The 57671-nt window shown below is 47.0% G+C and carries 42 protein-coding genes, 1 pseudogene and 2 riboswitches (1 of these 45 only partly in view); of the genes and pseudogenes, 32 read left to right on the forward strand and 11 right to left on the reverse strand.

What is annotated here, in order from left to right; genetic code table 11:
- On the forward strand, positions 1–2008 hold the 3' portion of the coding sequence (locus C170_RS28490; protein WP_036616963.1) for a methyl-accepting chemotaxis protein. The gene continues 281 nt to the left of window position 1, outside the view; the window shows 2008 of its 2289 coding nt (coding positions 282–2289); its start codon lies beyond the left edge, outside the window; the stop codon is at positions 2006–2008.
- Between the two features lie 122 nt (positions 2009–2130).
- The gene (locus tag C170_RS28495; protein ID WP_036616965.1) at positions 2131–3942 is read left to right on the forward strand and encodes a peptidoglycan D,D-transpeptidase FtsI family protein; all 1812 of its coding nucleotides are present in this window, start codon (positions 2131–2133) and stop codon (positions 3940–3942) included.
- Here C170_RS28495 and C170_RS28500 read toward each other — a convergent pair.
- Positions 3921–5117: an AI-2E family transporter gene (locus C170_RS28500; protein ID WP_036616967.1), complete on the reverse strand. Its 1197-nt coding sequence runs from the start codon at positions 5115–5117 to the stop codon at positions 3921–3923. The two genes, C170_RS28495 and C170_RS28500, sit on opposite strands and share 22 nt — an antisense overlap.
- 174 nt (positions 5118–5291) lie before the next feature.
- Between C170_RS28500 and C170_RS28505 the strand changes: the two genes are divergently transcribed.
- Entirely contained in the window at positions 5292–6695 is a 1404-nt protein-coding gene (locus tag C170_RS28505; protein ID WP_036616970.1) for a polysaccharide deacetylase family protein, read from the forward strand.
- 85 nt (positions 6696–6780) lie between these two features.
- On the opposite strand, the gene ilvD is transcribed toward C170_RS28505, so the two are convergent.
- The 3 genes and pseudogenes from ilvD to C170_RS28520 form a co-directional block, all read right to left on the reverse strand.
- A complete protein-coding gene (ilvD, locus tag C170_RS28510) occupies positions 6781–8466 on the reverse strand; it encodes a dihydroxy-acid dehydratase (RefSeq protein ID WP_036616973.1) in 1686 nt (561 codons plus the stop codon).
- A 317-nt stretch (positions 8467–8783) separates the two neighbouring features.
- Positions 8784–9026, reverse strand: a pseudogene (locus C170_RS28515) (KGG domain-containing protein); the annotation flags it as partial.
- Between the two features lie 123 nt (positions 9027–9149).
- Positions 9150–10190 (reverse strand): acyltransferase family protein, encoded by a 1041-nt coding sequence (locus C170_RS28520; protein ID WP_036616979.1) that lies wholly within the window; start codon positions 10188–10190, stop codon positions 9150–9152.
- A gap of 222 nt (positions 10191–10412) precedes the next feature.
- On the opposite strand from C170_RS28520, the gene C170_RS28525 reads away from it, so the two are divergent.
- The 6 genes from C170_RS28525 (at position 10413) to mgrA (ending at position 15887) form a co-directional block, all read left to right on the forward strand.
- Positions 10413–11378 carry a sugar kinase gene (locus tag C170_RS28525; RefSeq protein WP_036616981.1) on the forward strand — a complete coding sequence of 322 codons (966 nt, stop codon included), beginning with the start codon at positions 10413–10415 and terminating at the stop codon, positions 11376–11378.
- A gap of 86 nt (positions 11379–11464) precedes the next feature.
- Entirely contained in the window at positions 11465–12130 is a 666-nt protein-coding gene (locus C170_RS28530) for a bifunctional 2-keto-4-hydroxyglutarate aldolase/2-keto-3-deoxy-6-phosphogluconate aldolase (RefSeq protein ID WP_017686833.1), read from the forward strand.
- Between the two features lie 94 nt (positions 12131–12224).
- Complete coding sequence (locus C170_RS28535) at positions 12225–12989, forward strand: alpha/beta fold hydrolase (protein WP_036616983.1); 765 nt, start codon at positions 12225–12227, stop codon at positions 12987–12989.
- 69 nt (positions 12990–13058) lie between these two features.
- The gene (locus tag C170_RS28540) at positions 13059–13826 is read left to right on the forward strand and encodes an HAD family hydrolase (RefSeq protein WP_036616986.1); all 768 of its coding nucleotides are present in this window, start codon (positions 13059–13061) and stop codon (positions 13824–13826) included.
- A 234-nt stretch (positions 13827–14060) separates the two neighbouring features.
- On the forward strand, positions 14061–14801 hold the full coding sequence (locus tag C170_RS28545; RefSeq protein WP_036616989.1) for an NAD-dependent protein deacylase: 741 nt from the start codon (positions 14061–14063) through the stop codon (positions 14799–14801).
- 78 nt (positions 14802–14879) lie between these two features.
- Positions 14880–15887 (forward strand): L-glyceraldehyde 3-phosphate reductase, encoded by a 1008-nt coding sequence (mgrA, locus tag C170_RS28550; protein WP_036616991.1) that lies wholly within the window; start codon positions 14880–14882, stop codon positions 15885–15887.
- Between the two features lie 80 nt (positions 15888–15967).
- Here the strand turns inward: mgrA and C170_RS28555 are convergent, their stop codons facing one another.
- Positions 15968–16942, reverse strand: coding sequence for an AraC family transcriptional regulator (locus C170_RS28555; RefSeq protein ID WP_235200852.1), 975 nt, complete (start codon positions 16940–16942; stop codon positions 15968–15970).
- A gap of 153 nt (positions 16943–17095) precedes the next feature.
- On the opposite strand from C170_RS28555, the gene C170_RS28560 reads away from it, so the two are divergent.
- Genes C170_RS28560 through C170_RS28570 form a run of 3 tightly spaced genes read left to right on the forward strand, consistent with a single transcriptional unit; the run spans position 17096 to position 20881 of the window.
- Positions 17096–18277 (forward strand): galactokinase, encoded by a 1182-nt coding sequence (locus tag C170_RS28560; protein ID WP_036616994.1) that lies wholly within the window; start codon positions 17096–17098, stop codon positions 18275–18277.
- Position 18278: 1 nt separating this feature from the next.
- A complete protein-coding gene (galE, locus tag C170_RS28565) occupies positions 18279–19268 on the forward strand; it encodes a UDP-glucose 4-epimerase GalE (RefSeq protein ID WP_017686840.1) in 990 nt (329 codons plus the stop codon).
- A gap of 14 nt (positions 19269–19282) precedes the next feature.
- Complete coding sequence (locus tag C170_RS28570) at positions 19283–20881, forward strand: UDP-glucose--hexose-1-phosphate uridylyltransferase (protein WP_036616996.1); 1599 nt, start codon at positions 19283–19285, stop codon at positions 20879–20881.
- Between the two features lie 57 nt (positions 20882–20938).
- Here C170_RS28570 and C170_RS30285 read toward each other — a convergent pair whose 3' ends face one another.
- Positions 20939–22963 carry a leucine-rich repeat protein gene (locus C170_RS30285; RefSeq protein ID WP_051447456.1) on the reverse strand — a complete coding sequence of 675 codons (2025 nt, stop codon included), beginning with the start codon at positions 22961–22963 and terminating at the stop codon, positions 20939–20941.
- A gap of 238 nt (positions 22964–23201) precedes the next feature.
- Between C170_RS30285 and C170_RS28580 the strand changes: the two genes are divergently transcribed.
- The 8 genes from C170_RS28580 (at position 23202) to ptsP (ending at position 32898) form a co-directional block, all read left to right on the forward strand.
- Positions 23202–23789 carry an MSMEG_1061 family FMN-dependent PPOX-type flavoprotein gene (locus tag C170_RS28580; RefSeq protein ID WP_235193972.1) on the forward strand — a complete coding sequence of 196 codons (588 nt, stop codon included), beginning with the start codon at positions 23202–23204 and terminating at the stop codon, positions 23787–23789.
- A gap of 92 nt (positions 23790–23881) precedes the next feature.
- Positions 23882–25045, forward strand: a complete 1164-nt coding sequence (locus C170_RS28585; protein WP_036616999.1) for an iron-containing alcohol dehydrogenase — start codon at positions 23882–23884, stop codon at positions 25043–25045.
- Positions 25046–25325: 280 nt separating this feature from the next.
- Positions 25326–25862, forward strand: coding sequence for a hypothetical protein (locus C170_RS28590; RefSeq protein WP_017686844.1), 537 nt, complete (start codon positions 25326–25328; stop codon positions 25860–25862).
- 63 nt (positions 25863–25925) lie between these two features.
- Positions 25926–27482: a flotillin family protein gene (locus tag C170_RS28595; protein ID WP_036617002.1), complete on the forward strand. Its 1557-nt coding sequence runs from the start codon at positions 25926–25928 to the stop codon at positions 27480–27482.
- 165 nt (positions 27483–27647) lie between these two features.
- Positions 27648–28502: a glucose PTS transporter transcription antiterminator GlcT gene (gene glcT / locus C170_RS28600; protein ID WP_036617005.1), complete on the forward strand. Its 855-nt coding sequence runs from the start codon at positions 27648–27650 to the stop codon at positions 28500–28502.
- Positions 28503–28788: 286 nt separating this feature from the next.
- Entirely contained in the window at positions 28789–30840 is a 2052-nt protein-coding gene (gene ptsG, locus C170_RS28605; RefSeq protein WP_036617007.1) for a glucose-specific PTS transporter subunit IIBC, read from the forward strand.
- A gap of 77 nt (positions 30841–30917) precedes the next feature.
- Entirely contained in the window at positions 30918–31193 is a 276-nt protein-coding gene (locus C170_RS28610; protein WP_036617010.1) for an HPr family phosphocarrier protein, read from the forward strand.
- Positions 31186–32898, forward strand: coding sequence for a phosphoenolpyruvate--protein phosphotransferase (gene ptsP / locus C170_RS28615; protein ID WP_036617013.1), 1713 nt, complete (start codon positions 31186–31188; stop codon positions 32896–32898). Before C170_RS28610 ends, ptsP begins: the two co-directional genes overlap by 8 nt.
- A 237-nt stretch (positions 32899–33135) precedes the next feature.
- Here ptsP and gcvPB read toward each other — a convergent pair whose 3' ends face one another.
- The 3 genes from gcvPB to gcvT form a co-directional block, all read right to left on the reverse strand.
- Positions 33136–34575, reverse strand: a complete 1440-nt coding sequence (gene gcvPB / locus C170_RS28620) for an aminomethyl-transferring glycine dehydrogenase subunit GcvPB (RefSeq protein ID WP_036617511.1) — start codon at positions 34573–34575, stop codon at positions 33136–33138.
- 131 nt (positions 34576–34706) lie between these two features.
- Positions 34707–36062 (reverse strand): aminomethyl-transferring glycine dehydrogenase subunit GcvPA, encoded by a 1356-nt coding sequence (gene gcvPA, locus C170_RS28625; protein WP_036617016.1) that lies wholly within the window; start codon positions 36060–36062, stop codon positions 34707–34709.
- Complete coding sequence (gene gcvT / locus C170_RS28630) at positions 36059–37195, reverse strand: glycine cleavage system aminomethyltransferase GcvT (RefSeq protein WP_036617019.1); 1137 nt, start codon at positions 37193–37195, stop codon at positions 36059–36061. The genes gcvPA and gcvT overlap by 4 nt, the downstream gene beginning before the upstream one ends.
- Positions 37196–37411: 216 nt before the next feature.
- Positions 37412–37512: riboswitch (glycine riboswitch) on the reverse strand.
- A gap of 3 nt (positions 37513–37515) precedes the next feature.
- Positions 37516–37638, reverse strand: a riboswitch (glycine riboswitch).
- 343 nt (positions 37639–37981) lie between these two features.
- Between gcvT and gcvH the strand changes: the two genes are divergently transcribed.
- The 5 genes from gcvH (at position 37982) to C170_RS28655 (ending at position 43962) form a co-directional block, all read left to right on the forward strand.
- Complete coding sequence (gcvH, locus tag C170_RS28635; protein WP_036617023.1) at positions 37982–38374, forward strand: glycine cleavage system protein GcvH; 393 nt, start codon at positions 37982–37984, stop codon at positions 38372–38374.
- Positions 38375–38793: 419 nt separating this feature from the next.
- Positions 38794–40248 (forward strand): PTS mannitol transporter subunit IICB, encoded by a 1455-nt coding sequence (locus C170_RS28640; RefSeq protein WP_036617026.1) that lies wholly within the window; start codon positions 38794–38796, stop codon positions 40246–40248.
- A 38-nt stretch (positions 40249–40286) separates the two neighbouring features.
- Positions 40287–42389, forward strand: coding sequence for a BglG family transcription antiterminator (locus C170_RS28645; protein WP_036617027.1), 2103 nt, complete (start codon positions 40287–40289; stop codon positions 42387–42389).
- Positions 42386–42820 carry a PTS sugar transporter subunit IIA gene (locus tag C170_RS28650; RefSeq protein WP_017686856.1) on the forward strand — a complete coding sequence of 145 codons (435 nt, stop codon included), beginning with the start codon at positions 42386–42388 and terminating at the stop codon, positions 42818–42820. The genes C170_RS28645 and C170_RS28650 overlap by 4 nt, the downstream gene beginning before the upstream one ends.
- Positions 42817–43962: a mannitol-1-phosphate 5-dehydrogenase gene (locus C170_RS28655; RefSeq protein ID WP_036617030.1), complete on the forward strand. Its 1146-nt coding sequence runs from the start codon at positions 42817–42819 to the stop codon at positions 43960–43962. The genes C170_RS28650 and C170_RS28655 overlap by 4 nt, the downstream gene beginning before the upstream one ends.
- Before the next feature lie 59 nt (positions 43963–44021).
- Here the strand turns inward: C170_RS28655 and C170_RS28660 are convergent, their stop codons facing one another.
- A complete protein-coding gene (locus tag C170_RS28660; RefSeq protein WP_081746074.1) occupies positions 44022–44273 on the reverse strand; it encodes a cysteine-rich CWC family protein in 252 nt (83 codons plus the stop codon).
- 138 nt (positions 44274–44411) lie between these two features.
- Positions 44412–46415 carry an endonuclease MutS2 gene (locus C170_RS28665; RefSeq protein WP_036617036.1) on the reverse strand — a complete coding sequence of 668 codons (2004 nt, stop codon included), beginning with the start codon at positions 46413–46415 and terminating at the stop codon, positions 44412–44414.
- A 527-nt stretch (positions 46416–46942) separates the two neighbouring features.
- Here C170_RS28665 and C170_RS28670 point away from each other — a divergent pair.
- The 7 genes from C170_RS28670 to C170_RS28700 all read left to right on the forward strand — a co-directional run bounded on the left by C170_RS28670 (position 46943) and on the right by C170_RS28700 (position 57479).
- Positions 46943–49279, forward strand: coding sequence for an AraC family transcriptional regulator (locus C170_RS28670; RefSeq protein ID WP_162158997.1), 2337 nt, complete (start codon positions 46943–46945; stop codon positions 49277–49279).
- A gap of 282 nt (positions 49280–49561) precedes the next feature.
- The gene (locus tag C170_RS28675) at positions 49562–50515 is read left to right on the forward strand and encodes an ABC transporter permease (protein WP_017686861.1); all 954 of its coding nucleotides are present in this window, start codon (positions 49562–49564) and stop codon (positions 50513–50515) included.
- A 45-nt stretch (positions 50516–50560) separates the two neighbouring features.
- Positions 50561–51433, forward strand: a complete 873-nt coding sequence (locus C170_RS28680) for a carbohydrate ABC transporter permease (protein WP_036617041.1) — start codon at positions 50561–50563, stop codon at positions 51431–51433.
- 62 nt (positions 51434–51495) lie between these two features.
- The gene (locus C170_RS28685; RefSeq protein ID WP_036617043.1) at positions 51496–52995 is read left to right on the forward strand and encodes an extracellular solute-binding protein; all 1500 of its coding nucleotides are present in this window, start codon (positions 51496–51498) and stop codon (positions 52993–52995) included.
- Positions 52996–53019: 24 nt separating this feature from the next.
- Entirely contained in the window at positions 53020–54132 is a 1113-nt protein-coding gene (locus tag C170_RS28690) for a glycoside hydrolase family 88/105 protein (RefSeq protein ID WP_036617045.1), read from the forward strand.
- Between the two features lie 218 nt (positions 54133–54350).
- Positions 54351–55862 carry an extracellular solute-binding protein gene (locus C170_RS28695; protein ID WP_051447457.1) on the forward strand — a complete coding sequence of 504 codons (1512 nt, stop codon included), beginning with the start codon at positions 54351–54353 and terminating at the stop codon, positions 55860–55862.
- Positions 55863–56198: 336 nt separating this feature from the next.
- Complete coding sequence (locus C170_RS28700) at positions 56199–57479, forward strand: S-layer homology domain-containing protein (RefSeq protein ID WP_235200853.1); 1281 nt, start codon at positions 56199–56201, stop codon at positions 57477–57479.
- The last annotated feature ends 192 nt before the right edge of the window (positions 57480–57671 follow it).

The raw sequence follows: 57671 nt of genomic DNA on the forward strand, positions 1-57671 counted from the left end.
GGTTAAACTGTTTTTAATCTTTTTTGCGGGAATTATGATTTTTGTAGTAAGTTTAGGTCTATTATCCTATTCGAAGGCCAAAGGTACGATAGAGAAAAATGCTTCGCGTGCCAATCAGGAGACCATTGATCAGACCAAGCAAAAAATGGACATCATTTTGGAGCGGTTTGTCGATACATCCACACAGATTTTCTTTGATCCGGAAATGCAGTCCTTGCTACAAAAAATGTCAGATACGAATTTGACTGCGTATGATACATTCGTGAACTCAAGTTCAATCAACAAGCAACTGTCCAATGTTGCATTTACAAATAAATCTATGGAAGCGATTTATTTGGTACCTACGGACGATACAAAGTCCATTATGGGTACCGGCAGCAACAGTTCATCCATGGGCAGCATTCGCCAGGAAGCATGGTACAGTGAGTTAATTGAGGCGGGCGGTTATCGCTGGCTTCCAACAGAGGTCAAAGAAGATGGCTCAACGCCAACGTTTAAAATTGCACGTTCCATGAAAAACTTGCAGGGGACTACTCAGTCGTATGTTCTGGTTATTGAACTGAAACTGGAAGTTTTGGAGGAACAATTGAAATCGCTTGATCTTGGGCCAGGAGCTATTCTTCAACTAATTGCTCCGGATAATAAAGTGGTTGCATCCTCCATCTCGGATCGTACAGGACAAGAAACAGAGCTTGCATTTGTCAAAGAGTTGACCGAACCAGCAGGTAGTACAAATACGGAGTATACGGTAGATGGCAAATCTACGGAAATGCTGGCTGTATACAGTACGATGGATACATCCAATTGGAAACTGGTTGGTATGATACCTACCTCTGTTTTGGTTCAGGACGCAAAAGGCATTCTGACTCTGACCCTGTGGATGGCGCTGGTTGATGCGGGGATTGCAGTATTGATCGGGATCTGGATGGTGCGTATGATCGCTCGTCCACTCGGCAAATTGAAAGACCTGATGCAGGAAGGTGCGAAAGGTAATCTTAAAGTTCGTACACCATATAGCTCACAGGATGAAATTGGTCAGCTCTCGACCGCCTTCAATCTGATGATGGAGCAGATCACTAAGCTGGTTGAACAAACCAATCGTTCTGCGCAGGAAGTATTGGATACGGCCTCTGAGCTGAGCAGTGCATCCAAGAAAACGGCTGTATCTGCTTCGGAGATTGCCGTAGCTACAGAAGAGATCGCAGGCGGTGCAGGCAGTTTGGCAACCGAAGCGGAACGTGGCAATGAATTAACTGACAATATCTCTCGTCAGATGCAGAGTGTAATCGCTGCTAATGAACAGATGGGTGATTCTGCTCGTCATGTAGAGAAGTCCAGTCAGACAGGAACACAACATCTGAATCAGTTGATGACCAAAACGCAAAAGACAGAAGAAATGATTGGTGCACTGGTGAATAAGGTTGATTCACTGAAAGAGAGTACGTCTTCTGTTCTGAAAGTGCTTGAAGTGCTTCAAAACATAACGAAACAGACAAATATCCTTTCCCTGAATGCAACCATTGAAGCAGCACGTGCCGGTGCTGCCGGACGCGGATTCATGGTGGTTGCTGATGAGGTTCGTCAGCTTGCGGCTCAATCCAGACAATCCATTGAGATGGTTGGAGAGATCACAGACAAAATCATGACCGAAATGAATGAGACCGTGGATGCTTTGTCTGCAGCCTATCCCTTATTCAAGGAACAGATGGATGCGGTTAAAGACACCAACGTCATCTTTGCTTCCGTACAGGAACAGATGGGTGCATTTGTGGAACGTCTGGGCATGGTGACAGGTTCTATTGGAGATTTGAACAAATCTCAAGGTACGTTGTCTGAAGCCATGAGCAATGTCAGCGCTGTAGCTGAAGAATCTTCTGCAACGTCCCAAGAAGTAGCTTCCTTGAGCAGTGAACAGCAAAATATCAGTAACCAGCTGGTCAATCTGTCTGGCAAACTGGAGAATGTGTCTACTGAACTGAAAGAAACCTTGTCACGCTTTACGGTTTAACAAGCCAAAGTTGAAATGAGGAGAACCTGTCCCGCACATGGGACAGGTTTTCTTTTTGTTTACCGGATAATTCCAAGCCATATCAGCAATAATATGTCAAAACGACAAAAGGTGAGATTGGGATGCATCTCCTTGCGAAACGGCGAATCTATATAACTTGTATTCTTCTAACTCTTGTCTTTGGATTGCTTATATTACGATTGGGATGGGTTCAGATTGTTCAGGTGAATCAGACGATGCCTGGATTTCACCGAACGGTACGTGAAATGTCTGTATTGCAGCGTGAACGCGGGGTGATGCTTGACCCGGGGCGGGGACAATTTACGGATTACAAGGGTGAGGCGTTGACCGGTAAACTGCATTGGGGATTGGTTCTTTTTCCACAGGCAGGACCATTAGAGACATTACGCAAGCATGGGGCGTTAGAGGGCTCCGAGATGATACAGTTGGCAGCTATATTACATACCGATCCGGATCAATTGAAGAAGGAATGGAATCAGGAAAGTATACCTCATTTCTGGACAGCAGGTACACATCAGCCTGTTCATTTGAACGCTGCTCAGGTGGAGCGCCTACGTAGTTTGCACCTGCAAGGAGCTGGCATCTATCCAATGATGACAAGGTATCTTCAGGGGTATACAGGAATGCAGTGGATGGGTTATCTGGCTGAACAGCCTGAGTCCTCCAAAGTTCTAACTGGGCATCAGGATGAAGTAAAACAGCCATTTGCCATGAAATCAGGAGCAGCCGGACTGGAGAGGACACTTGAACCCCTGTTAAGGGGAATTGGCCCTACGCTTGTATCACGCATGGTCTCGGGTGGTGGAGAGATTATCCCTGATATTCAGCCGCACGTCATTGCACCGACCAATAGCCATTATCCTTTACGTGTAGAAACCACAGTGGATGCTGAGTTACAGCGTGGGTTGGAAGAGTTGACGCAAGAATCTGGATTACAAGAAGGGGCCATTGTTGTGTTAGATGCCGCTAACGCAGATGTTCGCGCCATGATCTCCCGTCCTTTCTATCAGCCACAACATGTGGACCCTAAAGAATCGGCCTGGGGGAATCGTGCAGTACAGGGAGCCGTGCCGGGTTCGATTTTCAAAATTGTCACTGCGGCTGCTGCTTTGGAGTATCATGCGGTTTCTAACGGAGAAGAATTCCATTGTGGTGGTGAGTACGGAAGATATGGGTTGTCTTGCTGGAAGGAGCATGGTCATGGAGACTTGAATCTGGAGCAAGGATTCGCTGAGTCTTGCAACATCGTATTCGCAGAAACGGCGCGCAGGCTGAGTATGGAACAACTGGAGAACACGGCTGCTCGTCTGGGACTCGCGCGTCCGATTGGCTGGGAAGGGAAGCAGATGGCAGGAATGCCTGTGTTACGACACTTTGATCATGAGGATCACGGGCGTGTGAGAACAGAGGCTGTTTCTTCTGCTGATGAAGGTGCAAAAATACAGACAGCAATTGGTCAGCGAGATGTCTTGGTCACACCGCTGCAAGCTGCCAATCTGATCGTTACACTGTTACATGATGGAAAAGTTAGTGCCCCACGTCTCGTTAAGCGCATTCGATATGCGGATGGTGGCACCATGCTGGAGATGCCCTTGCACGATTCACCTTCAGCATCAGGACAGATTGCTCCCGCAACAGCGCATAAACTGATATCCTGGATGAATAAGGTAGTCCGTGAGGGAACAGGAAAATCCCTGCAGCGTGCACGGTGGCATGTTGCAGGGAAGTCAGGTACAGCTCAGGTACAGAAACATGTAGAGAAGCTTAACAATCAATGGTTCATTGGTTATGGACCGATAGAACAACCCAAGTACGCCGTAGCTGTTCTTGTCCAAAATGTCTCTCCAGACAGCCATCATCAGGCGACAGCTCTCTTCAGGAAGGTGATGGACTATTTGGCGGAGTCCTCATGATCCTTCGCAGGAACGGGACGTTGTACAGTAGATTCGGCAGAATTCGCAGAGGCCTTACTAACGGGTGGGTCCATGACCAATGGAGAGGATTCAAATTCATCTTTTGGCAGGTGAATCCACTTTTGCAGGTATCCTTGTTGTAACAGTTCTTTCAGAAGGATCAGAAGCACTGGAGATAACACTACACCAGCCAGGCCAAAGATCGAAAGGGAGATCAGCATAAACGAAAGCATCAAGTACGCCGAAGATACACCAATCGAGTTACCCGATATTTTTGGTTCCAGCAACTGCCGTGTCAGCATCGTTACTGCCAGAATCACAATCAGGCCAATCGCCAGGCTACTATTGCCAATAATGAATAAGTAGACGATCCATGGAATAAATACAACAGGAACGCCAAGCAAGGGTACCAGATCAAAAACCGCACAGACTGCTGCAATGGTAAAGGCATTAGAGGTTCCCAAAATCAACAAACCTGCATAAATCAATACAAACGTAATGAGCATCATGATCATCTGTGCCTTCAGATACGAGCGGATTGTTTTGAACACGTGATTACGCATGAATTCAATAGCTAACTTTAATGTTTTGGGCGTTTTCGCACGGGCGAACTTGCGCCAGGATTCAATCTCGATACTGAGGAAAAATGCCAGAATAATCGCAATTCCGAAGTTCGTAATAAACGAAGAGAATGAACTGAGGAAACCTACGACGAATTGCGCTCCGCTAGTTACCCATTTGGACAGGAACCCGGTCAGTGTTGCAAAATAATCATTCGCTTTTTCCATAACTCCATCAGGGAGAGCGTCTGACTTGTCCTGAATGAATAACACCAGATTGGTGAATTCACGTTGTATCATTTCAATGTATACGGGGAAATTATCTTGAAGATTGGAAATCTGTGAAATGATAATCAAACCTACCCCAAAAAAGGCAGCGACAATTAATGCAAGAAACAACAAGACGGAGATGGCGGCTCCAAGCGTCTTGGGCAATCCTTTGCGATGTAAAAATTTGGCCAGCGGTTCAATCATCCAATACACAATGAATGATAGAAAGACCGGTGCAGCCACATGGTATAATTGACTGAAACCGTACATGATCACATACACGGTTAATACGAGCAATGCGATGTCAAAGACAGTTCGCCCGTATTTTTTGTAAAGCGGTAGCATGGACATGGCTCCTTTGATGGCAATAATTAGATTGTATTTATTGTACACGATAGCTATCTTTTTGGGAAAACAGGATTCAAGAAAAGTCTGAACTATGATAAAATTAAAGGCGGTTTATTTTAGATAGTGCCATAGTGCACCGTAATTCAGCAGGAGAAGTGGGGAGCTTGCAACATGACAACGATACTTCAGAGTATTCTACTGTGGTTATTGTATCTTTCATCTTTTTACGCCTTTATTCCAAGTTTGATCAGCAGGCTTTTTGGTTTTCGTGTATTTCGACGGGGAAGAAGTGATACACAATTTGCATTAACGTTTGACGATGGGCCAGATCCACATTATACGCCAAGACTGCTCGATCTGCTTCGTCAGCATCAAGCAAAAGCCACATTTTTTGTCGTTGGAGAACATGCAGCGAGTCATCCTGAACTCATACAGCGCATACATGAGGAAGGTCATCTTATTGGCATTCATAATTATATTCACAAGACGAACTGGCTCATGCGGCCACGTACCGTTCGAGATCAGATTCAGCGAACAGGTCAGATTATTCATGAAGTAACCGGCGTGAAGACTTGTTATTATCGTCCACCGTGGGGGATTATGAATCTGTTTGATTTTTTCAGCAAGAAAGAACGAAAGATTGTACTGTGGTCCTCCATGTTTGAAGACTGGAGAAGCCGAGTAGGTGCCCAGAGATTGACTGAACGGATGCTGAAGGAACTGAGAGGCGGAGAGGTCATGCTGCTGCATGATCGAGGAACGACCCTGGGTGCTGATGCACACGCGCCGGAGCAGATGCTTCAGGCGCTGGAAGTCGTATTACAGGAAGCTGAACGGCTTGGCCTGCAAAGCGTACGCGTTGATACGTTGATGGGAGGTATCACAGTGAGCGAATCTCAGAACAAAATGCAATTACAGACACCATTGAAACTATGGAAACGAATCGTTGTTGCCCTATGGCTGGGCTGGGAGAAGCTGTTCCACTGGGTATATCATCTTCGGACGGCTTCGCCAGAGGAACCCATGCTGCACTTCAGATCACGTGTATATCACGGAGCACGAGTGGAGATGAATGATGGCCATGTCATTCAAAATGGAGATCCGGTAATAGAACTACATTTTGACAATCAGAAATTGTTTGAACTTGGAGTGACGTCACGTTCCAGTATGCATTTGGCTATTCGCATGATTCGGACGATGGAACAGCAATTGCCGGATTTGGCACGCATGGTGGCACTCGAACCTGAGTTACGCTCTGCCAAGGCGATATACGGTGTGAGTATGATTAACAGAGGCCCAGAAAAATTCGGATTTACCATACAAGAATTGCCTCCTGGACCGTTCAGTGCTGCATCCAAAGTATACTTGAAGCTGCTGTTAAGTGTAATCCACCCGGCAGGAACCAAACGTTTGAAACAGCGTACTGAACAACTGGTACCCAAGATGATTGCCATGCCGCTGGATCTATTATTGGAACGTTACGGTCAACATACGATGCAGGTAGCAGCAACGGTAGAAGAATCCAGAGATGAATCGTTGTTAATTGAACAAGAGATACTGCCAGAGCGGAACTAAACGGACTGATCACACCAACCAGCAAAAGAAAAGGGTTGCCCTTCGCCAGATTTGGCAGAAGAGCAACCCTTTATTTATTAGTGAATTAGATACTCAGTACGCCACCGTTGCTTGCGTTGGTAACCAGTTTGGAATAACGAGCCAGGTAACCGGTTTTTACTTTCGGTTCAAAGCCTTTCCAACCTGCGCGACGACGTTCAAACTCTTCGTCACTGATGTGCAATTCGATGATACGATTGTTCAGATCCAGCTCGATGATGTCTCCTTCTTCAACAAAGGCGATTGGACCACCCTCAGCTGCTTCCGGAGAGATATGTCCGATACTGATTCCGCGGGATGCGCCAGAGAAGCGTCCATCGGTGATCAGACCAACTTTGGCACCCAATCCCATACCTACGATCTGGGAAGTAGGAGCCAGCATCTCAGGCATACCTGGTCCGCCTTTTGGTCCTTCATAACGGATAACAACAACATGTCCTTCTTTTACTTTGCCGTTAGCAATACCTTCAAGCGCTTGCTCTTGGGAGTCAAAGCAGATGGCAGGACCTTTGTGGTATCCACCAACCGAAGCATCAACTGCACCAACTTTGATGATAGCGCCTTGTGGTGCAAGGTTACCAAACAATACAGCCAGGCCGCCTTTTTCGGAATGCGGGTTATCCAGGTGGTGAATGACATTTGTATCCTGAATTTCTTTTCCTTCAACGTTCTCACGGATTGTTTTACCTGTTACCGTAATGCAGTCTCCATGAATTGCGCCTGGTTTCTTGAGCAATTCGTTCAGCACTGCGCTTACGCCGCCTGCATTGTGAACGTCTTCGATGTGGAGATCGGAAGCAGGTGCAAGTTTCGCCAGATGTGGAACGCGGTTAGCTACTTCATTAATACGTTCGATTGGATACTCGATACCTGCTTCATGAGCCAGTGCCAGCGTGTGCAGTACTGTATTCGTAGATCCGCCCATCGCCATATCCAGTGCAAACGCATTATCGATCGCTTCTACAGTTACGATATCACGTGGTTTCAAGTCCATTTTGATGAGTTCCATCAATTGGGTAGCGGATTGTTTAACAAACTCACGACGCTCAGGAGCAACGGCAAGGATGGTTCCGTTACCTGGCATAGCCAGTCCCATCGCTTCAGCCAGACAGTTCATGGAGTTTGCCGTAAACATACCGGAACATGATCCACATGTTGGACAGCCGAACTGTTCAAGTTCAAGCAAGCTCTTATCATCGATTTTACCTGCTTGGTAAGCACCTACACCTTCAAATACGGATGTCAGGGAAAGAGCTTTACCATTGCTGTCACGACCAGCTTTCATTGGTCCACCACTTACGAACAGGGTAGGGATGTTTACACGAAGTGCACCCATCATCATGCCTGGTGTGATTTTGTCACAGTTCGGGATACATACCATGCCGTCGAACCAGTGTGCAGATACAACGGTTTCCACGGAATCCGCGATAATGTCACGGCTTGGCAGCGAGTAACGCATACCAATGTGTCCCATGGCAATACCATCATCTACTCCGATGGTGTTGAATTCGAATGGAACGCCACCGGCTTCACGAATAGCATCCTTTACAATTTTACCGAATTCCTGAAGGTGGACGTGGCCGGGCACGATATCGATGTATGAGTTACATACGGCAATAAACGGCTTGCCGAAATCCTCTTCTTTAACGCCCGCTGCGCGGAGCAAACTCCGGTGTGGTGCACGGTCAAAACCTTTTTTGATCATATCGGAACGCATCTTCTTGGCTGACATGGTGTATTCCCCCCAAATATATAATATTGAGCAACATGAATGGAAAAGTAAATGGCAGTGCATCTGTCGTTTAATTTCATCCGTACTCTAAAAAAAAGGACCGGCATGCCGGTGTCGAGCTCCCCGTAGTTTGTGAAATTCTTTGCTGCTTTAAACCCGTGAACACCCGGTTTTTCTATTGAGTCTATCACAACCGTCGTCATATTTCTACAAACAATAGAAAGAAGCCTCAAACCATTTTCATGGAATTAGACTTCTTGATTTGCGGGAAAGCTATGATCATGTTTCGATGTGGCGAGCGGAATTCATTAGTTGCTTCCGCCTTTGCGTCCAATCTCACGATAGAATTCCTTATTATGAGTTTCGGAGGTTGCTTCTCCGCCCTTGCGACCAATCTGCTTGTAAAAGTCAGTATCATGGGCATCAGAAGTCGCTTCGCCACCCTTTTTTCCAATCATCTGGTAGAAGCTTCGATCATGGTTCTTGGAAGTCGCTTTGCCACCTAATCTGCCAGCTTCCTCACGGCTCATCTTGTGTTCTGACGTCGGTTGACGTGCCATTACAAATCACTCCTTACAACGATAAGTTGTTTTTTGTAGCGCGTATCCCTAATTTACCACCTTATTTCCAGCCTGAAACAATTCACTAGGATAGAATCGATGGTGAAGAGATCCGTCAGAGCATTAGGCCGACCGTTTAAACACTTCATGTCGATTGAAAGAAAATCGGGATATATTCGGTTCAATTACGGGTTTGAACGTGTGACGTACAGCCGGCAGAGCCAGTGTGACTGCGAAGAGTATGGCAATGACAAGTATGACTGGAATATACGCCGAGCTTCCCATATAACTGTAGACTCCGGACCAGATTGCGAGACGAACGAGAAACCCATGCAGCAGGAACACATAGAGTGTGCGTCGTCCAAGGTCCGTCAGTCTGGAAGTCAAGGAAGGTACCCAAGCCAAGAACAGTGCTGCAGATGCGATTTCCAGCAAGTAGACACCCACCCGGAAGATGCCGGCATACCATTCGTGGTGACCCAATTCGGCGTACGTCATGCTTCCGAGTAACCATCCGGATGAAATATTCAAACCCCCATACCCGATCCATACCAACAGTGCAGCAGAGAGGATGGCTGCGGTTTTTCGCCCCCAACCGGATAATAAATGTGAACGGATGGTTGCTCCATAGTCATAACCGATGACAAAAAACGGCAAAAATACAAACGTACGGCTGAAGCTGAGCCAGAACCCGTCGATGGGCAAATACCCGGCAATTACACCAAGCGCAATCGATCCAATCAGCCGATATATCGGTTTCCAGGAAATCGTCAGACGAAGCAACAGTCGCCAACAGAAATGACTCGCGAGAAACCATAACAGCAAGTAAGGTGCAAAGAAGGATAGCCGCATATGGGGTGTGTGGAATACGGTAAAGTCCATCAATGCGTATAAGGACTGAAACAGTACATACTGTAGTGCAATCTGCTTCAGGACATTTCGCCCAGATTCACCCTGGAGTGAGTGTGTCGCAAAATACCCGGTTACCCATACAAAGAGTGGCATGTGAAACGTATATATCCACAGGAACAGAGCTTCCGCTCCTGCAAAACGTGTGATGAGTGGTTCAAGTGCATTACCAGCAAGGACACAGACGATAAGCATAAAGCGCAGATTGTAAAAGAAAGATTCCTGATCATCCCGGATCAGTGTCTGATTTTTCATGGTGTAGCCCCCTTGTAGACCCTGGTTGCCAGGTCATTTGCATCTGTAATAAGGGTAATATGGATGTGCATTATCTATTGTGATTTAATTCACATTAGTAAGCGTTATCTTTTATCAAAGCTGTGACAACAAAATGAACGCTCCGGGATTGACAACGGTTGCATAGAGGATGACAATAGAAAAAGAAGATGAGGGAATGTAACTATAAGGAGGGAAGAAATCATGTCAACGAGTCCCTATCCAAGCCCGGAAATTATTACATTTGGGGAGAGTATGGGTTTGCTGACTGCCAAGGATACAAGAGGGCTGGAATATGCAGCCACACTGGACAAGTCTTTCGGGGGTGCTGAGAGCAATCTGGCTATTGGCGTATCCCGCCTGGGGCATACCAGTGGTTGGTTTGGACGTTTGGGCAATGATCCGATCGGCAGTATGATTCTGAAAGCCATTCGCGGTGAAGGCGTAGATGTATCCCGGGTAAGGTTAAGTGATGACGAGCCCACTGGTTTAATGATTCGTGAGAACGCTTCCGGGAAAGCCTCGGTGCATTATTATAGGAAGCTATCTGCTGCAAGTGCGATCACACCTGATGATCTGGATCCTGATTATATTGCCGGGGCGAAGATATTGCACGTTACGGGTATAACGGCAGCAATAAGCCCGTCCGGACTTGCTACGGTAGAGGCTGCCATACATATTGCCAAACAGGCAGGTGTGAAAGTAAGCTTTGATCCAAATCTGCGTCTCAAACTATGGTCTGCGGATGAGGCCCGTCCGGTTATACTGCGTTTAGCTGAACTGGCGGACTACTTTTTACCGGGTCTGGACGAGATGAAACTTCTATATAACGAAGAAAATGATCAAAAAGTACTTGAGCGTTTATCTGCCATGAATGCTGTGTGCATCGTGAAGGGTGGCCCTGATTTGACCTACGTATTGGCGAATGGTACCCTAACTGAAGTTCCGTACTTTAAGGCGGATAATGTTCTGGATACGGTAGGAGCAGGAGATGGATTCTGCGCGGGATTTTTATCGGGTATATTAAAAGGATACTCCCCGCAGGAAGCAACCCGTCTCGGCAATTTGACCGGTTCCATGGTTATACAGGCTGTTGGCGATTGGGAGGCGCTCCCGACGTGGGGGCAGGTCGAGGCCAAGCTGAACAACGTTGCCCATGTTGAGCGTTAGTCGCTCTAAATCATATATGGCTCATCTTCGTTCTTAAATGTAAGGCTTGTATACACAACCACCACATTGACAAGGGAGAGAATGAAATGAAGAAGCTTCAGCTGTTGCAAAAGATTACGGACAATGGGGTTGTGGCAGTTCTGCGTGCAGATTCTGCTGATCAAGTCATTGCCATGGCCGAGCAAGCGATTGCGGGTGGCATTAAAGTTATCGAGATTACGATGACAGTACCCAGTGCACTCAAAGCCATTGAAAAATTAAGCCGTGTATACCATTGGAACACACAAGATCCAGAGAAATTCGCGATTATTGGTGCGGGAACGGTGCTTGAACCGCAAACGGCAAGAGCGGCCATCATGTCGGGTGCCGAGTTTGTAGTCGGACCTTCCCTGAACCCGGATACCGTTCAGATCTGCAACCTGTATCGAATTCCGATTCTGCCTGGTGTGATGACGATTGCTGACGTTCAACGCGCATTGGAACTCGGCGTGGACATTGTGAAGTTGTTCCCGGGTAACCTATATGATCCTTCGATTATCAAAACGATGAAGGGCCCTATGCCGCAGGCGAATTTTATGCCAACTGGCGGGGTATCCTTGTCTAATCTGGGGGATTGGATCAAGGGTGGAGCAGTCGCTGTAGGGATCGGCTCCGACTTGACATCGGAAGCTGTGAAGACGGGTGACCTGAGTCATGTCCGTCGCAAAGCGGAACAATATATGGATGCTTACCGCAAGGCCAAGGCTGAATAATATTTTTTCAATTCGTAGAAGGGGAGCCTGATAAACAAAGGCTCCCAATTCTGTGAGCCGCGGCACCTGCGGAAGTGAAGAAAGGTGATTAACGTTGAGAAATCGGTATAATATAGGGCGCAAGAAGAGGGGCATCGGGAAATTCCTGCTCGTACTTCTGGCGCTCATTGTCATTGGATGTGGATTTGTTGCGTGGAAATTATTCACACCATACGGTCCACAGGAAACAGCCCAAGCGGCCATGGAAACAGCCAATCCGGTGACAGTGAGTGAACAAGAGAACTGGATTGATTTTGTGCCAGACAAACCGTCTGGGAAAAGTGTACTTTTCTATCCTGGTGGACTGGTAAAACCGGAAAGTTATGCACCACTTGCGCATGAGCTGGCTGCTGCGGGTCATCACACGATTATTGCCAAGATGCCAGTTAACCTGGCAGTGCTTAAGCCAAACTTGGCAGATGAGATTCTGGCCGCATATCCAGACGAACAATTTGTTATGGGTGGACACTCTCTCGGCGGGTCCATGGCTGCACGTTATGTAGCCGCACATCCAGATGCACTTCACGGGATTTTCTTCTTGGCATCTTACCCGGATGAAAAAGGGAGCGTAAAGTCACTTGGAATACCTGCTTTATCTATTCTAGGTACTAAAGATGAAGTCGTGAATGCTACGAAGTATCAGAGTGGACGGATGTATCTTCCAGAAGACACGGTATATTACACCATTGAAGGTGGTAACCACGCCCAGTTTGGTGATTATGGTCATCAAAAAGGAGATGGCGAGCCGGAAGTGAGTGGAGAAGAACAGCTGAATCAGACGGTCAAGACGGTGCTGGCTTGGTTAAGTACCATCAAGTAGGTTTTGATTTAATTATTCTGCATTAAGGGTTGAATGCATTTATAGCATAACTTAATGGAGGTGATATGGATGACCATGCTTCAAGTGAATGGAGTGCAGATCCCATGTAAAGGTATCCTGTTCGATAAAGATGGAACACTGCTGGAATTCCTCCAGCTATGGGGGCCGTGGGCAGAGGCATTACTGGATCAGTTGCAATCACGTATGAATGAACTCGGAGCTTCATTTACAGTTGAACGGGAGCATGTTCTGGGCACTACCCATAATCCGCAAGGTCATATTGTTGGATATGATCCGCAAGGCCCACTTGCCATTGCGACTGTGGATGAGTGCACGGGATTGCTTGCCGGGCAGCTATATGCAGCAGGCATACCATGGAATGAAGCGATCACAACGATACGCCAATTTTCAAGTGTAGCCATGAGATCGGTAAGAGAGCGCAAATCCGCTGAACCAATGTCAGGATTGCTGGATTTCTTGCAGAAATGCAGGGCAGCAGACATACCACTGGCGGTCGTCACTTCAGATAGTACAGCGGCAGCAGAAACACATCTGGATTGGATGGGGATTCGTTCCTTTTTCACCTCCATTGTGGGCTGTGATCGGGTGACCCAGGGCAAACCGGATAGAGAAGCAGCACTCTTGGCTTGCCGTGAATTACATATCGATCCTGCGGAGGCCGTTGTAGTTGGAGACAGCAATGGGGATATGCAGATGGGGCGGCACGCAGAGGTATCCTATACCCTCGGTTACTGTTCACAGTTAGATCAAGGATCTCACCTGGTTGATGCCCATGCCATTATTCGTCATTATAATGAGATAAGCGTTATTTTATAAGTCACCCTGACCTGATTGGACTATATAAATTGAACTAATATTTACACCAAATGGAGAGGACAGAAATAACCTAAAGAAACGGAGTGTTCGCCTTTATCCTCGGATTTTCCCCTTAGGAAAGGAATCAAAAAAAATCTGGGGATAACAGCGATCGGAAGGTTGTTCTGTCATCGGAGTGGTCAGTGTAAATATTCTTTAGTTCAATTTATATAGTAAATAAAAGGAGGAGAGAGGATGAACGCAACAGAACAACTGGCTGCCTGGATTCAGGAAAGCTCCCGGATTGTTTTTTTCGGAGGGGCCGGGACTTCAACGGAAAGCGGGATTCCCGACTTCCGCTCGGCTGCGGGTCTGTATCAGACGGAGCAGCATTCGCCTTATCCACCGGAAGAGTTATTAAGCCGACATTTTTTTGATCAACATGCCGATATTTTTTATGATTTTTATCGTGGCAAAATGCTTCATCCAGATGCGGAACCGAATGGGTGCCATCGTCTATTGGCCCGTTTGGAGCAGGAGGGAAAACTTCAGGCAGTGATCACGCAAAATATCGACGGACTACATCAGAAGGCAGGCAGTAGCAATGTTTTTGAGCTTCACGGTTCAATTCATCGTAATGCCTGCTTGGATTGCAAGCAGTTTTATACGCTGAATGATATTATACAGTCCCAAGATACCGTGCCTCGCTGTAACACATGTGGTGGTGTGATCAAACCGGATGTGGTGCTGTACGAAGAGGAGCTGGATCAGACGACATTGTATCGTTCCATTGATGCACTGTCTTCTGCAGATCTGTTACTCGTGGGAGGCACGTCACTGACGGTATATCCGGCGGCCCAGTTAATTACGTATTTTCAGGGAAAACATACCGTTCTGCTCAACGCTACACCTACCGCTTACGACAGCAGGGCTGATTTGCTGATTACAGAGCCGATTGGTGAGGTAATGAATAATGTGGACCAGCTTCTTGGTTGAACGTATGGACTGAATAACCGCATTCTCCGGTATAGACCGGATACAAGAGGCGGAACCTGGGGAAAGAAGGGATTCATAATGGTCTACGTAGCAAGCGATACTCGCTATGAAACGATGAAATATAACCGCGTTGGACGTTCAGGTTTGAAACTGCCAGCGATTTCACTGGGGCTGTGGCATAATTTTGGCGGTATCAATAACGCTGAGAATGGTCGTAATATGATTACCCGATCATTTGATCTGGGTATTACACATTTTGATCTTGCCAACAACTATGGCCCACCGGCAGGTTCGGCAGAGCAGTTATTTGGACAGGTACTGGCCCAGGATCTGAAACCTTATCGTGATGAACTGGTGATCTCCACCAAAGCGGGGTATTATATGTGGCCCGGACCGTATGGCGAGTGGGGTTCACGCAAAAATCTGGTATCCAGTCTGAATCAGAGCTTGAAGCGTATGGGCCTGGATTATGTAGATATTTTCTATTCACATCGTTATGATCCCGAAACACCTTTGGAAGAAACGATGATGGCACTGGATCATATTGTTCGCTCGGGCAAAGCCCTTTATGTAGGGATCTCCAACTATCCCGCAGAGCAGACGAGACAGGCTGCCGAAATTCTGAAAGGTCTGGGTACGCCCCTGTTAATCCATCAACCGAAATACTCGCTGCTGGACCGCTGGATTGAAGATGGTTTGCAGGACGTGCTGGATGAGTATGGAACAGGCAGTATTGCATTCTGTCCATTGGCACAAGGTGTGCTCACGAACAAATACTTGAATGGTATCCCGGAAGACTCACGTGCCAAAGGACCGTCGGTATTCCTGAATGAAAACAACATCTCTCCAGAGACGCTCCGCAAAGTGCGTGCGCTGAACCAGATTGCAGCAGCCCGTGGTCAGAGTTTGGCCCAATTTTCACTCTCATGGGTGCTGCGTAATGGCAGGGTAACTTCCGCGCTTATTGGCGCAAGTCGTCCTTCCCAGATTGAAGAGAATGTGGCTGCACTCAGCCAATTGGATTTCTCTACAGAGGAATTGGAACGGATTGAATCCATCCTGTCTCCAGAGCCTGATGACAAATAAATAAAGTGTAAAAGGTGCATCTTAGCCATAATGGCGGAATGCACCTTTTTTTGTCGTACGTGTTCCGTCCGTTGTGTTGCTCACCGTTTGATTTGTTGAGCATTTTTCTGTAAACCCTGATGTAGTGGACGGGACAATATTTTCTCTCGATACAAGCTAGGCGCTTCACCGTGAAATCGTTTGAACTGTTTGGAGAAATATAGCGCGTCTGGCAGTCCAACTGATGCAGATACCTGTTCGATGGACAGATCCGGGCGTTCTCTCAGGAGTTGGCGCGACTTGTCGATCCGTAGTTTTAGCAGATAGGTGACTGGTGAAAGACCGGTTTCCTGTTTGAAAATACGGGATAAATACGCGCGGTTGTATCCAAGACTCGCAGACATTTGTTCAATGGAGACAGGATAGGCATATTGGGTAGACATATATTGAATCATCTGTTTCACCGTACGTCGGATGGAGGATTCACCTGGAATTAAGGTTTGGCCCTGCGAAAGGTGATTCTGTGCTTCGGCTAGAATCATATATAACGTACCCAGTGATGTGAAATGGGAGCTTTCTTTGCGCTCGGCAAAAGCATCCTGCATCACGGATAGCCAATCGGATATCCCACAGGATGGTCCAGCATGAAAAACGGACTTCTCCGGGCGGAACCCGGCTTCCTCGGTATGTTGGCCAGCCTGGCTGCCTGTGAAGGCAATCCAGCGATATTGCCATGGGTTGCGGGCGTGAGACTGGTAACTTACCAGTTGCCCAGGATGAATGAGGAAACAATCACCTGCGGATAACTCGTAGGTGTGCAGTTCGGTACGGAACGTACCCGCCCCTTTTTCTACATAATGCAACAGATAATAATCAAACAATTTAGGACCGAGGGCGTGACCCGGAAGGGTCTGGCTTGCTCCGGCAAACAGGACATGCAGTGCGCCTTGTTCATAATAGACCGGATTGGAGGCAACCGAATAACTGAGTGCTCCGCTTTTACCGGAAGGTGATTCCTGTATTTTTTCGTTAGAAGATGCAAGGGATTCTTTCTTGGGGTTGGATTGATCTGACATGGTCGTTTCCTTCTTTCCGGGATGCTCCGATCATTATACGCCTTAAGGTCACATTTATCCATATGAAACACACATGTTTGCATTACAAGAGGCACCGCTTTCTTATATAATAACATTAAGAAAACCACAACAACGAGGCGAGGTGCACCAGCAGTGAACGTAACTGAATTGAAACAAAAGTTTATTGAGAAGTACGGAGAGAGCGGAGCGGACATCCGTGTATTTCATGCCCCTGGGCGTGTGAATCTGATCGGTGAGCACATTGACTATAACGGTGGATACGTGCTTCCGGCAGCACTTGAATTCGGAACAACATTGATCATTCGTGAGCGTGAGGACAACAAGTTGCAACTGGCTTCCACGAACATGTCTTATGAAGGGGTACTAGACACTTCCTCCATAGGTAAGGAAAAAACCGGAGAATGGACCGACTATCCTGTTGGTGTCATGGTTGAATTGCAGGGCAAAGGCGTGAATGTAACAAAAGGCTACGACTTCTTGTACCACGGGGAGATTCCGAACGGGGCAGGACTTTCATCGTCTGCATCACTGGAGGTGCTCACGGGCTTCGCGATTCAGTCTCTGGAGGGCGTAGCGGATATTGATACGGTTCAACTGGCGCTTTTGTCCCAGAAAGCGGAAAATGAGTTCGTAGGTGTCAACTGTGGAATCATGGATCAGTTCGCTGTCGCAAACGGTGCACAAGATCACGCGATCCTGCTGATGTGTGACACACTTGAGTACGAAAAGGTTCCTTTCCGTACAGGCTCCTACAAATTGGTCATCGGTAACACGAACAAACGCCGCGGTCTGGTGGATTCGGCTTACAATGAACGTCGCTCCCAATGCGAGCAGGCACTTGCCATCTTGAAGGAACAGCTGCCTGCACTGAATTATCTGGCTCAATTGACGCCAGAGCAGTTCGTAACACTACAGGATCAGATCAAGGATGAGAAAGTAAGGCAGCGTGCGCAGCATGTCGTGGAAGAGAACGCACGTGTTCTCGCATCAGTCGAAGCATTGCAGGGTAACGATCTGGAAACCTTCGGTAAGCTGATGAACGCTTCTCATGAATCGCTTCGTGACTTGTACGAAGTAAGCTGTGATGAGCTGGACGTTATGGTTGAAGAAGCTCAGCGGATTCCAGGCACGCTTGGTGCTCGGATGACTGGCGCAGGATTTGGCGGTTGTACCGTATCACTTGTGCATGAGAATGATGTCGAGCGTTTTGTAAGTGAAGTGGGCGCTGCATATGAAGCGCGTACCCGTCTCAAAGGTGATTTCTATGTATGCGGTGTAGGTGATGGTGTTAAAGAATTGAAGGAGGCGAAGTAAAATGGCAATTTTGGTGACAGGTGGAGCAGGGTATATTGGATCTCATACGGTAGCAGCATTGTTGGAACGTGGGGAAGAGGTTGTTGTACTGGATAACTTGCAGACAGGGCATCGTGAAGCGTTGCTCGGCGGTAAGTTGTATGAAGGGGATCTGCGTGACAAAGAAATTCTGGCGAAGCTGTTCGCTGAGAATTCAATCGATGCAGTCATTCACTTTGCAGCCAACTCACTCGTAGGCGAGAGTATGAAAGACCCGGTTAAATATTATGACAACAACGTGTTTGGTACACTCTGTCTGTTGGAAGCGATGAATGCAGCGAACGTACGCCGCATCGTCTTCTCCTCTACAGCAGCTACCTATGGTGAGCCTGAGAAAGTGCCAATCGAAGAGAGCGATCGTACAGAACCAACCAACGTATACGGCGAAACAAAGTTGATGATGGAACGCATGATGTCATGGTTTGATAAAGTTCAGGATATCAAATACGTTTCCCTGCGTTACTTCAATGCGGCCGGTGCACATGACAGCGGTAAAATTGGTGAAGATCACCAACCAGAGAGTCACTTGATTCCACTGGTACTGCAAACAGCATTGAAACAACGCCCGCACATCGCCGTGTTTGGTGACGACTATGCAACAGAAGATGGGACATGTATCCGTGACTATATCCACGTGAGCGACTTGGCTGATGCGCATCTGCGAGCAGTAGATTATCTTCGCAAAGGTGAGAACAGTAATGTGTTTAATCTTGGTAACGGTACAGGATTCTCAGTGAAACAAGTGATCGAAACAGCTAAAAAAGTGACTGGCCTCGATATCCCGGTTGTACAGGAACCACGTCGTGCAGGTGATCCGGCTGTGCTGGTAGCTTCATCTGCAAAAGCGAGATCTGTCCTGGGCTGGAATCCAAAATGGACCAATCTGGAAGATGTTATTCAAAGCGCTTGGAGCTGGCACCAATCACGTCCTGACGGCTACGGAAAAAACTAGGAGGCGAACACCTTATGTCACAGACTCATATTGCAGCAGGTGCCACAGAGCGGACACCGGAGCAGCAGGAAGCACTGCATGCCATTGAACGTCTGGTTGCATTTGCCTTGCAGAAACAATTAATCGAGGAAGCGGATTGGGATTATAGCCGCAACCTCTTGCTGGAACAATTCGGATTCTCAGAGCCTTATGCCGGCGAGTTGGACACGAATGTGCCCGATGGCCCACAGGCTATGCTGGATACGTTGATCGATTATGGATTTTCCATTGGACTTATTCCTGAAAATAGCGATACGTTCCGTGACTTGCTGGATGCCAAAATCATGGGTCATCTGATGGCACGCCCATCCGAGGTGGTACGCGCATTCCGCCACACGGAGCAGACGGAAGGCATTGAGGCGGCCACATCTCAATTCTATGACTTGTCGATTAACTCCAACTACATTCGGATGGATCGGATCTCGAAGAACGTCTACTGGACACAGGACACGGCCTATGGAGACATGGAGATTACTATCAACCTGTCAAAACCGGAGAAAAGTCCAAAGGAAATTGCCATGGCGAAATTGCTTCCGCCGCCGGTATATCCTAAATGCCAGCTGTGTCGTGAAAATGTAGGTTACGCTGGTCGGGTGAATCACCCGGCCCGCCAGAATCTGAGAGTTATTCCGTTGGAGCTTAACAACGAGCCTTGGTTGTTCCAATACTCGCCGTATGTGTACTACAACGAGCACTGCATCATTTTCCATCATGATCATGTGCCGATGAAGCTGACAAAGGATACGCTGCGCAGACTACTTGCGTTTGTCGGGGAGTACCCGCATTACTTTATCGGATCTAACGCGGATCTGCCGATCGTAGGTGGGTCGATTCTGACACATGACCATTTCCAGGGTGGACGTCATACATTCGCGATTCAAAATGCACAGCCTGAGGCGGTCTTCCGCCATGCGGATGCACCTGGACTTACATTGAGTCTTGTGAAATGGCCAATGTCCGTAATGCGTCTGGCTTCACACGATCCTGCAGAACTGCTTGAAGCGGGTAACGCCGTATATGAAGCGTGGAAGGTCTACAGTGATTCAACTGTGGATATCGAAGCGTTCAGTGAAGTAGACGGGGAACAAGTACCACACAATACGGTAACACCAATCGTTCGTCGTAGTGCAGACGGTGGTTATGAGATGGATCTTGTATTGCGCAACAACCGCACGAATGATGTGCATCCTGAAGGGATTTTCCATCCGCACCGTGAGATGCACCATCTGAAGAAAGAAAACATTGGTCTGATCGAAGTGATGGGGCTTGCCATCCTGCCAGGTCGTTTGAAAGAAGAACTGGACAGTATCGCGGATATCCTCGCTGGAGATGCTAAACTTGCTGAAGCCGCCAAAGCTTCTGATCATGTGTTGAACAAACATCTGGGCTGGGCGGAAGAATTGATTGAACGGTTTGGTCCTAAACTGGACAAAGAACAAGCCGTTGCCATTGTACAGCAGGAAGTTGGCTTGAAATTTGCCGAGATTCTGGAACATGCAGGGGTCTACAAATATGATGAAGCAGGACGCCAGGCTTTCCGTCGTTTTGTAAGCAGCATGGGATACACTGAATAGACATGTAGAACGTGAACACCAGCCCTACAAGGGCTGGTGTTTTTTTGAATATGATTTTTAACGGAGTTGTGAGCCAGTCGTTTGTTCTGTTGGAATTGAACGATAGATCAGGGCAGCTAGCTCGGCTCGGGTTAGGGAGTCATCTGGCCTGAACTGTCCGTGATATCCCACAACCATTTGAGTCTCGGCCAGTGTGGCTATGTAGTCGTGAGCCCAGTGGGAGGAGGGGACATCCTCAAAAGAACTCGTTTGGATCAGCGGCAGGTCAAGCGCGAGCACCAGGATTTTTGCTGCCTCGGCCCGTGTAAGTACCGCATCCGGATGGAAGAAATCATTTAAGCCGTTTGAAATATGGAATCCATCAATAAGGCCGACCTCCTGTAGTCGAGATATAGCATCAAAGTAGGGATGTGTCGGCTCTACATCTTCAAAGGGAGTAGCCTTTCGGATTATTGGTAGCTCAAACGCTCCGTTGATTATACCAGCCATGTGTTTACGCAAGATTGGCTGATTAGGCCTGAATGTGGCATCGGGATATCCCTCTATCAGACCACGTGCAGCGATACTTTCAATCATCAAGCGTGCCCAATGGGTTGAAATATCACTGAACACAACTGGGGTCAAAGGTGTTGTTGGTTCTTTAGGTTTAGGTTCAACTTTAAGTTTAGGTTCGGTTTTAAGTTCCGTTCCTGTATCAGGTTCCTGGGATGATGCGTCAGTAATAGAGCTACTTGTCCAGAAAGAAGGACTGCCACCATGGTTTTCAGAGCTATCAGTCTTTACCCATTTGGCATATAGTGTTATGTCCCGACTTACAGTATCTCGGTCAAAATTCCAGGGAAGAGATAATGCCGAATCTATGTACCATCCATCAAATGAAAACCCGCTCTTGCTGGGCTGAGTGGGAGGCGCTATTGCTTGATTATTCCTAGTAATAGTAGAGGAAACGGGGCTTCCGCCTTGAGAATCAAAAGAGACGGTCAAAGTTGAAATGGGATCGTCCTTATTCGTATCTTTGGACGCAGTTGTCACTGAACTCGTCCACTTGGCGTATAGCGTGATGTCCCCAGTCACGGTATCTCTGGCAAAATCCCAGGGAAGGGAGTATACCGAATCTATGTACCAGCCTTCAAACAAAAACTCGTCCTTGGTAGGCTGAGTGGGAGGTACAATGGTTTGCCCATAAGTGGCTTGAGTGACCGCAACCGGGGTCCCTCCATTGGAGTCGAAGGAGACGACCATATTCAATTTTTGAAAGGGAATGCTATAAAAGTTAGCGAAGTTTTGAGCCTCTGAAGGATCAAAACCCGTAATAATAAGGGATGAGTTACCATCAAACGCTAAGAAACCAATTGACAAGACACTAGCTGGAATGAAGACAGACGCCAACCGATTGTCCGCAAATGCCATCGCCCCAATAGAGGAGACACTATCCGGAATGACGACAGAAGTGAGTTGATTGTCCATAAATGTAGCATGTCCAATGGAAGAGACACGATTTGGAATAACAATGGAAGTCAGCTGGTTAGATGCAAACGCCCAGTATCCAATAGTTGAGACATTCTCTGGGATAACGACAGTAGTCAGTTTATTGTTTGTAAATGCACTATTTCCGATCGACATAACAGTTTCGGGAATAACGACAGAGGCCAGTTGGTTGTTAGTGAATGTGGAGTTCCCAATTGTGGATACACTGTCCGGAATGACGACAGAGGTCAGCCGGTTGTATGCAAATGCCAAGTCTCCAATAGTCGTGACAGTCTCTGGAATGACGATAGAAGTCAGTTGATTGATTTCAAATGCCCTTTCTCCAATAGTGAAGACGGTATGCGGAATAACTACAGAAGTCAAATGATCGCTGTAAAATGCTTTTTCACCAATAGAAGTAACTGGTTGACCGCCAATGGTTTCGGGAATAATGACATCTTTCGAAGTGCCCACATAGTCGTTTATTGTGATTCCATGAGCATTAGCGCTCGTTATGAAGTCTTTTTCTTTATTCGGCTCAGCATACATAACCATCTGTCCCCAGGGTACGAGGAACATTAGCAGAGCAAAGACGAAGATGCTTGCTTTTTTCAATCCAATAACCTCCTTATATTTATATTAAGAATTTTGAAGTTCTTTTGGTTACAGTACAACTGTTAGATGATATTAACAATACTGAATCTCCAATAGGTGACCCGAGGGGACATGGGGGCGCGGTATTTGAATGACGGCACTCATATTCGTTCTCAGAAATGGAAGATGTCAGTTCCCGCATGTATAATGGTGGAAAGCCATTGAATACATAACTCAATGAAGAAACGGGGACGAACAATTGGAAAAGAAGGCATTGAATATTCCGTTGATTACAGATGCTGAGGAACTGCAAGGCATGGTGGGTGAACCGCATGAACATGTGCGTAACAAGGCAATTTCATTTGTGGATTCACATGTTCAGAACTTTATATCCATGTCACCATTATTTTTCCTCTCCACCTCCGATCGTGATGGAAAAAGTGATGTGTCACCTCGGGGTGATGGAGCAGGATTTGTGAAAGTCTATGATACATATCGGCTCGTTTATCCCGAACGCCCAGGCAATCGGCGGATAGACTCGTTGTTGAACATGTTGTCGAACCCTGGTATTGGTATGCTCTTTTTGATTCCGGGTATGAATGAAGTGCTGCGTATTAATGGCACAGCATCCATTACCAAGGATGAGGAATTCATCGCCAGTATGGGCTGGAGTGGTAAAACCATAGGTGCGGCTGTCATTGTAGATGTGGAAGAGTGTTTTATCCATTGTCCGCGGGCATTCAAACAGGCTGGATTATGGGCCACAGAAACATGGGTGGATGCTGAAAATTTGCCTTCATCTAGCGAGATGTTTCGAGCTCATTTGGAGATTAACGGGTTGTTATAAAGTGAGTGACTATCGATTTGTTTTTCTATAAACAGGGTACTATAATTGGAGTTGCACAAAAATACTAAACTCCATTGGAGGCGACAATAGATATGAGATCTTTCCAATTCTATAATCCAACCCGGCTGATTTTCGGCAAAGGACAACTGGAAGCATTAAAGACAGAAGTGCCGAAATACGGTAAACGGGTTCTGCTTGTATATGGTGGCGGCAGTATCAAACGCAGTGGTCTGTACGATCAAGTGATCGGTTTGCTTAAGGAAGCTGGAGCAGAAGTGACTGAACTGGCAGGTGTGGAACCTAACCCACGTCTTTCTACGGTGCATAAAGGGGTAGACCTCTGTAAAACAAATAACATCGACCTGATCCTCGCTGTAGGTGGCGGCAGTGTACTGGACTGCTCCAAAGCTATTGCTGTAGGTGCCAAATATGATGGCGATATGTGGGATTTTGCTCAGCGCAAAGCCGTTGCACAGGACGCTCTTCCACTCGGTACCGTATTGACCATGGCGGCAACTGGTTCGGAGATGAACTCCGGTTCGGTTATTACGAATCAGGATACACAAGAAAAATTGGGCTGGGGTAGCGCATACTCATTCCCTGCATTCTCTATCCTGGATCCGGTGAATACATACACTGTTCCGCTGGACCAAACGGTATACGGCATGGTGGATATGATGTCCCACGTATTGGAGCATTACTTCCATCTGGATGCCAATACACCGGTTCAACTCGGCTTCTGTGAGACGATTCTGCGTACTGTCATGGAAGCAGCGCCACGTCTGGTTGAAGACCTGGAGAACTTTGAACTGCGCGAAACAATTCTGTATTGCGGAACAATGGCACTGAATGGCGTGCTGAATATGGGTCTCGCAGGAGATTGGGCAACACATAATATTGAACATGCGGTTTCCGCAGTGTATGATATCCCACACGGCGGTGGACTTGCAATCTTGTTCCCACACTGGATGAAACATAACCTGGACGTGAATGTGGATCGATTCAAACGTCTGGCAATTAATGTATTCGAAGTGAACCCTGAAGGCAAGTCGGACAGACAGATTGCCGAAGAAGGTATCGATGCGCTCAGCAAATTCTGGACATCCATTGGTGCACCTAACCGTTTGGCTGATTACGATATCGATGATAGCCAGATCGACGTAATGGCAGACAAAGCGATGCTGTTTGGCCCATTCGGTAATTTCAAGAAACTGCAACGGGAAGATGTTGTATCCATCTACACGGCTTCTCTGTAATTCTATAATCACTGACAAGTGAACGGACACATCCTGTTGTCCAATAAACCGCAAGTCTCCTTCATGGGGGCCTTGCGGTTTTTTCATGTATTCGGGCTGTACACGTGAATGATGGAGGAACATGAAGCAAGAAGAACAGAATGTCGTGATAATACCCATTATCGGGTTCAGAATACATTTGAGGAAAGATTTTGAAACATTTTGATGTTAGCTACGTATTTATTTACATGTGGAATGCCCAGTTAGGATGAATTTGCGGCAGAGAGAGGAGGAACAGGGGATGGAGACAATTTATTGGGGGTGTCTGATCGGAGGAGCAATATTTGCGGTTGTCAGCCTTGTGCTTGGTGACTTGATTGACGGCTTGCTGGACGGAGCCTTCGAAATGCCAGGTCTTGATTTTTTCAAACCCGTTGTGTTAGCTGGTTCCATTACAACCTTCGGTGGGGCAGGCATTATGTTAACACGTTATAGTTCATTAAGTGCGATGTCGGGTCTAATATTATCCCTGCTTATAGGTATTGCTGCAGCCATGCTGGTATTCTTCGCATATATCAAACCGATGCGTAACAGCGATGTCTCGATTGCGTTTTCAATGAAAGAGTTATCTGGGAAAATTGGGGAAATCACCATTCCGGTGCCGGAAAAAGGTTTTGGCGAAGTGATGATTCGTTTTGCTTCCGGCAGTACGATTCAAACGGCATCCAGTTTTGAACACCTCCCCATTGCGGCGGGAGCCCGTGTTGTCGTAGTGGATGTTGTAGATGGTGTACTGCGTGTGTCGGAATGGGATGAAAATGTACTTAAAGATTTATAAAGTATTCTTATCACCTAAGTAGTTTAAGCACTCATCATGAATGAATAAGGGGAGAGATGTGGAATGGATAATTTGAATTTGAATTGGGATGTATTGCTGATTCCTATAGTTGTAGTCGGTGTCATTCTAATTTTAGGTTTGGCTTTCTGGGCGAGATACAAAACGGTTGGACCGGATGAGGCGATGATCGTTACGGGATCATTCCTGGGTAGCAAAAATATCTCCGATGATGATTCTGGACGGAAAATTAAAATTGTTCGTGGTGGCGGTGCATTTATCCTGCCGATATTCCAGCAATCCGAATTTATCTCCTTGTTATCCCATAAGCTGGATGTCTCCACACCTGAAGTGTACACGGAACAGGGTGTTCCGGTTATCGCTGACGGTGTCGCTATTATCAAGGTAGGGGGCGCTGTAGAGGACGTTGCTACGGCAGCTGAGCAATTCATCGGTAAACCTGTAGAAGCGCTGAGAAGCGAAGCACAGGAGGTTCTGGAGGGACATTTGCGGGCCATCCTTGGTACGATGACGGTGGAAGAAGTATATCGTAACCGAGATCGGTTTGCGCAAGAGGTTCAAGGCGTAGCAGCTAGAGATCTGAAGAAAATGGGCCTTCAAATTGTCTCATTTACCATCAAGGATGTTCGTGATAAACAGGGCTACTTGGATGCTCTTGGTAAACCGAGAATTGCGGCAGTGAAGCGTGATGCCGAGATAGCTGAAGCGGAAGCGATGCGTGATGCACGTATTCAGAAGGCTAATGCGGAAGAGCAGGGTCAAAAAGCAGAGTTGCTGCGTGATACCAATATCGCTGAGGCAGCCAAAGAGAAAGAACTGAAAGTAGCCACGTTTAAGCGGGATCAGGATACAGCCAAAGCGGAAGCCGACCAGGCTTACCATATCCATGAAGCTCGTGCGAGACAGACCGTGGTGGAAGAAGAAATGAAGGTTGAACTCGTTCGTAAAGAACGTGAGATCGATCTCCAGGAAAAAGAAATCGTCGTACGTGAGAAGCAATACGATGCCGAAGTGAAGAAAAAGGCAGAAGCGGATCGTTATGCGGTAGAGCAGGCTGCCGAAGCGGATAAAGCCAAAAGAATGCGTGAAGCCGATGCAGTACAGTATTCCATCGAAACACATGCCAAAGCAACAGCTGAGCAGAAGCGACTTGAAGGTCAGGCCATGGCGGATGCGGAACTTGCCAAAGGTACAGCAGATGCAGAAGTTATTCGTTTGCGTGGTCTTGCAGAAGCAGAAGCAAAAGAAAAACTGGCCGAAGCGTTCCAGAAGTTTGGCGAAGCAGCTGTACTCGATATCATTGTCAAAATGCTGCCTGAACTGGCTGGTAAAATTGCAGAGCCAATTGCATCCATTGATAAACTGACGGTGGTAGATACAGGTAAAGGTGAAGGTGCAGCACGAGTGAGTAACTATGTTACCGAACTTATGGCGACCGCTCCAGAGATGCTCAAAAGTGTATCCGGCATCGATGTAGAGCAGCTGATTAAGGGCCTTACGAAGTCTAAAACACCTGCGCCAGTTGCCATTCAACAGAGCGAGGCTGTTACAACTCCTTCTATAATCGACAAGATTGTGGAAAGAGCTGGAGTTGACGAGTAAGAAGCACTTCGAATCTTGCATGGTTGCTCTATTGACCTTAAGGCGAATTTTTGTTACTTTTTAAGCGAGACGTCCGGCGCGGTTTGCCCGCTCCGGGTGTCTTTTCGTTCGTAACAGGGTGTGACTTAATCACACCTAAGATGGTGTGAAAAAGAGGTGCAAACAATGAGCAACTTGCATGTAGATAAAGCGCTAAATAATAATGTAATCATTGCACAGCATCCAGAACACGGGGAAGTCGTTGTTATTGGTAAAGGCATTGGCTTTAACCGAAAACCGAGTGATCACATTCCATTGATGGCTGTGGAGAAAATGTTCATTTTGAAAAACCAGCAGGAGCAAGAGCAGTACAAACAGCTTCTTCCACAGGTGGATGAAGCACTGATCGAGATTATTAACGAAGTTATTACGTATATTGCAGAGCGTACGGACGTTCCTCTGAATGAACATATCCATATTGCATTAACCGATCACATTTCTTTCGCGTTAAAACGCAAGGAGCAGGGCATTATCATACAAAATCCATTTTTATATGAAACCCGCGAGATTTATCCTGAAGAATATCGAATGGGAGAATACGCTGTTCGTCTGATCAAAGAGAAAATGGGTGTAGATCTGGGGATGGATGAGATTGGTTTTGTTGCCCTCCATATCTATAGCGCAATGACCAATCAAAATATATCCCAGGTACGTGAGCATTCACAATTGATCACTGATTTGGTGAACCTGGTGTCTGATCAACTCGATTATTCGTTTGAAACGGAATCGCTGGATTACTCTCGTTTGCTGACGCATCTTCGTTTTGCCCTTGAGCGTGTTCGCCGTGGAGACAAAGTGGAAGAGCTTCATAAGTTGGATTCCCTACTTAAGTTAGAGTATCCCGAAATGTACTCGCTTGCATGGAAACTGACCAAAGTAATGGAGAAAAGACTGAAACTGCCGGTTTATCCTGCAGAGGTAGGTTATCTGACCATTCATCTGCAAAGGCTGAATCAGCGGAAGGAAGAAGAGAATAAGTGAGATCATTCCAGTGATGGAATGTGGAATTTATTTTTTTGGTGTAAAGGCTTGCAATAGATTAGAACTGGTGCTACAATGGTTTCCGTAATCAAGCAACTGAATAAACATAAGCGACGTGTTACTGACTCGATCAGGCATGAGTTAATTAAAGTGTGATTGTTCTTTCCTTGCACAGGGTATGCTATACCCCAAGGTTGGCACAGTTTACTTTATTAATTCATGCCTTTTTTGTGTTCCCTTGCTTGCATCACAACATATAAATTAGACGAAAGGGAGAAACGACGCGATGTTCAAAAAGCTTTTTGGTGTATTGCAAAGAGTAGGTAAAGCTCTCATGCTGCCTGTAGCCATTCTACCTGCGGCAGGTTTGCTGCTCGGAATTGGTAACATGCTGGTTAATCCAGATTTCTTGCAATATGTAACGGCGCTCGACACCCCTTGGGTGAACTCGATCGCAACAATTATGATGAACGCAGGTCAGATCGTATTTGATAATCTGGCATTGCTGTTCGCCGTCGGCGTAGCTGTCGGATTGGCTGGTGGCGAAGGCGTTGCAGGTCTTGCAGCGATCATCGGTTACCTGGTCATGAATGTTACATTAGGATCTGCAGTAGGTGTTACTCCGGCAATGATCGGTGAAGTACCGGGTTATGCCAGCATCTTGGGTATCCCAACATTAAGTACAGGCGTGTTCGGAGGTATTATCATAGGTATTGCCGCCGCGCTGTGTTACAATCGATTTTTCAAAATCGAACTGCCGTCTTACCTCGGTTTCTTTGCAGGTAAACGTTTCGTTCCGATTATCACATCGGTAGTATCCCTTGTAATCGGGTTGCTTCTGGTGATTATCTGGCCTCCGATTCAAAATGGACTGAATGCTGTATCTCACTTCATGGTAGATACAAGTCCGACCTTGTCGGCGTTCATCTTTGGAGTTGTGGAACGGTCATTGATTCCGTTCGGTTTGCATCACATTTTCTACTCCCCATTCTGGTTTGAGTTTGGTGAGTATGTGAATAAAGCCGGAGATGTTATTCGTGGGGATCAGAAGATTTTCTTCAGCCAGTTACGTGATGGCGTTGCTCTCACAGCAGGAACATTCCAAGTTGGTAAATTCCCGTTCATGATGTTCGGTTTGCCAGCAGCGGCACTTGCGATGTACCATGAAGCAAGACCGGAGCACAAAAAGTATGTTGCAGGGATCATGGGTTCAGCTGCGCTGACCTCGTTCCTGACAGGGATTACAGAGCCACTTGAGTTCTCGTTCCTGTTTGTAGCACCAATCCTGTTTGCAGTACACTGTATCTTTGCAGGTTTGTCTTTCATGACCATGCAAATTCTGGGTGTAAAGATCGGTATGACCTTCTCCGGTGGGTTCATTGACTTCCTGATCTTCGGGATTATTCCGAACCGTACACCTTGGTGGGACGTTATTATTGTCGGATTGGTTCTTGCGGTGATCTATTACTTCGGTTTCCGGTTTATCATTCGCAAATTCAATCTCAAAACACCAGGACGTGAAGATGCAACGCCTGAAACCGAATCTGGCGGAGGCTCTGGTTCAACGGATGACCTGCCACATAACATTCTCGAAGCTTTCGGTGGCAAGGAAAATATCAAACATCTGGACGCTTGTATTACTCGTTTGCGGATCGAAGTTAATGAGAAATCCAATGTGAAAAAAGATCGTTTGAAACAATTGGGTGCATCTGGTGTCCTTGAAGTGGGTAATAATGTTCAAGCCATCTTCGGAACACGTTCCGACACGATCAAATCTCAAATGCAGGATATTATTGCAGGTCGAACACCAGCACCAACGCCAGCAGCTGCCAAACCAACTCCTGAAGAGGAGAAGGCACAAGGTGAGCAGGGCGAGCGCATCGTTGCTGAGGATATCGTCATGCCAGTCAATGGTGAATTGCTGGACATTACAAACGTACCTGATCCAGTCTTTGCTGAGAAAATGACAGGTGATGGATTCGCAATTTTGCCACATGATGGTACGATAACCTCTCCTGTGTATGGTAAAGTGTTTAATGTATTTCCAAGCAAACATGCCGTGGGCATCATGTCCGATGGTGGTAAGGAAGTGCTTGTTCATATAGGTGTTAATACGGTGAAGCTGAAAGGTCAAGGCTTTAACGTACTGGTACAGGAAGGTGATCTGGTATCGGCAGGTCAGCCGATTATGGAAGTGGATCTGGAGTATGTCAAAGCAAACGCTCCTTCGATCATTTCACCAGTTATTTTCACTAACCTGCCAGAGGGCTCCACAGTAACTCTGAAGAAGAGTGGAGTGCTGAAAGTTGGCGAACAGCCAATCATTGAGATAAAATAAGAAGTGTTACGACGATGGCAAGCAAGTGTAAATATATGCAATGCCTAAACCAAACTACTGAAAGTGAGATGATTGTAATGCAACAAACATTCAGAATTACAGACGAAGATGGTATCCACGCACGTCCGGCGACAGCCCTGGTTAATACAGCAAACAAATTCAAAGGTGCAGAATCCTTTGCAGAAGCTAACGGTAAAAAAGTAACTTTGAAATCCATTCTGGGTGTTCTTTCCCTCGGATTGGAACAAGGCGACACCATCAGCATCATCGTTGAAGGCGAAGGCGAAGCTGAAGCTCTTCAAGCTTTGACTGACGTTATGGTTAACGAAGGGTTGGGCGAAATTAATGCTTAATGTCTCCGGGATCGCGGCTTCGGCGGGTATTGCTATCGCCAAGGCGTTTATCTTGGAGCATCCTGACTACTCTGTAGAAAAACGCCAAATTAACGACGTTGACGCAGAGATCGCGAAACTCGACTCAGCTCTGGGTAAATCCCAGGCTGAGCTTGAGGCGATCAAAGAGCGCACTTTACAAGAGCTTGGCGAGAAAAAAGCAGAGATTTTTGCTTCGCATTTGCTCATTTTGAATGACCCGGAACTGATTGATCCGGTTAAAGCTAGAATTGCGGATGACATGATCAATGCAGAATTTGCTTTGAACGAAACGGCATCGCAATTTATCTCCATGTTTGAGAACATGAAGAGTGCTTACCTGCAGGAACGTGCTGCAGATATGCGTGACGTTACCAAGCGTGTGCTAAATCACTTGCTTGGTATCGACTTCATGAGTCCGGCTGAGATCAATGAAGAAGTGATTGTGCTTGCGGAGGATCTAACACCTTCCGACACGGCTCAATTGAACCGCCAATTTGTTAAAGGTTTTGCAACCAACATTGGTGGACGTACTTCTCACTCGGCAATTATGGCTCGCTCTCTTGAGATTCCGGCTGTTGTTGGAACCAAGGACATCTTGGCTCAAGCGAAACAAGGCGATATGATTATTGTTGACGGTCTGGATGGTCACGTACTAGTTAACCCTACTGATGAAGTTATTGCTGAATACCGTGCCAAACAGGAACAGTATGATGCACAACGTGCAGAGTGGAGAAAACTTCGTGATGAGCCAACGGTAACGGTGGACAACGTTCATGTTGAACTTGCAGCTAACATTGGTACACCAAATGACGTAACGGGTGTTCTGGAAAACGGCGGCGAGGCTGTAGGCCTGTACCGTACCGAGTTCTTGTACATGGGCAGAGACAAGCTTCCTTCCGAAGACATTCAGTATAATGCTTACAAAGCGGTACTGGAAAAAATGGAAGGCAAACCTGTCGTTGTTCGTACACTCGACATCGGTGGAGACAAAGAGCTTCCATACCTGGATCTGCCAAAAGAAATGAATCCATTCCTCGGCTTCCGCGCAGTTCGTCTGTGTTTGGACCGTCTGGATATCTTCCGTACACAATTGCGTGCATTGCTGCGTGCAAGCGTACATGGAAACCTGCGTGTCATGTTCCCAATGATCGCAACACTCGGTGAATTCCGTGAAGCAAAAGCTGTCTTGCTCGAAGAGAAAGAGAAGCTGGTTGCTGAAGGTATTGCTGTTTCTGACAGCATCCAACTCGGAATCATGGTCGAAATTCCTTCGACTGCAGTTCTGGCGGATCAGTTTGCCAAAGAAGTGGATTTCTTCAGTATCGGAACGAACGATCTGATTCAATACACGATGGCTGCTGACCGTATGAACGAACGAGTAGCTTATCTGTATCAACCTTACAACCCAGCCATTTTGCGTTTGGTTAAAATGGTTATCGATGCAGCGCATCGTGAAGGCAAATGGGTTGGCATGTGTGGTGAGATGGCAGGAGACGAAACGGCAATTCCATTGTTGCTTGGTCTTGGATTGGATGAGTTCAGCATGAGCGCAACCTCCATTCTGCCAGCTCGTAGTCAGATCACCAAGCTGTCCCGTGCGGATATGCAGGAACTGGCTGCTAAAGCTCTGGATATGCAAACGGCTGAACAAGTCGTTGAATTGGTTCAAAGCATTAAAGCGTAATTTTGCCGGGGTTTCCTCCGGATTTGAGGTTTTTCTTTTTCCGATAATGAGCTGCATTGATGCAGCGATTTTGCCGGTATCCGCTGTTACAGCGGGTACTGGCTTTTTTTGTTGCTCGAACGTATAGGAATTAGAAGGGGAGTACGAGGAGAAAGGTCCTGTAATGTCTAGCCAAAAAAATGCTCTTACTGATGTAGTTAACATCAGCAAGAGCATGATTAGTAATACACTTAGTGCTTAACTGCAAGCGCAGTTCAGTACAGGTTTGCGAGCGGCGGTGGTTTCATCCAGACGAGTGACCGGTGTTCCGTAAGGTGCGTTGAGTACCAATTCTGGTGTCTCTTCCGCTTCTTTGGCAATCCGTATCATCGTATCAATGAAGCCATCCAGCGTTTCTTTACTTTCGGTTTCTGTCGGCTCGATCATGATGCATTCCTCCACGTTGAGCGGGAAGTACACCGTAGGCGGGTGATATCCAAAATCAAGCAATCGTTTGGCAACATCAAGTGTGCGCACACCGTATTGCTTCAAACCCCGACCAGACATGACAAATTCATGTTTACATACGCCTGGATACGGAATCTCGTAGTAAGGTGCGAGACGGGCCATCATATAATTAGCATTCAGTACCGCGCATTCAGAGACTCGGCGTAACCCTTCCGGTCCATAGGTGCGAATGTAGGCATAGGCACGTACCAGAATACCGAAGTTGCCGTAGTAGGCTTTCACCCGACCAATGGATTGATCGCCTTCACGATCGAATGCATACATACCGTCATCATTTTTGATAACCATGGGCTTAGGTAGGAACGGAACCAGGCGATTCTTCACACCAACTGGTCCGGAACCTGGTCCACCACCGCCATGAGGTGTACTCATCGTTTTGTGCAAGTTCAGATGCACCACGTCAAAGCCCATATCACCCGGACGGGTAATGCCCATAATGGCATTGGAGTTGGCTCCATCGTAGTACAACAAGCCACCAGCCTGATGTACGATGGATGCAATCTCCTGAATGTCTTTCTCGAACAAACCAAGTGTATTCGGGTTTGTCAGCATCAATGCTGCCGTATCCGAACCGACTGCTGCACGGAGTGCGTCCAGATCGACCAGTCCGTCTGCGCGGGATGGAATCGTCACAGTTTCAAATCCTGCAACGGTTGCACTTGCCGGGTTGGTACCATGCGAAGAATCGGGCACGATGACTTTGGTACGTTGTTCGCCACGACCTTCGTGGTAGGCACGAATCATCATAAGTCCAGTCCATTCTCCATGGGCACCAGCTGCTGGTTGCAAGGTCACAGCGTCCATACCTGTCAGACCTGCAAGGTCGTTTTGCAACGTATATAACAGTTCAAGTGCACCTTGAATGCTGGATTCATGCTGGTACGGATGGATTTTGGCAAAACCGTTGTAACGGGCAACATCCTCATTAATCTTTGGATTGTATTTCATCGTACAAGAGCCCAGTGGATAGAATCCGTTATCTACGCCGAAGTTGCGGCGGGACAGCGCGGTATAGTGTCGAATAACATCTACCTCAAACACTTCCGGCAGTGCTGCTGCTTCCGAACGGAGCATTTCCCGGGGAATCAACGTATCGGCAGCCTGACGAGGAACGTCACATTCTGGTAAGGAATAAGCGACACGCCCAGGACTGCTGAGTTCAAAAATCAATGATTGTTCCGGAGCAGGAGTTAAGGTCTGTGCACTAAATGTTGTATTCGTCTCAGGTTGAACCGAAGTGGAGACTGAGGTACCTGTTTCCGATTGTCCTTGTAACGATGTTGTCGTTGTCGTTTCTTGAGTCACAGCGATCCCTCCAATGCTCGTGCGAATTCGTCAATCTCTTCCTTAGTGCGCCGTTCGGTAACAGCAATCAGCATATGTCCGGCAAGCTCCGGGTAATCACGTCCGAGTTCGTAACCACCAATAAAGCCTGCATCCAGCAGTTTCAACTGAAGAGTATCCACGTTGGTTCCTTCAGGAAGCTTAATAACAAACTCATTAAATGTTGGTGCATTAAAAGTAAGGCTAACTCTAGGAATCGCAGTTAATGTATTGAGGGTGTAATGACTCTTTTGCAAATTCAGATCCGAGACATCGATCATACCCTGTTTACCCATGATGGACATATACACAGATGCGCTGAGTGCAAGCAAAGCCTGGTTGGAACAGATGTTGGATGTCGCCTTTTCGCGTCGGATGTGCTGTTCACGTGCTTGCAATGTCAGTACAAAACCACGCTTGCCATTGCGATCGGTTGTTTGGCCTACAATTCGGCCAGGAATTCGGCGCATATGAGGCTGGGATACGGCGAAATATCCGCATGTCGGGCCGCCGAGTGAAGCGGCGATGCCAAGGGGTTGCGCATCACCTACAACGATGTCGGCACCCAGCTTGCCTGGGGCTTCCAGCAGACCCAGCGATAGCGGGTTTGCACTTACAACAAGCAGGCCCTTGTGCGCATGCACGAGGTCGGCAGCCTGCTTCACATTTTCCACGGCACCAAAGAAGTTCGGACTCTGGATCATGACAGCAGCGGTATCGTCTGATATGGCGGTTTGCAGGGCATCCCAGTCAGTGACGCCATCCTTATAACCAATCTCAACAATCTCCAGACGGAGTCCGTGCGCATATGCCTGCAATACCTGACGGGCTTCCGGATGAACGGTACGGGATACGATGAGCTGTTTGCGACGAGTTGCCGCTGCGGCCAGATTACCGGCTTCCGCAAAAGCTGTTGCACCGTCATACATACTGGCATTGGCTACAGCCATACCGGTTAATTCACAGATGTAGGATTGAAATTCGAAAATGGCCTGTAGTTCACCTTGGCTGATCTCAGGCTGATAAGGTGTGTAGGCAGTGTAGAACTCGGAACGGGAAATGACATGATTGATGACGGAAGGAACATGATGATCGTATATGCCTGCGCCGAGGAAGCTGGCGTGTGTTTCGAAATTGGCGTTGGCGCCGGCTTGTTTGGACATGTGACGTGTCAGCGCATATTCATCGAGTTTGGAGGATACAGGTAGCTCGCCCTGATAACGAATCTCTTTTGGAATGTCCTGAAACAGATCTTCCAGCGTATCCACACCGATGGTTGCGAGCATGGCGCTCTGATCTTGTTCAGTCATGGGAATGTAACGGTGCTTGCTCATGCTTGATCAGCTCCTTGAGTAGGTGTCTTCGACGTACGTGTCCGTTTATGAAAAGGGGTCTTCACGACCTCGGCTTTTAGTTTCTTGCCGCGGATCTCAATCTCAAGCGGGGTTCCCAGCGCAGCGTATTTGCTGTCGATGAGGGCAAGCCCCAGATTACGCTTCAATGTAGGTGATTGCGTGCCTGTTGTCACTTCACCAATCTGTACGCCTTCGGCGTAAATCGGATAGTGGGGGCGGGGAATACCGCGCTCCAACACTTCGATGCCGACCAGTTTGCGGGCGGGCCCGTCAGTTTTTTGCTGTAACAAGGCTTCGTGTCCGATAAAAGGTCCGGCATTCAGCTTCACAAACATGCCAACGCCAGCTTCAAGCGGAGAGATAGTTGCCGACAATTCCTGTCCATACAGAGGGAGCTTTGCTTCAAAGCGCAGTGTATCCCGAGCACCGAGGCCTGTCGGTACAAGTCCGTGACCTTCACCGGCTTGCATTAATCCATTCCAGACCACAGCAGCCTGGTCCGCAGGAACATATAGTTCAAAGCCATCTTCACCGGTATATCCGGTACGGGACAACAGTAATTTTACTCCACATACTTCAGCATCCTGCACAAAACGAAACGGTTCAATCGAGCTTACATCCGTATCTGTAACTTTCCCGATAATATCTACAGCCAGTGGACCTTGCAAGGCGAGCAGCGCCGTTTGCTCCGAATCGTTGGTCATACTTACGCCGGGGATCAAGTGCTCTTGCAGCCACGCCCAATCCTTGTCGATGTTGGAGGCGTTAACCACAAGCATATAATGCTGATCTTCCAGCTTATACACGAGCAGATCATCCACCACACCGCCATCTGGATAACACATCAGGGTGTACTGGGCTTGACCGGGAACTAGCGTGGTCACGTCATTGGTCATCATTTGTTGCAAAAAAACTTCAGCCTGCTCACCCTGTACCGTGAATTCGCCCATATGGGATACATCGAACAGTCCCGCGCGCTCGCGTACCGCTTCATGTTCTTTCTGGATTCCGCTAAATTGTACCGGAAGCTCCCAGCCTCCAAAATCAATGCACCGTACGCCTTCATATTGCTGATATAGTGGGAAGAGTGGTGTTCTAAGCAAATCAGACATCAAATCACCTCGTCATGGGCCGTCAGCCGGCCGGATATACAATCGTGGATCAATGAACCAGAGTATTTTTAAATTTTCAGCTAGATATTTTCATCATATAAGTATGGTAAGGCAGCTATGGCAGCGCCATTCTACATCCTGTTTTTCGTTTTTTGGGAAAAAGGAAAAGGACAGGCCAAAGAATCGGCATGCCAAGTAGCACGCTGTATTCTAAGGCTCTGTCCCTTGTACCTGAGAGTTACCCCGCTACGTTGTGCAGCAGGTTTCCCCTTGGGTGATCATAACGCCCGCACAGGGCGAATAGATGCTCTCCAGAGTTGCGTCCCGTAAAAGTCCTTTTGCCTGAGAGATTCACCCCCGCTTATCGGTGGTTTACTCCTTCGGCGTTACCTCATGTACATCCCGAATCGGGTGTCACGGGTAATCTCTCCCTTTACATTCATCCGCGGGTATAACATAGTCCAATAAACACATTTACTCCTCTCATTAAAACGTGAATCCACTACTGATGTCAAGAACGATATCATTGATAATAATTTAAAACCGAATATTTAATTTATTTTTTATTTTATTGTTCGTGTATTTAAAAAGACTACGCTTACTATTCTAATATTCACCAGTATATGAAGAAAGAGTGTAATCCGGTTACAGGATTTAGAGGTGTTCAGCAAATAAATTGTGAGGTATCTTGACATTTGATTCATAAATATCATACGCTATGTTCTGGGAAAAAGGTTAAGGTCAAAGAACGCATGTACTCATTAATGAAAAGCGAGGCGGATATCGATGAGCGAATTGAAAAGTGATTTCCTGTACAGTGAAGAGCACGAATGGGTGCAAACCGTAGGGGAGGATACTGTACGTATTGGCATTACCGAGTTCGCGCAGCATCAGCTGGGTGACATTGTGTTTGTGGAATTGCCTGACCTTGAAACCAATGTAAAAGCAGAGGACAGCATTGGAACGATCGAATCGGTCAAAACGGTTTCGGACTTGTTCTCTCCCGTCACAGGTTCAATTATTGCAGTGAATGATTCGTTGCAGGACTTCCCTGAACTTGTGAACAGCTCTCCTTACGAGGAAGGCTGGATGATTGAGATCCGTGTTGAGGGAGATCTGACAGCAGCATTGTCTACATTGATGAATGCAGACGCGTATCGGAAACATACGGAAGAATAGTATCAACGAACTTGTACTTATTAACATATATTTTATAATTAAATGATATGAGCTTCATATTGTTTCGACCTGTGTGAGCCGGATGCTTGCACAGGTTTTTTGTGCTTTCCAAGAATGGTTTTGAATGTGGATTGAAGCAGATTGTGGATGTAAATCACCTGATTGGACCAAGCTATAGGTTGGAAAATGATTCTGGAAATGACAAAAGTCATAGGCAAGAAAATCCTTGTGTACCAATAGGTTCAGCCATTATGCATCCATTAAAACGATTACATAACCTAATGTTGTCATCATTGTTCATGACGAAAGTACGCTTTCATTTCATTGAACAGGAGAGCATTCTCGCTTAGGATTACAGCAGGGGAGAAATGATACCCCTTTCATAAATCATAATCACTTGATCCAAGGAGGATAATACAATGAGTAATTTGGACCAATCGTCCAATTCCAAAGGTGGGCTACGGGTTGGTGTTCAGCGTTTTGGCCGATTCCTGAGTGGTATGGTCATGCCAAATATGGGAGCGTTCATCGCCTGGGGATTAATTACGGCTCTGTTCATTCCAACAGGCTGGTTCCCTAACGAGACGCTTGCACAGCTAGTTGATCCGATGATCAAATATTTGCTGCCACTGTTAATTGGTTACACCGGAGGTACGATGGTGCATGGTCAGCGTGGTGGTGTCGTGGGTGCCATTATGACCATCGGGGTCATCGTGGGTAGTGATATCCCGATGTTCCTAGGTGCCATGATTGCCGGACCACTGGCAGCATGGATCATTAAAAAGTTCGATAAATCCATTGAAGGTAAAGTTAAAGCCGGATTTGAAATGCTGGTTAACAACTTCTCAGCTGGTATTATTGGCGGGATCTTGGGGATTTTTGCGCTACTGGGCATCGGGCCTGCTGTAGAAGCGATTAGCAAAGTATTATCTGCCGGTGTACAGGGCTTAATGAATCTTGGTTTGCTGCCGCTGGTCAACCTAATCATTGAACCAGGTAAAGTATTGTTCCTGAACAATGCAATCAACCACGGGATTCTTACACCAATTGCAACAGATCAAGCGAGAGAATTAGGGAAATCCGTATTATACATGCTTGAATCAAACCCGGGTCCGGGACTTGGTATCTTACTTGCTTACTGTTTCTTCGGACGCGGAATGGCCAAATCTTCTGCACCGGGTGCCGTAATCATTCATTTCTTCGGGGGCATTCATGAGATCTACTTCCCTTACATTCTGATGAGACCGATTCTGATTCTTGCCGCAATTGCGGGTGGCGTCGCAGGTACATTAACATTCATGCTCACCGGAGCAGGACTTGTTTCAGCACCATCACCGGGTAGTATTATCGCGTATTTCTTCTTAACACCAAAAGGTGGATACCTGCCGATGTTCGCAGGGGTGCTTGTAGCAGCCGTCGTTTCTTTCCTGGTTGCAGCAGTGTTGCTGAAAACGGGTAAACAAAAGGACGAAGATCTGGAGTCCGCATCCAGTCGGATGAAAGACATGAAGAGTCAAGGAACCGTGCCAAACGCTGGTATTACGGCTAATCAACGTGAAGCAGACAGAGCCGCAGATATGGCTTCTTCTACAGTCAAAACAGACGTGAAGAAAATTGTCTTCTCCTGTGATGCAGGCATGGGGTCAAGTGCCATGGGTGCTTCCATTCTACGCAAGAAGATGAAGGCAGAGGGGATTGACGTTACGGTGACCAATACGGCTATCAGTGATATCCCGCCGGATGCAGACGTGGTGATCACACAACAAGTATTGACCGATCGTGCCCGCTCCGTTGCACCGAATGCAGAACATATATCCATCGACAACTTCCTAAAAAGCCCGGAATACGATGCGCTCGTTGAACGTCTAAAGTAATTGCACGCATTTGTTTTCCCTGAGCCGGAGGCTGAGATATGAGTATTACCAAAAGACAACGTGAAATCGTGGAGTTCTTGCTAGAGCATCCACATGAAGTAACAGCCGGCGAAATCGCCGTTGAAGTAAAGGTCAGTACCCGAACGGTTCACCGGGAGCTGCAAATGATTGAACAATGGCTTGAACCTTTGGGTATGAAGCTGGAAAAAAAATCAGGAACCGGTATCCGAATCGATGCCGGTTCCGATGATCTGGCTGTATTGCGCCAGCAACTAGAGGGTAAAGAATATGTAGAGTTTACGCCAGAAGAGCGTAAGCTCTTCATGCTTTGCATCCTGCTGGATGAACCGGAGCCTGTAAAGTTACTCGCCTTGGCTTCGGATCTGAAAGTGACCGTATCCACCGTAACCACTGATCTGGACGATCTGGAGTCACGAATTCGTCAGGCGGGACTAAAGCTGGTTCGCAGACGAGGATATGGCGTCAAGATTAACGGAAGTGAGACGATTCATCGCACAGCCATAGCTGCACTTGCTCTGGAATTTCTGGATGAGTCCGACCTGTTCGGAAGACAGCCAGAACAGGGAGGCTCCATCGTAAACCAAAAATTGTTGGATATGATTGGACACGGTGATGTGCTTACGGTCGAAAATGCATTATGGCAACCAGACATCGAATGGCTGGAGAACATCCCGGAACGCCAATACATGAAGTTGCTGATTCAATTATCCGTAGCGGTTGTACGTATTCGTAAAGGCTCTGGCATTGGCCGTATACCTCCCCTGGAGAACAATGGAGATGAAGTCGCAGAGCAGGATGAGATGAAGGTTCCACCTTATATGGCTTCCCGCTTGTGTGGTGTGTTATCGACCCAGCTGGGGCTGACATTCTCCCAAGATGAGCAAGCTTATTTTCACAGACTATTAGTTGAGACAGAGCAGCGGATTCATTCTTCGCGGCTGTTGCCAATAGACGATTTGATTTTACTGGACAGGGTACATTCACTGATTGATCAGATGCAGGCGAGAACGCATTACGCCTTTCATGAGGATCGTTTGCTTCGTGAAGGTCTGCTTGGTCATATGCAACCTGTCATGGAGCGAATTGAAGGACAACAGATGATTCGTAACCCGCTACTGCAGCAGATTCGCAAGGATTATGATTCCCTCTTCGAAGAGGTCAAACAATCCGTGCATCAAGCTTGGCCAGGTACAGACGTTCCGGATGAAGAAATTGGTTTCCTGGTCATGCATTTTGGGGCTTCCATCGAGAGGTTACGTGCATTGAAACGGGAGATCAGGGCGATCATCGTGTGTACAAGCGGAATCGGCTCATCACGTATGCTCTCCAGCCGACTGTCCAAGGAGATTCCCGAGATTCGGATCATGGATAGCGTGTCCTGGTATGAAGCTGCCCGGATGCCTACAGATCAATATGATCTGGTGTTATCCACTGTTGATCTGCCGATGGATGAGCATCAGTATTACAAAGTGAGTCCACTGCTTACGGCAGAAGAGAGCGAACGTCTGCGTCATTTTATCCGAACAACAACATTACAACGACAGCATAATAAACCCCGTGAAGCCGAGGTTCAGACGACAAGTCGTTACTCGGACCCGGATGGAATGGAAGCTATTTTAGTTGAAATCGTCCGAATTATTGGCAAGTTTCAGGTGTATCCGTTGGATAACCAAGATATCGGTTTCTATAAAACCGTATATGCGATGTGCAACGTACTCCATGGATCTGGTGTGTTGAAGGAACCGGGGGAGATCGCAAAACGGTTGGAGGCACGTGAGGCAGTGGGGAGTCAGAAGATTCCCGGCACAAGACTTGCGCTGTTTCATACACGCAGTGAGGGGATCTACAGGCCGTCCATTAGCTTGTTTCAGCTCACTGAGCCACTCCTTCGTACGCCGGATGATCCGGCAGGAGTTACCCATGTCCTCTTGATGCTCGGTCCCAGAGAATTATCCAAGGAAAGCCTGGAGGTTCTCAGTGAGATCAGCGCACTGTTATTACAGGAGGAAATGATTACATTGCTGGAAAAGGGTATCAGGGATGAACTCATTCATTACCTGTCCCAGGAACTTGTTGGATTTTATCGCAGTAAAACCGAAATTGGAGGTCAACCATTATGAGTATGTTAACAACAGATAAAGTCATCATGAATGCGACGGCTCAGGACAAATACGAAGCGATTCGTATGGCAGGACAGATTCTAAAGGATGCGGGACATATTACCGCTGATTACATTGAGAAGATGATTGAACGTGAAGAGATTGTCTCGACCTATGTAGGGAACGGTCTGGCTATTCCGCACGGTACAAAGGAATCCAAAGCTTTCATTTTATCGACAGGTATCTCTGTCATTCAGTATCCACAGGGTGTTGATTTTGGCGAAGAAAAAGCCTATATGGTCATTGGTATCGCGGCTCAAGGCGGGGAACATATGGAGATCTTGACTAGCATCGCGGTGATCTGTGCTGAGGATGAGAATATGGAGGCCCTGCGTCTGGCGAAAACAGCCGAAGAAGTTATTGCTATTCTGGAAAGTGAAATGGAGCTATGAAGGCCTTACACTTTGGCGCAGGTAACATAGGACGTGGGTTTATCGGATTGATTCTCTCCCGTGCAGGGTATGAGGTGATTTTCTCTGACGTGAATCAGACCTTGGTAACAGCTCTCCAGCAACGGGGGCAGTATACGGTGGAACTGGCCAACGAGAGCAAGGATCAGGAGACCGTCACAGGTGTAAATGCAATCAATGGAACCCAGCTGGAGACGGTTGCCCAAACCGTGGTGGAAGCTGATCTGATTACAACGGCGGTGGGCGTAGGCGTGCTGAAACATATTGCACCAGGTATTGCAAAGGGACTTGAGAAAAGGTTGAATTCGGGTCCGGCACAAAACCCGCTTCACATTATCGCTTGCGAGAACGCCATTGGAGCCAGTAGGCAATTGAAAGAGCATGTATATGCTCTGCTTAATGAAGAGGTACGTTCTCTTGCAGATCAGTATGTCTATTTTCCAGACTCGGCCGTAGACCGAATTGTGCCTATTCAGCATCATGAAGATCCGTTGCATGTACAGGTGGAGCCTTTTTACGAGTGGGTGGTGGATCGTTCCCAGATGGCTCCTGCATTCAAACCGGTTGAAGGCATTGTATATGTCGATGATCTGGAGCCGTATATCGAACGGAAGCTGTTCACGGTTAATACAGGACACTGCGTTGCAGCATATATCGGTAATGTGCACGGGTATGACACGATTCAGAAGGCTATTGCCGACGAGAAGGTGAAATCGATTGTATACGGTGCTTTGCAGGAAACTGGAAAAGTTCTAGTGAAGCGTTTTGCATTCAACCCGGAAGAACATGAGCAGTATATTGTCAAAATATTGGGACGGTTTGTCAACCCGTATCTTACCGATGAGGTTACTCGTGTTGGTCGTTCCCCGCTGCGCAAGTTGTCTCCAAATGATCGTCTGGTTCGTCCGGCCCTTCAGGCCTATGCGGATGGAAGCGAAACAACTTATCTGGCTATGGGCATGGCAGCAGCCTGCAAGTTCGATGTCTCCGATGATCCGGAAGCAGTTGAACTACAGAACATGATCCGCCAGAAGGGGATTACAGCTGCGCTCCACCATTATACGTCCATGGATGAGCATCATCCGGTGCTTGAACAGGCTGTTGCCCAGTATAACCAAATGTAAGAGTAGTGTTAGCCAGCTAATAGTATAGATGAGACATAATGAAGAAGAGCCATACAGTGTTAACTGTGTGGCTCTTCTTTTGGTTGGCGTTTATCGGCATAGTCGTCCAAACAGCGTTGACATATGCACGATTTTCGGCGCTGCTCTGCGGGAATGCGGTCGAATACACCTTCGGGGAAAGTAGCCCGGTTACACCAGCATTCCGAATGTGGATGTCCTGCGGCATAGGAACAGCGATTAGCTTCCCCGCATAATGGGCAGACAAGAACATCGATATTGCTGCGCTCTTGGTTGTCTTGTTCTGCAGACATTGGGTTCTTCCCTCCCTGTGAATAGCTACGAGCTGAAGTTAAACATACTGGTCCCAGTATAACAGAAATACGCCGGTGATTATGGATTTCACTGTGTATATATGACTTCCAGTTCACCACATCTGTTTCTCCCATCGGCTATTCTTCAGGAGGTAATTCGATTTGGAGGCCTTCCACATGTTTGCGTCCCATCAATTTACGTTTCTTTCGATTTTCCTTTGTTTCTAGCACAATGTCCAAGTCATAATCGTCAGCTGGATAAAGCTCATTGGCAGATATATGCAGGGTCAGGCGTTTCTTATGGATTTTGACTTTGCGTCCCCGCAGCATGACCCCGATATTTCCACGGCTATCCTCCACATCACAGACGATGCCCGACTGATTGAGATAGGCCGCATACACCCGATCCCCTTTGCGAAAATTTTTGGCAGGAGCAGGGGTATCTGACTCTCTGGGTGTTGTTTTTTTGTGGAGACCGATTGAATCCTTTGACTGTTTCGACTGGTTCTTCCTGGATAACTCTGCTGGGCTGACTGATTCTGCAACGGAACGATCAGGCGTCAGGGCCGGAGTTTCCAAAGGAGGTGACGTGAACACGAATGTACGATCTCTTGAAATACTTTGATCTGACAGGGACTTGGATCGCTCGATAATTCGCTGTGGCATGCCTAGCTTCAATGCGATGGAATAGGCGTAACTTTCACCAGCTTCTCCGATACGCAATCGATACAGCGGCTGGAGAGAAACGGTGTCAAATTCCATACGGGCATTTTCGAATCCTGGCGTGGCAGCTGCAAAATGTTTGATTTCACCAAAATGTGTTGTCGCCACAACGGTTGCTCCGCGGCTGTGAAGTTCCTCCAGCATGGCGATGGACAGTCCAACACCTTCACCGGGATCTGTGCCGGAAGCCATCTCATCAATGAGCACCAGAGTCGACGTATTGGCCTGTTCCAGTATGCCAATCATATTGCGAATATGTGCAGAGAATGTACTGAGTGCTTGTTCCAAACTCTGCCCGTCACCAATATCAACCGCTACCTCGTTATAAACAGCCATCTCGCCACCTTCCTCTACCGGAATAAGCAAACCGGATTGCATCATCAGGGTTAACAAACCAAGTGTTTTGAGCGCGACCGTTTTACCACCGGTATTCGGGCCCGTAATAATGAGCGACGAGTATGTTCTGCCGATGGCAAAATCAAGGGGAACCATGGAAGAACCCATGAACGGATGACGTGCACGTTGAAGGCTGATTTGGCCTTGTGTATTGACTCGAACGGTACGCCCATCCATGGTGGCCGCATATTTGGCTTTGGCAAACAGGAAGTCCAATACACCTACCGTTTCGGTGTTCAGAGCGATTTCACGGTTATACGATTCGGCCAGGGAGGTTAAATCACCGAGAATTCTCATCTCCTCTCGGGACTCCTCGGCTTGTAGAGCAGCCAATTCCATCTGCAGACTTACTAATTCAACGGGTTCAATATACACGGTTTGCCCGCTCCCCGATTCATCCAGCACACTGCCTTTCACCTGTTTGCGAAACTCTTTCTTAATGGGCAGCACCGTTCTTCCTCCCCGTTGGCTGATGACATGTTCCTGCATAATGGAGCGATGTTTACTCACCAGAGAATCAAGTTTTCGTTTCATGCGTTCCGCATTCACCGTTATTTTTTTACGAATACGAATCAGTTCCTTGCTCGCCTGATCCTGAATGCGTCCACTATGGATGCAGCGCTCAATCTCACTCAGCAAAGGTTCGATTAGAATCATGGATGCTGCATAACGACTGACAGTGGGAGCGGCCCCGGATTTGCCCTCCATGTATTTCATAAGTTGTGCACAGCTCCGCAGGAACTGAGCGAGATGACTGAAGTCGCGTTCACTGAATAGATAACCGGTGCCAAGCAGATCCATAATGGTTTCCATTCCGTCGAGTGAAGGGAGGGGGATACTGGCCCCGAAGCGAATCAATGCAGCAGCTTCTGCTGTTTCTTCCAGGAGAATCTCGATCAGGTGAGCATCTACCATCGGTTTTAGTTCTCTCGCATAACGTTTGCCCAGATAAGACAGGGCGCAGTCTGCAACATTTTTTTGAATTTGTGGATAGCCCAAACTGTTTAATGTGTTCTCATTCATGCGTAATCTCTCCTTGAATTTGAATTGGGATTTCAGTTGACGCGCTGAAACATATTCCTGGAAAACGCAAAAAGGGCGGAGAATGAACAAACGTCATTCTCCGCCCTAAACGTATGGGAAAGCAAAGTCCACTACAGGTCTATATTAAAAAATCCGCGCTGAACTCAGCGCGGAAATAGACCCGGACAATGACAATCCCGGAGGCGATTTATGATATCCGCTGTTCTTAACTAAGTACAGGGATCTGGCGCATCATGAAATACACGTATGCCATATGGGCACAAGCGCAATGAAAGGCCAAACTCCTGAATATGAAACTTGGTTAGTTAAGAACATTCACCGACATTAAAAATCTCTCCTTTGATTGAGGAATATGCAACCAATATAAACTGGAAATTGGTTTGAAGTCAACCTTTAGAATAAATGAGTGGACTTGAATAAGAATGGGTTTTAAAATAACAATAGTAAAATAATCCAATGAAAGCGATTTATTTTAATAAACATACGTATAAAGGAGGATGCTCTTCTTGCCGAAGTATTTACTGCGTTTGCTCTGTTTTACCCTGATCCTCGGAGCCCTTCCGGTCATTGTTATTGGTTCGGTCTCGTATACGATTGCATCACGTGACATTGAACAGAAAGTGCGTGAGAGCAATCTTCAGATATTGCATCAGACCCAAATGAGGGTGGAACAAGTTCTGCGCAGCCTGCAATTATCCTCCATCCAGTATGTTAATTCGCCCTTGGTACTACAAGCGATGAAGAAACCACTAGACAGCAGCGAGTTTCAGGAGATTCGTGATCTGACCTCCGGTTTTAACAACTTGCAAGCGGTTACGAACATTGACCAAGCCTATCTGGTTAATCTGGATGAAGATTGGGTCGTTTCGATGCGTTCTTTTGGCAAATTGGATGATTTCAGCATTCGAGACCGAATTGGCTCCTACCTAAGTTATACGAACAGCCTGTTCTGGGTCACTCAGAATGCCAATTCAGCCAAAGAAAGTGTACCTGTGTCAGCAGGTATGGGTGAACTAACACCCGAACAGGCACCTGCTCTTATATCATCGGATAATGTGGTCAGTATGGTATTCAAAATCCCGATGATACCAACCAATGTGAAACCAAAGGGATTTCTTGTAATTGATATCGCCGATACGGAACTGAGTACATACTTGAGCCGAAATACGAATTCTGGAGATATGTACGTTCTGGATCGGGAGCAGAAGTATTTTCTGAACGATATGCAGCAAGGCGGGAAATATGACGGGCTGAATAAGGAAATTCAGGAAATGGTGCAAACGACGGGCCAGCCAGAGGGTTTCTTCAGTGCGGAGGTGGAAGGTAATCAAGTGGCGGTTAGCTATAGGCAATCTCCGCTCAATGGCTGGTTATACGTGTCCGTTGTATCTCTTGGACAGATTACGGCCCAGTCACAGAAAATTGCATTGGTTACCGGTATCGCTACACTGGTCATGTTATGTGTAACGGGATTGTTCGCCATATACGGCAGTCGGCGGATGTACTCCCCGATCTCAAGACTGCTGCAATTTACGAAGGGGTTGGATTCCCCAGTTGCTCCGTCAGGACGTCGTCAGGATGAATTTATCTATATTGAGGAGCAATTGTCAACCTTGTTCAGTTCGGAGAAAACGATGCGTGAGCAGATGAAGGGGCAGCACGTGCACCTCCAGGAGTTTTTTATGACCAAACTGCTGACAGGTAAAATCTCGGAAGAAGATTTCAGATATCAGGGAGAATTGTACGATTTCCCGACAGGGTGGGCGAGTCTTGGTGTACTCATGCTCCAGATCGATACCTTGGAAGGGACCCGATATGAGGAACAGGATCGCGATCTGCTGCTGTTTGCTGTCAATAATATGGTAGGTGAGCTACTCCCTTCGGCAGTTCGGTTCACTCCGGTCATGCTGGATGATGCTCAGGTCACCGTTCTTGCCTCCGAACTCACGGATGAGGTGAAACTGAAGGAATGGATGCATACTCAGGCAGACTGGATTCGCGAACGTGTCGTGACCTACCTGAATCTGCCCGTAAGTATTGGCATCAGTCGTTCTTACGCTTGTATCGGAGATACGCCAAGAGCGGTTCAAGAGAGCCGAGAGGCTCTGCAGGGCCGGGTCAGTCTGGGCAGCCGTATTATTTTGCATTACGAGGATATTCAGCCACGTGGTCAGATGGAGGCCGCGTTGTATACCCAGTTACGTATGATCGAGGATCAGCTTGCGTCTGCGCTCAAGCAAGGAGATGAGGAGAAGACGGACGCCTACTTTAAGCAATATTTGGGGCTGCTTGCAGACAAAAAGCTTCATTTCAGTGAATACCCCGTCATTATGGTTCAGTTATTGTCTCGTGTATATCAGCTTGTGCAGGAGCAGGGCGGGGATGTAGCTGAAGTACTGGGTGAAAAAGCATCGATGTCACATTTGCTGAAGTTGTCCACATTGGACGAAATGACCAATTGGTTCCGCAAGCGGCTGTTCTTGCCCGTCATCCGTTTCTGGCGAGAGCAGGAAGAGTCCCAATACATGAATATTGCGAGACGTATGATTCGTTTGATTGAGGAACGTTATGATCGTGAATTATCGCTGGAAGCCTGTGCCGCTGAGCTTAATTTTCACCCTGTTTACCTAAGTCGGGTATTCAAGAAGGAAGCAGGAGTCAATTTTACGGAATATCTCGCAGAGTATCGTATGGAAAAAGCAAAGACATGGCTGCAAACAACAAATCTTAAAATATCGGAGATTGCCGAGAAATTAAACTATACCAACCCAACCGCATTTATCCGTACATTTCGCAAAATCACAGGAACCACCCCCGGCAAGTACCGGGAGCAGCAGCGATAAAACAAACCTGCTCTGCCCGCCATGGCAGGCAGGCTTTTTTATATTTGGATGAAGGAAGAAGACCACTTTTCTCCATGAAGTTAAGACAGGAATATAGAGGTTGAAAGCAGTTCATTGCGCCTTTGAACTCTGTGAGGGAAATGAGCTAAACCGTTGCTACATAAGGAAAAAAAAAAGGCTAAAACGAGACGATAGCCAGTCATTCGTTTATCCTCCACAATGAAGACATGAATTCAGGAAGTGATATTTTGTAATCGTTTCCAATGTGGGGAGGAAGACAATATGAAAGCCGAAACGGCGGCTCGAACACGGCCCGCTACCCGCAGTGACAAAAACCTGCTGTGGAGGGACATTATCAAAAACCGGTGGCTGTATATCATGTTAATACCGGGTGTGCTTTACTTTGTTATTTTCAAATACATACCCATGTATGGCATCACGATGGCTTTTCAGGATTACACGCCTTACAAGGGCATCTTGGGAAGTGACTGGGTAGGGTTCAAACATTTCCAGCGTTTCTTCGGAGAACCGCAGTTCTGGACATTATTTCGAAATACGTTTTTACTTGCCATTTATAACATTGTGTTCTTTTTCCCACTGCCGATTGTACTGGCACTCATGATGAATGAAGTTCGCCGTGAACGCTTCAAACGATTTGTACAAACTCTTGTTTATGTTCCACACTTTGTTTCCTGGGTTGTTGTTGTCGGTGTGTTCTACATGCTGTTCACAACTGAGGGTGGTGCGATTAATGAATTGCTCTATAACCTGACGGGCCAAAAAGTGGCGTTCCTGCTTGAACCCGGATGGTTCCGAACGATGATTGTCGGACAATCCATCTGGAAAGAAGTTGGTTGGGGCACAATTATCTTCCTGGCGGCGCTCTCCGGTGTGGATACACAGCTCTATGAAGCTGCACGGATTGATGGTGCCAATCGGTGGCGCCAAACCTGGCACATTACGTTGCCGGCCATTCGCAGTACCATCGTCATTTTGCTCATTCTGCGTCTGGGCAATTTCCTGGATACAGGTTTTGAACAGATCTTCCTGATGCTAACTCCGACAAACCGGGATGTGGGCGAGGTATTTGATACCTACGTGTACACGAAGGGTCTTACCCAGGCACAGTACAGTTATAGTGCTGCTGTCGGGTTGTTCAAATCGGTTGTCGGGCTGGCGCTTGTTCTTGGTGCCAATACGCTGGCCAAAAAATTCGGGGAGGAAGGCGTCTACTAACCCTCGGGAGTAGACGTTCTTCACCAGACAGGAGTGAACATTAAAATGCAACAGGATAAAACGTGGGGCAACCGGATCTTTGATTTTCTCAATCACGGCTTGCTGCTGTTGATTGGAATCGTGACGGTCATCCCGTTCATTTATATTTTGGCTGTCTCATTTACCAGTCCGCATGAAGTGGCTAAGGGAGGATTCATTCTTTTTCCAAAAGAGTTCTCTCTGGCTGCGTACCGTTACATTTTCTCTACAGATACCTTGATTCGCAGTCTGGGCGTATCGGTCTATATTACCGTGATCGGTACCTTTATTAACCTGCTGTTTACGTCACTTATGGCATATCCGCTCTCCAGAAGATATCTGCGTGGACGCCAGCCCATATTGCTCGGTGTATTGTTCACGATGCTCTTCAGTGGCGGAATGATTCCAACATACTTTGTCGTGAAATCCTTGCACCTGACGGATACGTTATGGTCACTGATGCTGCCTACTGCTATTAGTGCATTTAACTTGATCGTACTCAAAAACTTCTTCCAGGCCATTCCCGACGAGCTGGAGGATGCAGCCAAAATTGATGGATGTAACGATGTCAGCGTATTGTTCCGGATTGTACTGCCGTTGTCCATGCCAGCCATGGCGACATTTTCACTCTTTTACGCGGTGGCCCACTGGAACAGTTTCTTCAGCGCTGTTATCTATATCAATGATAGTGAGAAGTGGCCTGTCCAAGTCTGGCTGCGTGAGATTGTCATTCTGGCACAGAGCCGAATCGGAGACACAAGTATCGAAGAGACCGAGATCCAGCCGCTTACCATTCGCATGGCCGTTATCGTGTTCTCCACGATCCCGATTATGCTGGTATACCCATTCCTGCAAAAGCACTTTGCAAAAGGCGTGATGCTGGGTTCGGTGAAAGGTTGAGTCGGCACATGGTTCGAAGTCAGTTCAGTATGACTGCATAAAAAAAGGGAGGTTTTCATGTTATGAAAGCAACAAAAAAGAAAGCCGTAGCTGTCTTGAGCACACTGGCACTGGTGACAGGTTTGCTGGCAGGATGCGGATCAGACGAGGGTCAGGCTGCCGAAGGCGGCGTACAAAATGTGTCCATAGCCATTGCACAGGTGGGTGATGTGCCAAGCAAAGGCAATGAAGTTCAGCAAAAGATCGAAGCGTATACCAATACCAAACTGGATATCCAGTGGATTCCGGCTTCGGCCTACAATGACAAAATCAACGTGATGATCGCTTCAAGCGATATGCCAAAAATTGTGAAGGTGCAATATAACCCAACGGTGACCAGCGCGATGCGTAATGACGTGTTCTGGGAAGTGGGACCTTTGCTGAAAGATTACAAAAATCTGTCGGCACAGAACGAGCGTTTTTTTGACAACATCAAGGTAGAGGGCAAAATCTACGGGGTTCCTGTTTTCTCCGATATTGCGCGAGCTACAGTGATCTATCGCAAAGACTGGTTCGAGAAGCTGAATCTTAAGGTGCCAGCCACACCGGATGAATGGTATGAAACGATCAAAACACTGGCAACCTCCGATCCGGATGGAGATGGTCAGGATAATACGTTTGGACTGATGCTTTTCAAAAAATATAATGAGGATCAATATTCCTTCACGACGCGCCTTGGCGTAAGTTTTGGTGCACCTAACAAGTGGAAGGTCGAAGAGGATGGCAGCTTCACGCCGGAATTCATGACACCGGAATATATGCAGGTGCTGGATCTGCTGAAACGTTTGTACGATGAGAAACTGCTGAATCAAGATTTTGCCGTATTCGACTCTACGGAAGCGGAGAAAAAGTATGATTCCGGTGTTGTGGGTATCCGTGTTGGTGTTGCTCAGAACGGAAAAAGTCAGCAAGAGCGTTTGTCCAAAAACAATCCGGATGGTGTGGTAGACATCGCTGGTTTGCTTGGAGCGAACGGAGATCGTGTTGCAGGACAGACAGGTAACTCCGGCATTCTGGCATTCCCTAAATCAACGGTGAAATCGGAAGAAGAACTCAAAAACCTGCTCTCCTTCCTGGATAAACTGATGGACCCTGAGATGGCAACCCTGTTGATGCGTGGTATGGAAGACAAACATTACACCAAAGTGGGCGAAGATCAGGTGGAGATGAGTGACTTCGATGCATTCCAGCGTGAAGTGAAACCTTACCGTGACAACCTTCCTTATGTGGAAGGGTATAACGTACCGAAATTGAAGGATACCGAACTGGGTGAAAAAGGTACGGCACTTGCCAAGGAACTGGCGGAGCACGCTGTGCCAAACCCTGCGCTGACGTTATATTCTCCAACGTATGGTGACCGTGGGGCAGACCTGGATCAGGTGATTGCGGATGCACAAACCAAATACATTATGGGCAAGATCGATCAAAGTGGCTGGGAAAAGGAAATCGAGAATTGGGGCAATGCTGGTGGAAACAAGATTCGTGAGGAATATGCCGAAGATTACAAAAAACAGGCTCAATAAAGAGCCGGAAGCGGAGGCTTGATCATGAAGGAAACACTGCAATTCACATCGGTGCGCATGGCACAGCAATTCATGGAAAGTTATCGCAACCATGAGCTGTACGCCACTTGGCATTATGAGAACGGCTGTCTGTTGAAAGCGCTGGAGGAGCTGTATATACACACGGGGGAGCAAAAGTATTTTGACTACATCCGTGAGCTGATGGATCATTTTGTTCAGGAAGATGGCTCCATTCGCTCCTATACGATCGAGGAATATAATCTGGATCAGATCAATCAGGGGAAATCACTATTCCTGTTGTACGAGAAAACGGGAGAAGAGAAGTATCGCAAAGCTGCGGAGTTGCTTATGACTCAGCTTAAGGGACAGCCACATACGAGTGAAGGCGGGTTCTGGCACAAAAAGATTTATCCTTTCCAGATGTGGCTGGATGGATTGTACATGGCTACTCCGTATCTGACCCAGTATGGGGCAGTGACGGGTGAAGAGAAGTGGTTTGACAAAGCGGCTCTGCAGCTCTTGCTGGTGGAGCAACGTACACGTGATCCGCGTAGTGGTCTCTTGTACCATGCCTGGGACGAGAGCAAAGAGCAGCGCTGGAGTTCGGGTGAAACGGGATGTTCACCACATGTCTGGAGTCGGGCGATGGGCTGGTATGTGATGGCGGTTGTGGACACCTTGGATTACCTGCCGGTAGATCATCCGCAGCGCGGGCAGATTGTGGGTATCTTCGAACGGGTAGCAAACGCACTAGTGCATGTGCAGAATCAACAGACCGGACTATGGCCACATCTGCTGGATCAACCGGGACGTGAGCGGAACTATCTGGAGGCTTCCGGGACCTCAATGTTTGTCTATGCATTGGCCAAAGGTGTGCGTAAAGGATATCTGAGTGGCAAGTTCAAAGCAGTTGCGGAAAAAGGGTATCAGGGTCTGGTGCAGCATCTGCTGCAAACGGACCGTGAAGGCGTGCTGTCCTTGACGCAGTGTAACGGCGGAGCCGGTCTTGGCGGAAGCCCGTATCGCGACGGGTCCTATGAGTATTATGTGACTGAGTCCATTCGGATCAATGATCCGAAGTCGGTCGCTCCGTTCATTTTGGCGGGAGTGGAGATTGAACTTTACAAGTCCAACTAACATGTACATGAGAACGGAGAGGGCAGAAATAATCTGAGGAAGCTAAGCGTTCGCCTAAAAGCTTTCTGAAAGAAAGCTACATCGGAAGCATAGGCTATCCCCGGATTTTCCCCTTTTTAAAAGGGAATCAAAAAATCTGGGGATAACAGCGATCTGAAGGTTGTTCTGTCATCGGAGTGGTCTATGTACATAACCTTATCCAAAAGGAGAGATGGTTCATGAGTCCAAAAGGTCCAATGTCCCGTTTAGGCGGAATCGTTGTAATTGGTGCAATGTCCGCTGGATTGCTTGCAGGTTGCGGGGGAGAAAAAGCACCTGCTGCAGGGGAAGGTAAACTTCCCATTTCCATCTCTTTAATGCAGGTAGGAGATATACCGGCCAAGGAGAACGGGATTGAAAAGAAGATTGAGGAATATACAAATACGGATGTCAATGTACAGTGGATTCCGCAGTCTGCTTTTGATGATAAGGTGAATGTTATGGTTGCTTCAGGCGAGATGCCGACCATTATGCGTGTGAATTATGTACCGACCACATTTAATGCCGCCAAAACGGGACTGTTCTGGGAACTGGGGCCTTACTTGAAGGATTATAAGAACCTGTCTGCCCAATCCGAAGCTTATTTTAACAATATCAAAATTGAAGGCAAGGTCTACGGTATTCCGAACTTCCGGGATATTGGACGGACTGCGATCGTATATCGCAAGGACTGGTTTGATACGTTGAAGCTGGATATACCAAAAACGCTGGATGACTGGTATGAAGTGATGCGCTCTATTCGTAAGGATGACCCTGACGGGAATGGTAAGGAAGATACGTACGGTGCACTGCTTTTCAAAAAGTATAATGAGGGTGTCTCGTCCCCACTGACGCGGATTGCTGTAAGTATTGGGGGCGTCAACAAATGGGGTGTGGATGATGCCGGGAAACTGACCCCGGAGTTCTTGACCACCGAATATGTGGATACAATGAAGCTCTTCAAGCGACTGTTCAGCGAGGGACTGATTAATAGTGATTTCCCTGCCTTGGACCCTTCTGATGCGGACAAAAAAATGGATTCCGGCTTAGTTGGCATGAAGCTTAACGGTGTGGCTCAGAACGGAAAGTCCTCTCAGCAGCGGCTTACACCTAACGCTCCGGATGGAGAAATTGATGTAGCTCCGTTCCAGGGAACCGACGGTATTCGAATCGCCGGTGAGCCAGGAAACTATGGAATGCTAGTCATCCCGAAGGCATCCGTAACGGATGAGGAGCAATTGAAGCAGGTTCTCACGTTCCTGGATCAGTTGATGGATGAGGAATTGAGCGCTTTGCAGCTCCGTGGATTGCTCGATGTGCACTACACCAAGACTGCTGATGGGAAAACCGAACTTAAGGATTTTGACGCTTATCAGCGTGAAGTGAAGCCATACCGGGATAATCTGTTAAGTATTGAAGGTTATAATGTGCCTGAACTGGTCGATGTTCCGATTGGTATGAAAGGTACAAAGATGGCGCGTGAGAATGAGCAGTATGCCATTGCCAATCCGGCACTCACCTTGTCTTCGGCGATCTATACCGAGCGTGGTCAGGAGTTGGATCAGATGATCTGGGATGCGCAGACCAAGTACATTATGGGTAAAATCGATGATGCAGGTTGGGAGCAGGAAATCGCAAGCTGGAGAAAAGCCGGTGGTGATCAATTGATCACGGAATTGGAAGCATCCTACAAAGAATTAAACGGAAAATAAAGCTGGGGGAAATAAAAAAGGTTGATCAAATGGAATGATATGGTTTATTCTATGAGTGAGTTCATTTTTCAATATCATAAGAAAGACCACACCCTTAAAGCATAAGGCTATGAATCTGCGGATTCATAGCCTTTTTTTGTGTTTTAGGCGAATGAAGTGGGTCTATGGAAGGAGGGGCGCACGCCTTGAAGTGATGGGGATGGACGAAAAATAATACCAATAGCCTAGTACAACATGGTAGAATATTGATTATTATGGCAAATTTAGGTTTTGGTTATGAAGAGAAGTAACTAGGTTGACCAAGCAAAGCATCCCCATACTAAGGTACATAGGAGCGTGAGTAGATTGAAGAAGCAGATCAAAGGACACGAGAAGAAGAAAAAACGGAACGGTTGGATCGTCGGGTTGTTAACGACAGCTGTATTGGCAGGAACACTATTGCCCGTTGGACCCGTACATCTGACGTCAACAGCGAATGCCGCATCGGGAACAAGTGACACTGCCCTTAGCAAGTTCAAGGATATCAAAGGCCACTGGGCTCAAGCAACGATTGCCAAAGCGTATGAAAAAAAACTGATCTCTGGTTACCAAGACGGAACGTTTCGTCCTAATGGCAAAATCACGCGTGGGGAATATGCGACCATACTTGCCCGTGCGACTGGACTGGAGAAGGTAGAGGGACAGAATCCCTTTGCTGATCTCAAGGGACATTGGTCTGAAGCGGCGGTTAGCCAACTTGTCGGACAAGGATTCATTAACACTGATGATTATGCCAAAGGGTTCAATCCGAATGCGGAACTGAAGCGTTACGAGATGATGAAATGGATTGCCAATGGACTGATTAAGTCCGGGAGCAGCTTTCAGGATGCTTTTAACGATACAAAAAATACGCTGCTCCCCACACCGGAAGTGAACCGCGGCACCATTCGTGCTGAGCAGATTCCGTATCTTGCCCTTGTCCGTGGGACAGGCATTGTCGGTGGATTCCAGGATGGCACATTGAAACCTGCAGATTCCACCACTCGTGCAGAAGTATCGGCCATTTTACTGCGTTATATGGATGTGGAGGGCACGGATGCGGGGAAGTACAGTGATCTGAATGAGATGAGAGAGGTCGGCACGACGGGTACGAATTTAACGACTATTAGTAATTATTTTTATACTAAGAACTCAGTCAAAGTAAGTGATATATCGAAAGGAGATATAAAACTTTCTAACAAATCAGGAGTGCTTACACTTCATAGGTTTATTGTGGTGAAGGTTCAGAATGGTAAACCTCAAGGAGTATATAGCAAACTTTTTGTAGAACCCAATATTTCGAGTGGCGATTATTATCTAACATTTGCTGATTTATCTTTTATATCAAATACAGATAAGTCAGATTTGATTACCTACAGTGGTGGTTTAAATAACGGATTACTAAGTTTTAGACGTCTAGATTTAGAATTTGCTGATAAGAACGGATTCAAAACTATTCCTAATAGCCCTAAAGAACTCATCATAAAAGGGAAAAAGGTTAGATTTTGGACAAGGTCAACTCTAGATTTCAAAAATGGATCGTATCATGTTAAAGCTGAAGATGTAGGAGAAATGAAAATACAAAATATGTACCAGTAGTGAGGTGATAGCAAGTCTATGAGAAAACGAATGCGGCTGTCCGTATTCATTTGGTCCAGAACATTGCTTGTATTATTCATTATAAGTTCTTACGTGATTGGGCTATCTATAAATGATTTTGTTTACGCTGCTGCTAACGATCCGTACGGTCCAAAATCTATGAAAAGTCCTATTCTAAAATCTATTCAAGCT

Origin of the sequence: Paenibacillus sp. FSL H7-689, assembly GCF_000517905.1 — a bacterium.
GTDB classification, from domain to species: domain Bacteria; phylum Bacillota; class Bacilli; order Paenibacillales; family Paenibacillaceae; genus Paenibacillus; species Paenibacillus amylolyticus.

Coding starts and splice junctions, on each gene's coding strand:
- C170_RS28640 (WP_036617026.1), top strand. CDS start 38,794: ATGAGTAATTTGGACCAATCGTCCAATTCCAAAGGTGGGCTACGGGTT.
- C170_RS28505 (WP_036616970.1), top strand. CDS start 5,292: ATGACAACGATACTTCAGAGTATTCTACTGTGGTTATTGTATCTTTCA.
- mgrA (WP_036616991.1), top strand. CDS start 14,880: ATGGTCTACGTAGCAAGCGATACTCGCTATGAAACGATGAAATATAAC.
- C170_RS28530 (WP_017686833.1), top strand. CDS start 11,465: ATGAAGAAGCTTCAGCTGTTGCAAAAGATTACGGACAATGGGGTTGTG.
- ptsG (WP_036617007.1), top strand. CDS start 28,789: ATGTTCAAAAAGCTTTTTGGTGTATTGCAAAGAGTAGGTAAAGCTCTC.
- gcvH (WP_036617023.1), top strand. CDS start 37,982: ATGAGCGAATTGAAAAGTGATTTCCTGTACAGTGAAGAGCACGAATGG.
- C170_RS28695 (WP_051447457.1), top strand. CDS start 54,351: ATGAGTCCAAAAGGTCCAATGTCCCGTTTAGGCGGAATCGTTGTAATT.
- ilvD (WP_036616973.1), bottom strand. CDS start 8,466: ATGTCAGCCAAGAAGATGCGTTCCGATATGATCAAAAAAGGTTTTGAC.
- C170_RS28680 (WP_036617041.1), top strand. CDS start 50,561: ATGCAACAGGATAAAACGTGGGGCAACCGGATCTTTGATTTTCTCAAT.
- C170_RS28645 (WP_036617027.1), top strand. CDS start 40,287: ATGAGTATTACCAAAAGACAACGTGAAATCGTGGAGTTCTTGCTAGAG.
- C170_RS28690 (WP_036617045.1), top strand. CDS start 53,020: ATGAAGGAAACACTGCAATTCACATCGGTGCGCATGGCACAGCAATTC.
- C170_RS28555 (WP_235200852.1), bottom strand. CDS start 16,942: ATGTCAGATCAATCCAACCCCAAGAAAGAATCCCTTGCATCTTCTAAC.
- C170_RS28500 (WP_036616967.1), bottom strand. CDS start 5,117: ATGCTACCGCTTTACAAAAAATACGGGCGAACTGTCTTTGACATCGCA.
- C170_RS28590 (WP_017686844.1), top strand. CDS start 25,326: ATGGAGACAATTTATTGGGGGTGTCTGATCGGAGGAGCAATATTTGCG.
- gcvPA (WP_036617016.1), bottom strand. CDS start 36,062: ATGAGCAAGCACCGTTACATTCCCATGACTGAACAAGATCAGAGCGCC.
- C170_RS28585 (WP_036616999.1), top strand. CDS start 23,882: ATGAGATCTTTCCAATTCTATAATCCAACCCGGCTGATTTTCGGCAAA.
- C170_RS28525 (WP_036616981.1), top strand. CDS start 10,413: ATGTCAACGAGTCCCTATCCAAGCCCGGAAATTATTACATTTGGGGAG.
- ptsP (WP_036617013.1), top strand. CDS start 31,186: ATGCTTAATGTCTCCGGGATCGCGGCTTCGGCGGGTATTGCTATCGCC.
- C170_RS28610 (WP_036617010.1), top strand. CDS start 30,918: ATGCAACAAACATTCAGAATTACAGACGAAGATGGTATCCACGCACGT.
- C170_RS28655 (WP_036617030.1), top strand. CDS start 42,817: ATGAAGGCCTTACACTTTGGCGCAGGTAACATAGGACGTGGGTTTATC.
- C170_RS28665 (WP_036617036.1), bottom strand. CDS start 46,415: ATGAATGAGAACACATTAAACAGTTTGGGCTATCCACAAATTCAAAAA.
- C170_RS28520 (WP_036616979.1), bottom strand. CDS start 10,190: ATGAAAAATCAGACACTGATCCGGGATGATCAGGAATCTTTCTTTTAC.
- gcvT (WP_036617019.1), bottom strand. CDS start 37,195: ATGTCTGATTTGCTTAGAACACCACTCTTCCCACTATATCAGCAATAT.
- galE (WP_017686840.1), top strand. CDS start 18,279: ATGGCAATTTTGGTGACAGGTGGAGCAGGGTATATTGGATCTCATACG.
- C170_RS28540 (WP_036616986.1), top strand. CDS start 13,059: ATGACCATGCTTCAAGTGAATGGAGTGCAGATCCCATGTAAAGGTATC.
- C170_RS28650 (WP_017686856.1), top strand. CDS start 42,386: ATGAGTATGTTAACAACAGATAAAGTCATCATGAATGCGACGGCTCAG.
- C170_RS28685 (WP_036617043.1), top strand. CDS start 51,496: ATGAAAGCAACAAAAAAGAAAGCCGTAGCTGTCTTGAGCACACTGGCA.
- C170_RS28570 (WP_036616996.1), top strand. CDS start 19,283: ATGTCACAGACTCATATTGCAGCAGGTGCCACAGAGCGGACACCGGAG.
- C170_RS28545 (WP_036616989.1), top strand. CDS start 14,061: ATGAACGCAACAGAACAACTGGCTGCCTGGATTCAGGAAAGCTCCCGG.
- C170_RS28495 (WP_036616965.1), top strand. CDS start 2,131: ATGCATCTCCTTGCGAAACGGCGAATCTATATAACTTGTATTCTTCTA.
- C170_RS28595 (WP_036617002.1), top strand. CDS start 25,926: ATGGATAATTTGAATTTGAATTGGGATGTATTGCTGATTCCTATAGTT.
- C170_RS28660 (WP_081746074.1), bottom strand. CDS start 44,273: ATGTCTGCAGAACAAGACAACCAAGAGCGCAGCAATATCGATGTTCTT.
- glcT (WP_036617005.1), top strand. CDS start 27,648: ATGAGCAACTTGCATGTAGATAAAGCGCTAAATAATAATGTAATCATT.
- C170_RS28675 (WP_017686861.1), top strand. CDS start 49,562: ATGAAAGCCGAAACGGCGGCTCGAACACGGCCCGCTACCCGCAGTGAC.